The following is a 41430-nucleotide window of genomic DNA, read 5'->3' as shown; positions in this document are numbered from 1 at the left end:
GATTATTGTCTGTACGCTTCGATAACATCCTAAATTTCCCCCGTTAACCAAGAATTCTATCCCTATTATACAAAAAAAGCCTGTAGATTTGGCCACTAGTTTAGGGACTTTGTCTACAAGCTGAGAACCCTTGTATACCAAGGGTTCTTTTATATGGAGCATACCGGGCTCGAACCGGTGACCTCTTCGCTGCCAGTGTGGGTTGGCAAGATTTTTTAGAATTTCACAAGTTATAAAAAGCTTTATTTAGTAACATTTCAAAGCAATTTCATACCAACTAGAAACAACATAAACAAAAAAATACGTCGGCATTTTGTCGGCAACGGTCGGCAAAATGTCGGCATATTTTATGCATAAAAAAAAGACCGATTTACACGGTCTAATGTCTTTTAAAGAAAGAAAAAAGTTAAAAGGGATATAATAATTTTGGGAAAGAAGATTTCTTAACTTAATGAAACACATTATTATTGAAATTAAGGAGGGAAAAACTCTCCTTATTTATGTTGTATAAACATTTGTAGTAATATTTCCCAATCATTCTTAATCTTTTTTATTTCTTTTTCTAATCTGTCCAGTTTATTAGTTGCATAATCCAATAAACAATCTAATTCATCCAAATCCGATTGCAATTCAATCCACCTCACTTGGATTATACAACTATTAGGTATTTTTAACTAGGTATTTACACACGAAGATAAAGTGGGGCATTTATGAAAATATCATGATTATATAGAAAATATTTTAATTATCTTGTCAACAAATAACAATTTTTTTATAATAATATTCAAGTCATAATATAGTGAAATTTCTATAACAATTTATTACTTCAAATAGGCAAAATGGGATTTTAACATCCCTCTTCTATTCATTAGGTATTAAGAATTCAATTTTTATGATTATTGTTTCCTACCTATAAAATTATAAGGAATATAATAATATTTATTTTGTTAATATAATACAATATTTAGAATTTAATTATTTTTTAATTAATGGGGGAAGATTTATGAAAACTCAATACATTGTCGGTTCAATGTTCTTATTAACTGGGTGTTTAATGTACTTTTTAGAAAGATTAGTCAGTTCCGCTGTACATATTTCAGGTAACTTCGTAAACGAAAATACTCTCCGTATTTACCCAGAATCATACATTCTCTCCTTTTCACTTATCATTATAGGGGGAATTTTAATAGCAATAGCTGAATATAGAAGAAACAAAAATAAAGGTAAATAGAAAAAGTGTATATTAAATATTCTATAAACAAAATGGTTCTTCTGAACAATTCAAAGACACAAAATATGTGTTGAAATGTTTCAGACGAACCATTTTATATTTTTAAATTTTAAAATAAATTCAAAAAATTTAAATGGAAAATATTTACATATTTTTACTTTTTTTGTAATATCTATATGAATTTATTATTTTAAAATAGGGGGGTTTATTTTGAGAAAAATATTTATTATTTTTAGTTGTTTAGTTCTATTCTTTGGTTGTTGGAATGTTTTACCTCGAAAAGCAGATGCCCTAAGTGGTAACGAACCAACTTATACATATTGGTTGCAATCATCTTCTACTCCATATAAAACTTCATACGGTAAATGGGTTACCAGATCTGGTTATTCTCATGGACCTATGAAAAAAACATATAGTTATAGTACTAATACTTCATTTAGCATAGAAAGTTCTGCTGGAATTTCTAAGAATAATATAAAAAGTGGTTTATCTGTTTCTTTTACTGCAGGTAAAAAAATATCTACATCAGCGACATGTACAATTCCCAAAAATAAAAAAGGAGCTTATCAGACTAGAGATGTATATAAACACTACAAAGTAAAAATGGACCAATGGAAAAGTATTGATGGACGCAAATCAAAAACAGGAGCCACTAAAACTGTCAAAATTAAGAAAAAAGTAAGTATTGAAGATAGATGTCATATTATAAATAAGTAATTAACCTATTAATAAGGTTGTTCGTTAACGTTTAATAAAGTTATCGAACAACCTTATTTTGAAAAGATAGACCCATCTAGGTTTTAGATGGGCTTTTTTTATTTATAAATAAAAAGAAGTGCATTTCGTCCTTCAATTTATTCTAAGTCTTTCTTATAAACCCAGGATATAATCTCTTTCAACAACACCCTATCGGATTTGACTTGCTGAATCGTATAAGTTTGTCCTTTTACCCAATTTGGAATTGTTTGCCCAGTTGCATAATGAGTAGCAGAAGATTTAATTTTTACTTTATCACCTACCTTAAATTCTCTCACATCGCAACCACCTATTGGAATAATCAATTTTTGGCCAACATAGATAGTATCAGAAGTTAATCCATTAGCTTCTTTAATCTGTTCAATGGTTACACCATATTTCTGCGAAATTCCCCATAATGTATCTCCAGGTTTAACAGTATATGTTCCGGTTGATGTGTTTTCTTTAGGTTTTGAAGGTGAAGAAGATTTTTTCTTTAAATTAAAATGTTTAGCAATTCCAACAGCATGTGCTTCACCAATTTTCTTCAAATTACTTTCACTCTTCAAGAATTCAGCATCTTTTTTCGTATCTATAAACCCGTTTTCCGTTAAAACTGCCTTCATTTTTGATTCTCTTAAAACATGATAATTCTCCTGTTTCTTACCACGGTCACGGAATCCACTAAATACCTTCATTACTTCACCATGAACGTCGTTTTGAAGGTTTTTTGTCGATGAACCAACGCCAGGATATACATAAGACTCAAAACCTGTTCCTCCGCCTGCATTAATATGGATAGAAACATAGGCATCAGCATTCCAGTTGTTTGCTTCTTTCGTTCTTGCTGATAAGGACTTTGTTGTATCGGATGTGCGAGACATTTTCACTTGAACACCAGAGTAGTTGTTTAATAGGAAGTCACGTGCATACTTAGCAATTTTTAATGTTAAATCTTTCTCTTTTAAGCCATTAGCAACAGCACCTGGATCAGTTCCACCATGTCCTGGATCAATAAAAATACGTACCATTATTTATCCTCTCCTTTATAAAAATTAAAAGCCGACTTAATTAAGTCAGCTTTATGCCCCTTTTTTATCGTTTTTTAATACATCAACGGCATTTTGTAATTTATCTGGTATGGGTAGCCCTGCTCGTCCAGCATTTTCTAAGATGGATAACAATTCATTGGCTAAATAAAAAAAGATTGTTGCATCACGAAAAATATCATTTTGACCACCTAATGCTTCATCGATTAAATGAGCAACTGCAACAATCGCAAAAATCATGACCTTTTTAAAAATCCCTTTAAAACCAACTTTGCTAGATAGCTTCCCTTCGAGAGCTGATGCAAATAAACCAGTCACATAATCAATAAATACGAATGCCAGTAAAATGCCCATTAGCGTTGACCACCCTCCCCATAAGTAACCAACTAAACCGCCGAGGGCGGTCACTATAACTTTAAATGCTTGTTCCATATTGATCCTCCTTTTGTAGGCAAAATAAAAGCACCCCAAAGGATGCTTTCATTACTTTAAAAGTTTAATTAGATTGCTTTTTTGTTCTGGATTTAATCCAGAACCATTCTTTAACCACTCTTCTACTAACTTATACATTCCCCAAGGGTGCAAACTTATTTTCTCACTATCACCAATTTTATTACCTATATCAACTTTCCCGTTAATATAAGTATGAAACCAAGGAGATGAAGCTTTATTATAATTAGAAAGGTCCTCTTTGTTCCAAGACATTTTAGTTACCTCCTTCCTTTATCTATATCAGTATTCGACAAAATAGGTCTAAATCCCTTTTTTTACAAAATAACCCCACCTAATCGACAATTTAAATATTTATTTTTTGTTTCAGATACTATGCCAAGAGATATTCATAATGTCCTCTACGGTCGCTGCTGATATCACCATAGGCTCTAGTTGATCACGAAGTTTAGAAATACATTCATTTTTATGTTTCACCGAGACTACATATAGATTATTGAATTCTTCTTTGTTAACAGTGACTCGCACACATTCACCGTTTTTCTTGGCAGTCAAGGTATGTTCCGTGATAATATCCGTGTCAAACAATTCCTTTGTGTCTCGGAGATTCAATTGTGCTTCCTTGTCATAAGAGAAATGGTAGATTTCTTCTCGAATTTTATGCTTAAATCCATTCAGAATATGGTATTCACATGCTTGATTTAGTTCGTTCAATTTAGATATTTTTAATTGTTGTAATTGGAACTCAACATCTTTCACTAGTTCTCCATTCTCGTATCTAAATATAAATGGATTTTTAAGTACCTCATGGTCTTCCCTTATATTCATTGAAATTTCTCCATCTACATTAGACGGATGTGAAGAAACTCCTTCTAAACGTCCCTCAGAATCCAAAGTAAAGTAGATTACCATAGTCCCCTCCTTAATATTCATATATTGCTACTAACACTTTATAAGCATTGTTACCTTCCTCATTCTGAGCATGCCCTACTATCCTATCGTGGTAAATATATAGGTACTTAAATACAGGGCTATCTCCGTAGGTATCGTTATACGATAACATACACGAATAGGACTTTCCGCTGTTCATTGCTACATATTGCTTTGGTATATGTGTGTGATCAAATTGACGACCATTGACTCCGGATCCTTTAGAGTAACTCTCCCATTCTAGAACCCAACCATTTCGACAGTCATGTATACTTTTTGCTGGTCGAATTGTTTGTGAATCCTTAGGATATAATGCACCTGCCCATAGAATTGGTTGCCTGTTTATCGGATTGTAATATCCTCTTGTTAGTTCCCAGATCGAGTCTTCGGACTGATAGAATGCTGGGATTGAACCCTCTACCAGTTGTACACCGTCACATTGAATCCATTTATTGTCCCTCTCTCCATTCGACACAATAACTTCAAGTTGATCATCTACGGCAAAATTAGTAGGAACTGTAAATGTAACCGCCCTACGAACAATAGAATAATCACTTGGTACAGGGTCAAAAATTTGTTTTGCTATACGCGATATTCTAACCCCATAGCCGTTTACGTGCCATACTTCGAGATACGGAGTTCCACCCGATGTACATTGCCATTGGCGCTTGAAGTAGGCTGATAAGGTATAAATCCCACCTGCACCTATTCCTTCACTCACGTATTGACTCACATATTGTGCATTTAATAAGACTATAGCTTGTCTCCCAAACATAGGTAACGCCTGTGGCATATCTGGAGAAAATTGTGTAGCCACCTTTGGGTTTCCAGTAGGGATCCAATATTGTACAGTTGCTCCTAAGTCCACCACTCTCATATCGAGCCAATTGTGGTCTATACTGTCTTGCCCCATGGATTCTGGATCACCGAATACCAATTCGAAAGAATGATCTTTGAGAAGGTTACGTGCCGGAGTTACGCTATAACGGACATTAGTATTATCTTCCTCCAAAGTAAATGACCCATTTTTCACGTTCACTCCGTTCTCGTCAATCGTGGTAACAGCGCTATTTTGATTATCATAAGCTGTCTTACCCCATTGTGCATATTGCTTAATTGTATTGGCTGGAGTTCCGTTAACATTCTGAGTATCTTTTGCTGTATTTTCACTTGTAACATCACCAGTCTTTTCCCAGTCAGAAGAGTTATACGAACCAGACGTTCTGGTGCGAATACAAATATAGGTTGATGTGCCATTTTTCCAAATGTCACCGATTTTATAGGGTGGATTTGGCTGAGACGTGAAAGTCTTCGCTTTTGAGTCTGCCGTGTTCTTTGCGTTATCTGCTATATTTTTGGCTTCGTTAGCAACCCGTTCTATTTTTGCTGGAATTTCTTGTTTTTCAATTCCTTTAAGCTCATCAAATTCACGTTTGATTTTTGATATTAATGTTGGGACTTCCTCCCCAAATATCGCTTCAAGGGTAAAACCACTTGACTCGTAAATCTCGTTAAACTCCGTGATAGGTGCGTCCATTGTAATGTTCCAGCTTCTATTGAATACTTGAACAACGTCACCCAATCGGAAGTCTTTTTCGTATTCGAAAGGTGTAGCCATAGCAAATTCGTTTCGTTTGTCTTTTATTGTTGGTGTTAATATTTGTGCTTCAAGGTAAAATTCTTTTCCGTAATCAGTCGATAACGCTTTTTCTCCCCGTTCGATTAATAGACGGATAACATCATCTTCCGGTATAGTTACTTCATCTCCATCTTCGGTTGTTTGTTTTGATTGGATATCTCTTGCGTCAACAAATACTTCTAAACGCTCTAACCCTATACCATCACCAACTTTAACAACTTTTCTTTCTGCACCTTCCCCTTCTCCACCAACAATAGCAACGTTTTTATAGTTAATCTCACTGTCTATAAACGTTTGATTTTTAATTGTACTAAAATCCGGGCTAAAAAAGACGGGTGGATTCCCGTCTGAATTGTCTTGGGTTAAGTCTCTAGGCTCAATTACATCAAATATCCATTTTTTTCGAACCATATCGGCATAGATTGTCCAACCTAAATTTGCGGTTTTAGAAATTTCTACAATTTCATCCCCCACGTTTTTATACCGAGATTCCCATTCAATATACTGTCCACGGTGTTTATTAGGTGCAATTTCCATAAAGTCGATCTTTCTATCGGGATCATCCGGATCAATAAAGTGACGATAAACGTAATGCTTCATAACAGTTTCCGCATCTCCGCTTTTCCGATCATAATCAGTATGTGTTGGAGGAATAGTTATTCGTTGATTAAGCACACCGTCAAGTGTATAACCGGTTATTTTCCAATTCTCAGAGGATCTTCCAGTTTCATCAAGCGATATTTCTCGATGTTTAATAATCATTACTTTATCTGCACGTTTATCCAACATTATTAAATTGTTTTTCTGAAAAAACTCGGCACCTTCAACATACTGGTTTATATGCAATTCAAATGTGCCAATCTCATAAAATTTCGGTCTGAATTGTAGACTTATATAATCTTCTGTTTCATAGAGTAAATCCATATATGGCGTGTAAATTCTTATCGGCTTTCTCAATTTGATCACCTACGATATTTTCGCAATACTTATTCTGAAATAATTTAAAGTGTACTCTTCGTTAGCACCCAATGGATGTACTTGGAATGTCATAGAGTCTCCTTTATTTAAGTATTTAAAAATCATTCCTGTGAAATTGTTATCCATTCCTCCCATTCCTGGTCTTGCAAATAAAAAGATTCGGTCATTATTATTTATCAGTACCGAACCTTGAATATCTGCCGATGAAGGGATAGATTCATTAAAACTTAGGATCATATATACACCAAAAACACCGCTTTCTTTTGCAATGAATTTATTTTCATTAATCTCATTTTGAAAATCATATATTGGTTGATTTATTGGTAATGTATTATTCACTCCTGGTTGTACAGTAACTAGATTGCGATTATAGATTTCTACATAAGATTGATTCGGCATTGTTACCATGCCATCTTCACTAATTTCCATGCCTCTATAAATATTATGAAGTGGAATATATCCGCAAACAGCTTCATTCGTACGTTCATCCACTATTTGATGTTGTTCAATATATGATTTACCAGCTAGGATACGTACTTGTGCCACACTCATTTCAAATACATAATCGTCACGTTGCAAAGTCGGAGGAAAGGGATTTTCTGCTGGTGTACCTTTTTTAACATAGGCATATGCTTTACGTTGAGTTGGTGTGCTATCAAAGCGAATCACAATTCGATCGATACGATCGTAATTAATGTGAGCAATGTCGTGTATTAAGTCTAAAGCCATAGTGTTTTCATACATATATCCATTTGCAAAACAATAACCGGCTCCCAAGGAAACAGTCATGTTTTCTTTAGCCTCTACAGCTAGATTTGGAAGTAACGGATCATTTGATACCCCATTCCCAATTATTTGCTTATGAAATCTTGCAAAATCTGCCGCTTGATATATTCGTTTATCAGTATCTGTACTGTCATAAAAATATGATCGTTCCATATATTCACCCCTTCTATATTCCTACATATCTATTCTGCCAAGCTACAGCAACAATAGCATTTGCGTTACCAGCATCGGCAATATATTGTACTTCATTTGGTCCTACAGACAACTCCCAAAAATCACTATAATGATCTATATAACCCAAAGCATTTTCTATAGTTCTGCCATCGCGATATATTTCAACTTTTCTAGGTCTTCCTGTATCAATATGCAATACTTCGTTTTCTGATAGAGAAAGATTCACACGTATGAATTGACCTGTTGTTTTGTTAATAACTTGTGGATTCGTTACTGGGCCTTGAATATCTATAGTGATTGGTGCTGATATGTCACCGTTATTTGTCAAAAGCGTAGTATCACCCTCAATACCAAGTTCAACAGGAAATGTTGTTGGTAATGTGAAACGACCTTGATACGCCCGTAATGCTCGAGAAATCACACGTGGATCTCTCCAATATGGGTCAGGGCATAACAAATTAATAGATACAATTTGACTTCTACCAACTTTATCTTCATCACCGAAATACGGAACCGATTCCGGAATGCTATACAATATAAACGTTTTGTTGTCATATGAAACTTCAAAACGCCCGTTGATCTTTGGATTGAACACTTGCGATACAGTTTGACGATACATTGATAAAGTATTCCAATCATTAGCAACAATAACAAATTCTAAATATGGGTGTCTTTCTTCTAATTGCGTTTCAATGTGTGTACTTCCATCTTGAAAAGGGGCTTTCTGTAATTGCACATTAGCCCCTACTTCACCAAAACCTTCAAATCTGATTAAGTTAAAAGGATTGGTTGTTTTGTTTTTGAATTCTGTGGGTTCTTGAAAATCATATTGATTTCCTTTGAACTCAATGGATTCACCGCGTTCGTTTATATACTTCAATTTATATAGCATTGAGTCGATCACCTACCATTCCAGCGCTAACTGTCTTGCGACTTGTTTAAACTTACGCGCATTCTCAGATGGACTCGTTGGCTCTGGACTAACGATTGTAATGTTTTGAGTAATACCGTTTGTTCTAGGATTCATAACATTACTTCCTGTGTAACTTCTGTTTACATTTAAACTTCCGACGGATCCAGCTATATCAATTTGTGGCATTTCACCGTATAAAGCGTCTGTTAAATTAGCCATAGAACGGACAGCAACATTTTTACCCTTATCAATTGCTTGTGCAATTGATTGAGCAATCTGGATATCCATAATGTCGCGTAATGCCCCTTCTTTTGCAGGAGAGAACGGCAAGAAATTTCGGATTTTTTGAGTGACACCGCTAATAGCATCGGTAACTTTTCCTACCGCATTTTTAATTCCGTCAGCTATTGATGTGACAATGTTTTTTCCAGCATTGAAGAAATCTTTTATTTTATCCGTTACCGCTGTGTATGCTTTGTCCATTCCTTCTTTGACTGCATCTTTAACGTTGTTGAAAGCGTCGCTAACAATACCTTTTAGCGAATTGAAAATATCCGAAATAGTATCTTTAATATTATTTACAATGTCAGAAATGGTGTTTTTAATTCCGTCCCAGATGTTTGATATGGTACTTTTGATTACATCTAAAGCACCACTAATAACAGTTTTTATACCTTCCCAAGCTGCGCTGATTACATCTTTTATAACATCTAAAATGGTTGAAATTATTGATTTTATAGCATCAAAAGCACCGCTAATTATCGATTTGACGATATTCAACGCACCGTCAACAATACTTTTCACCGCATCCCACATTGATGACCAATTTCCAGTAAAGAAGGCTGCGAAAAATTGGATAATTCCTGTTATTAGATCAACCGCACCTTGAATAATGCCAATGATGAAATCCCACGCTATCATTACAATGTCTTGTACAGCTGTCCAGACAGTTTGCATAATGGACCAAATAAGGTCAAGAGCGATAGATATGATTTCTTGAACAAACGACCAAACCGCTTGTGCAACTTCCATTATCATTTCATTGTTTTCTTGCCACCATGCGACGAGCTGTCCCCATATTTCCTGTATAAAAGTGACCACTGTTTCAACAATTGGCATAACAAAGTCAAGAAAAGCCTGGAAAACTTCTGTAACCTTTTGTCTAAATGATTCCGATGTATTCCATAGGTGGACAAACATAACCGCTAATCCCGCTAAAACAGCTATCACGAGCGCTACAGGATTTGCTAACAATGTAGCATTTAATAATGCTATTCCTGCTCGTAATCCCATAACGGCACTTTTAACACTATTCACTGTACCGACAACGATATTAAACGTTAAAAAAGCCGTCACTACACTTGCGATTAATGGTAGCCACGGTTTTATTGTGTTATATACCTCTCTAATTAGATTGATGGCAACAGGAATCATCGAATTGACAAATCCAAATGCCGTTTTCACACCTTCTTTAAAACGATCTAACACACCGGATATTCCGCCAAAACTGCTTAACGCTTCATCGATGGAACCAATCATGTCAGCTACACCTTTAACAACAGCTGTCTTTACGTTTTGCCAGGATGTACGGATTCCGGTACTAGATTCTCTCGCTAAATCGGCAAAACCGCCTGTTTCGTTGGATAACTCAATGATTTTACTGTTAAATTCATCAAAGGTAATTTCACCAGCTTTTAATGCTTCATATAAGTCATTTTGAGCCGATTCTCCAGCGAATCCAAACGCTTCTGCGGTTTTATTTAAAGCGATTGGCATTGTTTCTTGCAACGTTCGCCACGATTGCAAATCAACCGTTCCAGTTGCCAACATTTGAACATATTGTTCTAAACCACGACTAGCATCTGCAGTACTTGCTCCACTGGCAAGAAAAGCGTTGTTCAACGCTAATGTTGTTTCAACCGCACCATCTAAGTCACCTGTCATGGTTGCCAAACGTTGTGCCGTTCCTGTCACTTCGTCTAAAGCCGTCGGTAATCCATCAATACCATCAGATAGCCTTTTTATCGCTTTTTCTGACTCTTCGGCACTAAACCCCATCATTTCCATAACGCTAGGAAAGGTGTTTAGTGTGTCAAAACGAGAAATAGCACCATCGATTGAGTTTCTTATCCCGTTAAACGCACCGATTATAGCCGCACTACCTGCGATAGCTTTGAATAGAGAACCAATAGACACGCTTGCAGACTCTGCTTTTTTTCCTGTTTTGGCTGCTTCATTTCCAAAACCTTGTAATCCATACTTTGCCTTTTCTGTAGCAGACATAAACTGTCCTTGTGAGTTTCTTAGTCTGCCTTGTGCATCAATAAAGCCACCCGATTTTTTAATCGCGTCTTGTATAGATTTGCTGTAACCGCCAATAGACTTATCTAGACCTTCAACACCTTTTGCTGCATTAATAAAGGCTTTAGAAAACTGACTTGCACCAGAGGCTTTTAAGACGGCTTCAACACTATAAGATTCCATATTCTACCCCCTTTCCTTATTCACCTGTGCCGCTAATTTCGCTAATCGGCGTTGGCGAGGGGTTAAAATGCTTTGTTTAGGTTGTTCAATTTTCTTTAGCTCTTTTTCGTAATCATAAAAATCCTTGAATGACTTATAGACTGGAACATGTTTATTCCCTTGTTCTTTTGTTGCGGTTACGGCATGATTTAGCCATGCTTGTAAGTGCATATCATATTCCTTGTCCACTCTTGCAAGTCGATAAGCTTTCATTCGCATTTGATATTCATAAAGGGTTAAAACCTCTATATCTTTTAAGCTGGTAAAACCTAAATATCGAAAACAATTTAAAATGATTTCCTCATATTGGTCCTTAGAGCTTAACCTTCTTATCCGTTTACTGCTCCTAGTTTTTTGAACCGTTCGATTGTCGCTTTCGTCACCTTTGACTTTCCCATTTCTTCAAGAATATCTTCGAAAAGTTGTTCTAATCCATCATTTTCCTCTGCGTATTCCTCAACAGCTTCCTCAACTTGTTTCATTTTTGGAGGACTGGATTCATGAGATACTGCTGCTTTGATAACCTCAGCTAATGCAGTTGGGTTGAATTGTTGAAGATTCATGAAAGCCATGTTTACACCCATACCGAATTCCAATCCCTCATAATTGACTGTGTATACCTTGTCCAATTCACGAATGAATTTAAGACCGAATTTTAACTCGTACTCTTTACCTGCAATTGTGAATTTCATTTAAATCATCCTTTCTAGTATTTTTAATCAAATAAAAAAGAGAAGGATTACTCCTCCTCTTCAACTGCTGCTGTTGTGTCGCGGAATCAAGCGATTTATCCTTCAACACTTCCGCCACCAGTACCATTTGGATCCGCTGTTGTGTCGCGGAATGCGTATTGAACAGCCTGTTCTTGTTCTTCTGTTAATGTTGCATATCCGAATTGTGGCTCTAATTCGACAATAAAGTTACCCGAAACAGTTGATTCATCCTCTGCCCCCGCTGAGTCTTCCCATGAATCTAAATACCCTTGACAATAAACCGCAGGATACTTACCATCCGTATCTTTTAATTCCTCATCAACAGTAACTTCCCATAGTTCTAACTTCTCACCTTTTAGAACTGCATCGCGTAACATATCTTTTACAGGGTCGTTTTTCGCTTGAATTGCTTCAATACTAACCTCTGATTCTAGTCCACCGACTTTAATAATCGTTCCATCTTTTGTAACGATACGGTCTAACGGGCGCGAATAAGAGAATGTGTGTTCTGTTTGGAAAGCGAGTTTAGCAGCTTCGGTGTTTTGGTCTGCTAATCTGCGGAATAACAAGACTTTATGTTTACCTTCCATCATTTCCATGTGCATAACCTCCTAATTAAATCTGAATTCAACTTCAATAATTCCATGCAGTAATGGTTCACCTGTGGAATTATCAATCATCGTTTGTGCGTTTATATTTCTAACCGCTAGATAATAGTTTCCCGCCTTCTTTAACTTGCGGAATTCACGTTTTAAAGTGTTCATCATATCCGTTAATTCGCGCCTTTTCTTGTAGGTATGGTAAATATGGATTGTTTGGTTAACCAATCCGTAAATAACACTTTTTGTTGGTATGTCTTGGTCAAACTGTTCACCAACAAATACGAATGGATATGCAACATCTTTAGCGGGTAAGTATGGATAAGTGGAATATCCTAAATTCAAAGACGTTGCAAAAACAGCGTCGTATATGGTTTGCTGTGGTGACTTCACTCAATCACCTCATTTCATAATGCGTTTCATGTCTTGGTTGAATTTCCGCTTTTGTTTGTGGAATGCTTTTCCAACAAATCGGTGTGGATAGATCCATCTAGTGCCAAACTCAACATAACCACTGTACTCAGCGTGACTGACAACTTTTGCAGTAAATCCGTTATCCTCAATATGCAAGTTAATGTTTCGTTTTAAGTTACCTGTATCGACTGGCGCGTTTCTTTGTGCGCCTCTTTGAAGTTCCGAACCGTTCATCTTAACAATGTTTTTAACGTCATTAAGATTAGCGTTTCGTTTTAACTTACCCACTAATTGATCCACGCCTTTAACCGACAAACTAGCTCTTGCCATTCGAAACTCCTTCCAAATAAAAAACGCCTTTCCGGTAATCGGATTGGCGTAATATACGGTATTTTTGTCCATCAATTAAAACATAGTCTATTTGGTCTTTATAAGGTCGTTGCAGTCTTGCGACAGTCACCGCCTTGTCTATTTGCCCAAATAGCTCATTTGTACGGTTTATTCCTAAGGTTGATAGATTACAAGGTTTAGTCGTTAATATCGGCTCTCCTTCGACATATTCGCCTTTTACGGGGTCATAATACGATTCGATCTCTTTAACAAAGGTGATACGATCATTAAAGCGCATTAGATGAACAACACCTTTCCACGACCAGTAACCCCATTATCGGCTTTGTGAGCGTTAATGACATCCTCGTAGGGAACAAACTCGTCTTTCAAGTCATAAAAGGTTACACTATGACCTTCAACTGCTTCCGATTTCATACCCTCTGTGCCTAATCGGTTAAATCTGCGAACTGTGATTTCTTCGACAATGTAATTTAACTCGGCTGGTATCTCTTTACCTAATAAGGCTTTTAAATGATTTGAAACGTTCTCCATGATGATAGTAATGACTTCGTCCTGGCGATTATCTTCAATGTCTAAAATGGTTTTAATACGTTGTAACATGGTTATTCACCACTTTTCAGCGCTTGTTCAGCTTCGATAGCCTTATCCTTACCTTGCACTTTTTCGCCATTAGATAACTCGTAATATCCGCCACCTACATGTTTTGGATACTTATCATCGTGGTTATTTTCATTGTCGTCATTGTTTTCTGTTCGTTCAAATTCTTCTACATTAAAAGAAGTAGCTTCTACTTGGTTTTGTGGCATATGACCATATTTACGCACAATTTGAACAACCTCTCCTGCTTTTACAGAATGAGTCGTAAACCCAAAGTGGTTTCCGTCTTCTGGGCGATAATGTTTAACTCGACCATCATCATCACATTGAACGAGTGTTCCTGCAGGTAAATCTTCGGATGCTTCTACCTTCCATACTGGGTTGTTCTTAATTGTAACCTCTACAACACTCCCCTTTTCCAAGTTGGACGTTGAAACCAAGTCCGGAATCCAACCCTTTTTAGATAAAATTAAATATATAGTTTCCCAACCTTCTTCTGGATCACCTTCAGTGTTAATGCCTCCCAAGCCAATCAAACGATTGGCTGGGATATCTTGCGTTACCTTCGCTTTAAATTTAGTCATTACCCTTCTACACCTCCGCCGCTATCTCCGTTTGGCTCAATTTTAGCGAATGCATCATCTTTAAGAACCATGAAACCAACATCCATAGTTGCACGGATAGCGATTAACTCGCGTTCAAATAGGTTGATTGGGTCGCCGTTTTCATCAACGATAGAAGATAATTGTGCATCTTCGGAAATTGCATAGTTTAGGTTGTATGGAATACCGTAACGTACATAGTTGAAGTTACCACCGAACAACTCACCTTTTTGCATTTCAGTAGATTCTAAGTCTAATACTGGCGCACCATCAAGAGTGTTATTGCTACGGTCATATAAACGAACTGGATCCGTGATTGTACCGTCTTGCTGTTTGAAACCATCAACAATACCACGTAATAGTGAACGGTTTTGCTTTTTGGAAATGAACGCGTTCACGTCAAATCCAGCGTCGTTTACTTTATCCGTCAATTCAAAGAATGTTTCACCGCTAATGTCACCTTCAACCACATGACCAGCTTTAACAATAGAATCTGCTAGTGATTGAGGGAATGGGTTATCTTTGCCTAAGATTGTTGCTTCGTCAAACTTTTTGTAGAAAGCTTCTGCGATTAATGGACGCACTTCTTGGAAGAAGTTTGAAACAGAGTATTGTAAAAACTCACGAGATACCGGAATAATTACACCCAGCTTTTTAGCAACCATTTTAGCTGTTAACCATTGTGGCTTAGATGTACGGATAACTTCACCTTCACCAACCCAGTAAGCACCAACACCTTCAGCTAGGTATTGGAATTCTTTTTCTTGCTTTGTCATTTCTTCGTATTGTGCTAGCTGCATCATAACAGAGTTAGAAATAACGTCTTTTAAAATCAAAGTTCCTTGTTCTTTTGGGATAGAACCTGTTTTTGCGTCTTGTAATAAAACGTGATCTGGATTAAATGTTGGCATAATATCTTCCTCCTAAAATTTATTTAATAACTCGATGTTTTTGAGCCAAATCTTTAATGCTAATTGATGTGCTTCCAGCAGTTCCACCAACTCTAGGTGTGTCTTGGCGTAATTTTTCTTTAACTGCTTCATTCACCGCTGCGTCAAACGCTTCTTTAAAAGCATTAATGTTCTCCAATGTTGTTTCAGCATCTTCTGCAAGCAAGAAATCAGCGAATTTAGCAGGCAATTCTTTTTCTTGCAGTACTTCAATTGTTTCAGAGCGCAATTCCTTACGAGCGAGTTCCTGTTCTTTTGCAAGAAGCTCTTTCTCTTTCTTGGAAAGTTCTTCTTCTTTGCGTTCCTTCTCAGAGAGCTTAGACAAACGCTGTTGTTCTTTGATGGCTTCATCGATTCTTTGCTGCAACTCACTTTCCCATTCTTGCTGTTTCTTTTTAAGGACCTTATCAAGTCTGCGGTCAGCTTCGGAATCGATTTTCCGTTGTAATTCTTCTGGTGTAAGCTCTAATACCTCTGGTTTTTCTTCTCCACCTTCACCAGATGGATTGTTACCGGCGCCAGGTTCGCCACCTTCACCCTCAGCAAAGAATTGTAAATTTAATTTATACGGTAAAATATTTTCAAGTTTCATAGTTTCATTTCTCCTTTCCCTCACACGCTTTTATCCCTAAATGTTTCGATGTATTAAAATAAGCCCCAAAAACGCCAAAATTAGCCCTTTCACGGCTTACCTAATACATTTACTCTATTTAGTTCCAAAAACCCGTGAACGATTGTTTTTTTGCATAAAAAATAAGCAGTTTAACGACTTACTCAGGTCAATAAGAATTAATGATTTTTATAGTCCTCTCGCTCTTAAATCTGCATCCCATGCTTCACGGTCTACATAAGCAGCAATACTACATCTGCAATTTGGATGAAGAACGGGAGCGTTTAAACCTACTTCCATTTTGTCTAAATCAAACACTTTCCCGTCTAATTTTGCGCATTCCTCACATGCTGTAGGCTCTGCGATGTATTCGTATTTCTCAATATCAGCCTTTTTAAAACTATCCTCTGCAACTTGAATTTGAACACGCCCTAATTCAGTCCTTAAAAGTCGCTCGGCGTTATAAACACTCGTATCAAAAACCTTTCGTAAATCCCTTGCAAGTTCCCGCGGATTCTTACCTTGAAGGATTCCACGGTTTAATAGCTTGTCCAACTCTTGCCTTAATGCATCTTGGTTAGCCCAAATCCTATCTGACCATGTGGCAGTTAAAAACGAAGCATTAACGATAGATTCAATGTGCTTTTCGTTATAAGCGATTGATTGACCTAAAATACCCGATTGTCGTTCGTATTCTGCCCTTGCTTGTTTAGTGAGTTCTTCATACAAGAATCGATCTTCATCATTCAGCAAGGCATATAACTCCAATTCAACGTTTAATTTCAGCAATTCTAAGCGATTGACCTTCATTGTTAAATTGTAAATAGCCATTTCGCTATTTGCCTTATCCGTAAAAGCCATCCATCGAAGGAAAGGTATTTTAGAGTGTGCTCGCTTAACATACCTTGCTGCTTTTTTAGCGTATCGTTCAATATCAAGCTTTCTAGCACGTTTTCTCACTTCATCAATAGAAATACCCTCTTTGTCAGCATAACGACCACAGAAGGCTTCTATTTGCTGTTGTATTTCCTCCAAAGCTTCCATGTATTTTTGTCGAAGTCGCCTTGCTAATTTGGCATCGTCTTTAATCGACTTTTTGATATGTTCAAGTTCACGGTCACGCCAATAATTATTAGGCATTTAATCACCCTGCATTCATGGCAATAAATAATAAAATCTGACCTACATGAATTAATTGGTCAGATAATAAACCGCCTTTTAAACTATCTAGTTTTTTGTACCAAAGTTTGTTTGCTGCTTTTAGATAATCGGCTATTGTATGAACGGAAAACAGTAGTGCGACATCTAAATAACCAACATCAAAGCCTATTAAATAACCTGCAACTGCAATGCAACCTGTCCAAATGCCAGCATGAGAAAATAAAACAATAAAGTTTTTCCCTTTGAAATTAGCTAAAAATTCGCCTTGTAATGGATAATCTGCTAATAAGTGAGCGAACATCAATATTAAAAATGTCATTCTTCTTCACCTTCTTCCTCTTCGTCTTGATTTCGGAACTGTTCAAAATCATAGATTGGTTGATTCAGCTTGTTTTCTCTCTCTATTTTTTCTAGTTCTTCCTGCGGATTCTCGATGATGGAAAGTAAGCTTAATTTTGTTTCCTCGGATAACTGACCGCCTAACCTTACAAAGTTTTCAATTTCATCTTTTAGCGATTTAGGAAGGTTAGGTGTGAAAATTATCTGTATGTCGTTAACGTTAAACTCACCTTCACTTGCTAACTTCATGATGTTATTAATCAATCTATAGCGCTGACGTAAACCTTTCTTAAATAAACGCTCTTTGGTAGAACGCTTCAATTCAAGTCCAAATAGCTTATATTTAAGTGCTTCACCGGATTGGTTGCCTGCAAATTTCTCATCATCCGTATTAGGTGTGTGAGTAAACATATGAATGTCGTTTTTAATACGGTCTTTATAAGCTTCTGTACCTGCTACATCATATTTTTTATAGATGTAATCGGCATCAGCTTGACCTGATTTACCATCAATACCTGGCTCAGTTTGGAGCAATAATAAATTGGCTTCTTTCATTTTCTTTGCGGATTCAACATCAATATCTAAATTTCCAACGATTTTAAGCATAGCGTCGTTAAAATCTGACATGTAGTTACTTGTGTCTGATTGCGATTCGTCATACAAATCTATCAAACTGAGAACTCGTTCAAAGTCACCCATTCGAGACTTGTTATTCTCATATTCGATAATTGGCACACTCTTGAAAGGATTTATTTCTTCTTTGACAAAACTAAGCTTGAAGTCGTTCCCCATGTTATAAGTGATGATTTTGTTATCAGTGTAAAGGTAAACGGTAACACCTTCCTTAAACTGACTTTCGATGTACCTTACACCTGCAACTGGATTCATTTCAACCGTGTCATCATAAATGACGAACGTTTCCAACACATCAGACTTAGCAAAACGAATTTCATCGTTTTTGTTTCGGTATAAAAGCTCGTATGCTCGACCATAAATTGATTGATCAAGAACCAAATCGGCGTTGTGTTCATCAGCGTCATTTGTTCTGTTGATTTCACGTAACAACTCATTTACTGTTTCATCCGGATAAGTTGTTTTTAATGGAATACCAACCATGTAACCTTGCATAAAGTTAGCGATATATTCACCAAACGCATGAACTGCACGATGATCGGTAAGATGTTCTTCTCTTCTGCGATTGCTTCTTAATACATACTCATTATCTGCTTCGTAATAATTTTTTAATGTTTGTAGTCTTGGTCGCTGATGTTCCATATGATGTTGAATCATTTCTGACAAATGTTTGGTGTTATTAATTAATTCCTCGACGCTGGAATATCTATAATGCTTCCTTGCTTCCGGTGAAAAACGACGTTTGCTGACACCACTGTATTCGAGTGTTGCCGTTTCAAACTCGTTGACTTTGGCCATGTTGTCCCTCCTTTACAAACCAAGCGTTTGTATTGCTTTGTATTTGTCTTTCATATCCTTCAAGTCAACCACTTCATAATCATCAAGTGCATACCAAATAGCACTCAATGTATGCGGGTCAATGTTGAACTCGTCATAAATAGTGTTTCCGTGCCTATCTTTCTTGTAAGTTAGGTTTTTCAGCTCTCTAATTGTGTTTTTGCATTGGTCCGAACAAATGATTTTGTGAAACCTTCTCATTTTCTTCGTGTTTTGCAAGCGTGAGCCTGGTGGCTTGTAAGCCCCTCTGATGTTCATCCCTCTTTGTCGTAAGTAATAAATTGTTTTTGGCTCTGCAGAATCACCTTTTACAAGTTCTTTTGTTCTAGTGAACTCTTTTAGATCATCCGCAATTTCAACATCCGTTTTACCTTTGCTGTAATATTCCCAATAGATATAGAGAATCTTTTCTTTATCATCAATCGCGACTCTAAGCAAAGCATTAAACGATTCTTCAAAACCGAAGTCCATTCCAGCCTTATAAATTGGCTTATAAATCGCGTTAATTCGCTTCATTACATCATCGTGTGGCATTGTTTCAAAGTTAGGTAGCACTTTCTTTCCAGAAATGCCAAAACGACCTTGCCGCGCCACTCGGTAAAGGTCTAAATCATAAACTTTTGTTTTTTCTAGTTCATCAATATAGCTTTTTGGCAAAAATAAATTGTCGTCTGCGACCGAATGATGATAATACGTATCGCCAACGACAACAATTCTTTTTTTATATAGTTCTTCATCATCCAAGATTACCAGTTCATCATCCTGGCCTTTATTTCGGATAAAGAAATGTGAATACGTCCAATTTCCTTCGTCAACTGGGTTAGTTGATAGAATCATATGAAGGTTTAATGATGGATGTCGTAAACGTCCAATAAGTTCTTTGAATCCTTCATATTTGATTTCTGAACATTCTTCTAGCCAAATGATTGATACGTTATGAATGGACTTTAATTTCTCTGGTTTATCCATCCCTTTAAAAATGATTTTAGAGCCATTAGGGAAACGTATTTGCATTGGGGATGTTGGTGATTGAATTTTATTTTCAAGCCCTAAATCAGCTATAATTTCCTCAAATAAAGCGAAACAGGATTCTCTTATCGTTTCATAAACTTCCCGAACGACAAGCGCTGTTCTTTTTTCTTGCAAAAGCTTCAATAGGATTTTTAATGCAACATGATAACTCTTTGACGATCCATAACCACCGACAAGGAAATAATATTTGTGTTTCCAATCGAATATAAAATCTTCAAAATGTGGATTGACTTCTTTTTCAATCATTCATTTTCACCTTTTCGTTTTATAACAATCTCGATTGGCTTGTCGTTGCTATCGTCATTTAACTTATCTAATTCAGCTTTAGTCTTTTCGATATTCAATTGCATTTTCTCTAGTTTCAATCTGCGTTCATCTTGTTCATGTGCTAATTCTAAGAATTGTTTAATGGATGATCTTAACTCTGCTATCGCTCTTGATTGGGCATTAAGAAAAGTCGCTTGTCTATCCCAAGCGAACTGGAATTCATACTCAATTTCTGAACTGTTTTCAGTTTCTTTTTCCTTCTTAAGTTCTTTAATCATTTCATTTTTATCAGTAACAAACATAATTGACTGCGCTCGAATGATTGCAGCATACTGAATCATGATTTGGTCCCATAATAAATCGGTTGGGTCTTTTTCGTCTAACATTCCCATAATTTCTAGTGTTTCCTTAGGAATGTACCGACTGAATAACCCATGTTTCAATGCTGCCGTGTTTCGTTCTGTAAATTTATTAACTGGATTGGGATTGCCTTTATTCCCAACAGCAACTTTATTACCTTTTACGAACTTTCCTGTAGTTGCATCCCGTTCTTTTTTAGGTTGCAACCCTTTTGTTTTGGTTGCATCCTTTTTAGTTGCACCCCTCGACCATTTTTCTCGGCTTTTTCGACTTTTTAATGTGCCTAATTTCACGCCATGCTTTTCTGCCAGGTCTTTTAGGGTAATGTTGGATGTTTCCCATTCTTTTTTGATTAAATCCCAGTTAGGCATTTACATGTTCACCGCCTCCAATAGAAAAACACCCGCAATTATGCAGGTGTTTAATCAAATCATATTCAGTTCTAACCGGGGAGATTTTTCCGCCCCGCACCTACCTCAGATTTTAACACGCTGGTTTTTGTTTAGAGAAATTCGTCCCTTTTGTCCCGTTTGTCCCTTTTGTCCCATTTTCGGATAATTGATCTACAATGGAATCTCTTATTCTTTGAATATTGGTTTTTGATAACCCCATATGTTGAGCAATCCAACGGTAGCTCTTTCCTTCCAAGAGCCAAAACAAAACTTCACTTTCCCTGTCATCCGTAATTAAATGAACACGGTCTTGAATGTACTGGACTTTCTTTTCATATGCTTCAATCTTTTTCCAATACTTACTTCTTCTGACGACATCTGCAAAAACCGGATCGCCAGGATTCCCTTTCGCATGTGGCATTGACGCTTCAATTCCGTACTGAGCAACTTTACTTGAAACCTCATTCAACGATTCCCTCATGACTTTGATACTGTTTAACATCCAATGGTAGTCTTTAAGGATATTAGCAATCTCGTTTTTCGTCATCGAATCACCTTCCTAACGATGTACTTCGGTTTATTGTTCATCACTTGGCTTTTAACCCTTGTATCTTTTGGAACGTGCCATGTTCTCCTATACTTCTTTCGTTCTTCTTGATTAGCTTGTACATCTCTTATTGATTCGGCAAGCTCCACGATTTCATCAAAAATAATTGCCGTTGCCCTTGCGAATTCCTTTATAGCCCTTTGCAAACATTCCCAAGCATTGTCAATTTTCATTTCTACCGCCCTCCTTGCCGTTTTTATCCGCAACCCAACCAAAACCCTTCACACAACGTTTAAAAGGGCAAAACGAGCCATTTTTAAGCCAAATACACCCCTTGCAGTAGCTTGTTTTATATAAAAGTTTCTTCCGCATATTTTTACTCCTTTCGTACAAAATAAAAACGGACACAAACTCATCACGAATAATCGCAACAAGAATGTGTCCGTCCGTTCTTCGGTAGGGACAAAATTATTGTTGTTTCTTTAATTCTGAAGCCAATTCAGCTAATTTTGCTGTGTTATTCCAATTAAGTCTATCTATGCTACTCAAAAAATTAGTTTGTTCAATCAATTTGTTCCAATTTCGATTTACATAATAAAAAACTAGAAATACAGCAAGCAAATTAGATACTAGCAATCCAATTATTAATCCATAAATCCAACTCATTTTATATTACCTCCTGACCATCAATCCGCATTCTTTGGCTACGATCTATGTCTAAAACTTGTCCGTTTTTCCAAATGATTATATCTTGTCCGTACTCTTTGGCAGTTACTTTCGTTAATTTACCGTTTTTAACGATGTAAACCGCATTCTCATCCAACGGAATCTCGACTTTCTCTTTCATGCTGTTCACTCCTTGCCTTTAGACTCAAACTTAAACCATCGCACCCAGGCATCCAGTCGGATGTCGTCTAGTGCTTCGAACTGGAAATGACGTAATGCTGGATTATATTTCTTATTTGTTGATGATTTCCGGCAATAATCTATTTTCTCTTGGCGTGTCATTCCATCAAAATTCATTTATATCACCTCGCTAAAAAGTCGAACTACGAATTAATCTTTCATAAATACCAACCAATGTGTTTTACTTCTTCGATTTCCAAATAACGGTTTATGATCGATAATTTTGAGGATATCTCGCAATTTTATCTGGTCCTCATTCCACTTAAAAATGAGTGTTCCATTTGGTTTTAAAACCCGCATACATTCGTTAAAACCTTTAGATATATCATCTTGCCAAGTATCTTCATTCAGCTTTCCGTACTTCTTGGCCAACCAAGAGTTTTCTCCAGCTTTTATTAAATGCGGTGGGTCAAACACGACTAAATAAAAGCTATTATCTTCAAAAGGCATATTTCTGAAATCCGCAATAATGTCCGGTTTGACTATTAATTTCCTACCATCGCATAACGTTGTTTCTAATTCACGATTGTCCATAAAAATTACATTTTCATTTTCTTTATCAAACCAAAACATTTTGCTACCACAACAAGCGTCTAAAACTTTGGCCAAATTATCATCATCCTTTGTTACATAGTTTCGTTCTACTTTTCATCAAAACGGCAAACACTTGTCACAAATCACTTCTATCCGTTCACCTTCTAAAATCACCGGTTTTGGATCATCGACTTCAATCCAATTTCCGCACGAATTGCATTGCATTCTTTCCGTCATTTTTCCACCTTCTCAAAGTACTCTTTCCCGAAATGCTTTACTAACTTTTCAACCGTTTTTTCACCAATACCAGGGACATCATAAATCCCATCAAACCGTTTTTTAAAGAAGTTCGTTGCTTTATTTATCCCGATTTCTTCACCTTTAGCCAATCCTAATTGATACGCTGCTTCTAATTGTTTTACTGATGGTTTCCCGTTCATTTGGAAGCTCATTTTCTTTTTCTTCATCGTTTTAGACATTCAAATCACCTAACCTTTGGTATTGTATTCCCACCTAGTCGCTTACAATCAAACCCAACCCTCGACTGACATTTACGATAGAAAGGGCACCGGGAAAAACAAGCGTATTCCCGATCCTCTGCTACCATCCACGGTTTACGAGTATCAACAATCACGACTTGTGGATTCATGCCGTTTCAACCTCTTTCGCCAGTTTTAGGTAGGAAAACTCAACCAATACAGCTTTTTCTTTTCTTAAAGAATCCAATTCTCTAGCCAACGCAGTATTTTCTCTTTCTAACTTCAACCGTTCATTTTCCAATTCAGCGTTTTCTTTAATCGCATGATCTTTTACCATGAGTGCATCACTAAACTGTTCACGCAATTTCTTGTATTTTTCTTGCCATTCTGTCACCAGCTTGTGGGCATCAATAACTTCTCTCTTTAAATTTTCGATTTCTCTCTCGTATTCTTCTCGTAACTCATCTACCGTTTCTACAACTATTGCTTTCCAATCAATGTTATCTGTCTTTATTTGCTCGTTTTTCGGCTCATTCTCGCGTTTTTCTATCTCCGGAATAGTTTTATCTATCTCGTACCCATAATCGTTTAATTTGACTTTATTTGCTTTAATTACTGCTGACATTTTCCCACCCCTTAACATCATTTGTTTTGTTTTTTCGTTTCCTTCCTGCGTTTTTTTAACTCGTCCAGTTCAATCCAACCTCCATATTTTTTTACATAGGTTACTAGACTTAATTTGTAAGGGTACTTGTGTTCAAATAGTTTTCTCTTAATCTTGAAAGCTTCTGTTTCAACCCCTTTTACATCCACAACTTCGATGGATCCGTCTAAATGATGTACTTCAAAATCCGCAATGTATTCCATTTTTCTGTATGTTTTTCCGTTTTTTCTGAACTTATCTAGGAGTAAGTATCTTGGTTGCAAACTGAACGATTTAATTTCCTTATGTTCCAGTAACCATTTCAAATGCTCGTAATAATTCGCTTCAATTTTGGATTGAAAAACATAACCATCAATTTCAACTGCTTTTGATTTATACTTTGTTGTCATTTAACCACCCTTTCACGCACCATCAAACAAGATAAACCGTACATATCTCGCTTAATATTACCCTTGATTTTCCAACCTCTCTTTTTATGTGCTTCTAAGTTCATGTGGAATGTGCTTTCCATATGCCCGGTAACAATTTTGTGTATTTTCCCGTCCTTGATCCATGCCATTAATATCCCGACTCCTGTCTTTCATGGTTAATTTTGTTTTTAGAAAGATACCCTTGTTCGATTTCGTCCCAAGTGAAACCTAACATTTTACCTAATTTTGCAAATTCTAATAAGATGTGCTCATAAAGATAAGGAACCATATCGTCATTTTCCCTTTGATAATAAAAATCTGCTATGTCATAACTTAAACCGATAAAACAACTTAATATAGTGTTAGAAGTTAAGAAGTCGAATTTCTTCAAATCCAATTCATCCGCAATTTCATCCATTCCTAATTCCAATCCAATACTCAAAATGAAATGTAGGCAATCAACAAGTTCCTCTAGTGCTTTTTCGTAATTATTTTTCTTATTACTCCAGAACTTGAATACTTCCGGTAGTTCATTAGCTAGTTCACCAAGTTCAACCTGCAAGGCTAGAATCTTTTTAGCAAGACGATCTTCACCTTCTTGTACAGGATGTTCTTTATAAATACGTTCATCCAGCTTTGCTTGTAATTCGAATAAGTGTTTTAAGTTCATCCCTCAACCCTCACAATCTCGATTTTGTTAAATTTGAAATCACCGTACCTAATAGCATCATAGATTCGATTCCAATAGCTTTTAAGGTTTATGGCGCCTTCAATAAGTTTTGCTTTATCCTTATCCGGTGACAAAATAACACCTTTTACTTCTGCACCTTCGTCATACCAACCACCAACAGATGCCTGTCCAATTTCTTTATCACTTGTATCTACAAAGAACATTCCGTCTATTTTGATGTGATATGCGTTCACTTTCATTCCCCCCGTTTTTCTTTAACTGTTTACGTAATTTCTTAATCTCGCTTTTTAGATATTTAACTTCTACAGATTCAGATGGCTTAAAGCTAATATTCATGCTCTGTAGCAACGTGTTTAGCTTAGGGATAGATATGGTCTTTTGGTGTTTCAGCGCATGTTGTAGCTGCGCTTTTGCTTGTTCGTATTTCAATCATTATCACCCTCCAATGCTTTGATTGCGTCTTGTATAGCTTCATATACTTCCTCATTTGTTCCAAACAACATTACTTTTTCAATGATGTAATTAATCGCTTTACGATAGCGTTTGTTTTGTTCTCTTAACTCTTGATTCGTCATGTAATAATATTGAGCAGTATCTTTCCATTCGTCTTTTTCTTTTTCCAATTCCTCAACACGATTGATGAGCCATTTCACATCATCTTGATTTACAACATAAGAAATATCAGACCAATCTAATTCAAGTTCTTTTTTTATTTCTTCCAACCGTTCTCTCATGCTTCTCCCTCCACCCCTTCAACGTTTCAACAAACATTTGGTATGTTTCATCTTGCCGTGTTGGATCACTTTTCATCATGCCTTCGAACATGGCTTTGATAGTGTCTTTCTTACGGTTGTATCGCTCCTGTTTGGTTTTTATATCCTTGTCCAGCTTATCCGGCTCAAACTCGTATTTACTTGCACCCATGTTGCTCCAATAAGCTCTGTGACGATTAACCATGTTTTCCTCCTATTAAGTGAGGATGTTCGAAAATGTTGCCGATAACTTCGACACTTTGAATGTCACTATCATCCAAAGGAATTGGTAGCAATGCATCTTCAATGTCCGTCAATTTGAAAGCACCGCCACTAAACTTTACAACGTCGATAGTTCCAAAAGGCTTCCCGCTGTAAGTAACCGTTTCGCAAATATCGCCCTCATAAATTTCCTTGCCGTTCTTGTCTTTTAATCCTGTAAAGAATCGGATATTTTCTCTTTCTGTAGTAATGATGTCAAAGTCGTTGACGCTATTAGTGAACGCTACTTTGTACTCACCGTTATCCAGTAATTGAAGGAAATACCCCTCAAAACAACCTGTTACACCTTCCCAATCCGTAGTGAATACTTGGAATTTTATCTCACGCATTTCCTTCCCCCTCCAACTCAATCAACATATCGAGATAATTTCTAGCTTTCTTCAAATCTTCCAATCCGTTTTTATCCTGGTATCTGTCAACGTATTTCAAAATGTTCATTCGGAAAAAACCCGCAATTTGTTCTTTTGGATAATGGTCTTTCGCAAATGCGATGACATCGATTTTTCCTTTGTGGTAATAACTAGGTTTTTCGATCATGTGATCACTCCTTTGTGTCGTACTATGAAATTACTTATAAATGATTAAATAAACATCTTGATCTTGTGGAGTTATCGAATACTTAATATCTAATACTGTTACTTCGTTAGTTGCTAACCATTTACGTAAACTTTTTTCGCTTGCTACTGTATGCACTTTTAACTCACTCGATAAACCTAATACTTTACCCTCCAAAAAAATCACTCCCTAACAGTTTTGTTCACCTAATCGGTGTTACAAGCCTTCTCAATCGCTCATCAACCCACTTGATTTCTCTCCAGTACCGTTCATCACCAAATAACTCATAGAGAATCTTCAAATCGTTTCTTTCATCTAACAATCTGTCAATCTTGGATGCTTTGGTTCTAACATAAACCATCAGCATCACTCCTTATAGTCCTCTCCGAACCTTTTCCATCACGAGCATTCTTTTTAATTCGGAGTATTCTAAATTATCCAGAGATACGCCACCATCACCTGTAACTCCTAAGCTAACCAATTCATCAATCAAAACCGCCTTTTTGTGTTCATTGACAAGATTGTAAGCTTTAAATAATGCTCCCATTTTTAACACCCCTTTTTCTTATTTAGGAAACTAGTCCCTTCGATAATCGAGATTTAAAAATTTACTGTATTCTTTAGCAAATGCTAATTGAATTGTTCCCACCGGACCGTTTCTTTGTTTAGCAAGTATCACTTCAACGATGTTTTTGTTTTGTGATTCCTTATCGTAGTAATCATCACGATATAAGAACATAATCACATCTGCATCTTGTTCAATACTTCCCGAATCTCGTAAATCTGACTGCATTGGACGTTTGTCCTGTCTTTGTTCGACTCCCCTTGATAATTGAGATAACAAAATAATAGGTACATCAAATTGACGTGCAATTTGTTTAAGTTCCTTCGTAATACTTCCGATTGCCAAATCATGTCGTTCATATTTCCCAATTATGGTAATCAGCTGCAAGTAATCAATTACAACTAAATGTTTTTGATTAGGATGCTTTTTTTGCGTTTTTCTTATAGTGGCTCGAATATCAGCTAGGGTTTGCCTTGGTTCGTCATGTATGTAAATATCCCATTCTTCGTAAACCCTAATAGCATCTGCTGCTTTTTGATGGTCTTGCTCGTTAAACAAACGGTAAGGATTTTGCCACTTCGAACCCTCAATATTCCCGATAGAACTAAGCATCCTTTTGACTAATTGTTTTTCTGGCATTTCGAGTGAAAAGATGTCGGTAACCCCACCGTTTTTACAATTATTTGCGCCAATATTTATGGCGAATGCGGTTTTACCCATACTTGGACGACCGGCAACAATGATTAAATCACCGCCATGCAAACCGCCTGTCATGTTATTTAGATCCATAAATCCTGTATCTACTCCGGTTAACTCACCTTTGTCTTGGGACATTTCCTCATGGATTTCCATAAGGATATCTAGTTTTGTGCTTTCCTTTTTCAAACCGACTTCTTGTATATCGATATATGTTTTGTATAAATTTTCTGCCGTTTCATCTGTAGGATCATTCAAATATTTAGATGCAGCCGAAACGAGTTTGCGCTTTTTATACTGTTCAAACACAATCCGTTCATACGCTTGAATATTTTCAGTCGTTGGACAGTATGTGGCTAAATCCGATAGATAACTAATTCCGCCAATATTATCAATTTGATCTTCTAGTTTGCTAACAACCGTCACCACATCAATCCCAACGTTTTCAGCAGCTAATTCTCGCAACGCTTTAAATATGATTCGGTTTTTAGCGACTGAAAAATGCTCTGGTTCCAAAGTGATTTCATGAATTATTTCCGGTTCTAGGAAAATGGCTCCCAAAATCATGTTTTCAGCTTCTAAAATGGAATGATTTTCAACCAAGTTATCCATGGTTGGTATTCCGTTGTTTAGCAATGCGTTCAGCCCCTTCTTTTTGCCATTGCTGGTATTTTTTAAGGAACTCATTTTCCGGTGGCTCATTCACCCTTAATTCAGCTACAGACGGAGGAAATTTTTGCTCTAACGAGTGTTTTTTCGCTTTTTCCATCACTTTAGAATAATCTTGGTCTGATAATAGCTCGGTCCAAATATCAATTTTTTCTGAACTGACTTCAAAATTTGGGTAGATGTATTTTAGGAACTTAAAAAGCTCTTTCACTTGCTCTCTAGTCATTACAATGCCTCCCAATCTATCTCACTAGCTTTTTTGTTCCGGTATTCATTAAAATTAGCAACCTTCTTTGATTCAGCTTTCTTTTTATCTTCCAACACATCTTCAACTGTAAAAAGTTGTCTTGAATGCCAATCTCTCAATATGCTTTCCAAAAATCTAAACGGCTGTCTTGGGTTAGATTTAGCAGTTTCTTCAATGGCCAAATTGACAACATCTTTATTTCCTTTAAAATCATTAACCCATTGCACCAAACTTTCTATTTGGAATGGATTTATGTGTACGAAAATTTGTTGATAATAATGAACCGGATCTTTTGCCATCTCTTCTTCATCTTCTTTCTTTAATATTTCTTTAATATTTCTTTCTTGGGTATCAATTTGTACACTAGGTCTAGTATCGTTTTGTACACTAGTACTGGTGTCAGTTTTGATACTAGTATCAATTTGTACACTAGTGTCAGTTTTGCCACTGGTGAATGATGAATATTTTTCTATTTTCCAAGTGTTATAGTTTTTATTGAACATGTAAGTATTTGAAGTTTTTGCGTTCCCCTTTTTTGTCACAATCAAAACATTGTTTTCAATTAAGCTTTTTAACGAACTGTTCACTCTGGATCTATTCAGCCCTGTATGATTCATAAAAAACGTTAATGACATTTCATGTTCTTTTCTGTTAAAACCGTAAGTGAATCGGAATACACATAAAATAATTTTCAACTCATTTAGTGAGAATTTATATTGTTGGATAACTTCTAATAGTTCATTAGCAATCCTGGTAAACCCATTTTCAAGTTGTACGTTTGACATATCACCTCGCCTCCTTCAGCGAATTAATTAATCTATTTCCGTACACAAATAGCAAAAGGTTTTTTGACTTTTTTTATGGAATAATCTGGATACCTGGACATATAATTTAGTACAAGCTGTTTTAAATGATCTTTATTCTGTGCCTTCTCCCATATCCAAGATGGGAGAAGGACTTTGTGAGGAACATGATTAAACATAGATCAACTCACCAATTTCCATCGTGTTATTTAAAAGTTTTGTAGAACGACAGTAATCGCACTTTTCACACCTATTTGGTTTTTCTTTACCAGCTTTAACTTCTAGGATTCTAGGAAGATACGTTTCAATGTATTCATATTCAAAATCAAATCTGCTCTCATCGAAGTGCAAAACGGCTTTATTTGGCGGATTTTCTTTTGTTACGGCTACAATGTAAGGTGTATAGGATTGTCCTAAATTTTCTTGTAAAACCCGTCTGTAAACCGCCATTTGCAGCACATAGTCCCAAGCTTCTATGAAAGAAACCCAACCATCATATTTTTCACTCCAATATCGCTTATGAAGGTCTTGTGTTGTTTTGATGTCGCTAAAGAATCTATGTTGATGATTGATATTATCGACTTTGATTTTCCAATCTGTTCCCCATAAGTGAGCTGTGAAAATTAACTCTTTTTCTCCACTTAGGGCAAACATTGCGAACTTGTCACTTTTTAATGCTTCAATCATTCGATCCGCATCTTCAAAGTCTGCATATTTTCCATTTCCTCTTGTCTTAAAAATCGCTCCATTATTTTCATCAATAAATTGTTGGAACGCTTCATCACTTTCAAACGCTGAGTGAACATAAGAGCCAACCAACAAAGCGTTGGTGTGTGGCTCCTTATATTCACCTTTTAAAGTTGCTAAAGCTTTTGCTTCACATTTACGAAAGTCTTTAAACTGTGAAACGGACATAAATTGTTGATTAGCTTCATTCGAATGATAATTCTCCCTGGTCAAACTCAATTTCTTGACTGTCATCCGGTTTCACCTCTTCTTTTTCATCCTTTACTTCATTCGTTTTTGTTTCTTCAAACGTTTTAGCTAAGTCACTTTTTTGTTGTTGTGGAACATCTTTATCAAACCAATCATCTACCTTGCTCATGCCGTCTTTTAGTGAATTGAAGATTTTAATTAGCTCTACTAAGTCATATTCAGTGAAAGCTTCTGCGTTGTAGCCAAATCTTGCTTCAATCATTTCTTGTGTAACTCTGAATTGTTCTTTAAATGCTTTTAACGCATTTGCAATTCTGTCTTTTAATGGACCTTTGCTTTGATTCGCTAATGTTCTATTGCATTCTTGAACGGCAGCTTCGATAATGTCACCAGGGATAACACCTAAGATACATGCTCTTAAACGTCTTGAACCGTTGTTGGCAACCAATTCATAAATATCTCTTGGGTCATCAAGTTTTTTTAGTTGACCTTTAGCTTTTCGTATATGTTTTACTGTGAAAACTTTTTCTTGCCGAACGTTGGTTTCTAAATCCCAAGCGTAAGCCATTGCAACCGATTCGCCTTCACGTTGTTCTAATTCCTTGATACCAAAAGCGATATTTCCCCAATTTTGAGCGATTACTTCTGCCAAACGGATTGATGGACCTTCTACCCTTTGACCGCCTCTTGGATAGCTATAAATGGCTGTTTCTGCTAACGATTTTCTTTTACAAGCATCTAAAATTCGTTGTTCAGCTTGAAAGATGTTTCTAGGGAACTGACGTGCCATAAAGATTTGCGCTTTCACTTCTTCCATTTCACGACTGCTTTGTGCTTGTGCTAAAACGTTCCCTTGTGATTGTGGTTGATATACGTTACCAGCTTGTACATCGTTAAATTGATTTGCTAATTGATTCATTCCAATTCCTCCTAATTCGATTGTTTTAATTGTCAAATATGCTATAATCAACGTAAGAAAACTTAATTAGTGGCTCTTTACTCCTGCTTTGTGTGAGCAGGAGTTTTATTCTGCAATTCTTTCCTCTGCTCCCACCATTTTTAAAGCGTCAATGGTTTCTTGAAGTAATTCCTCTTTTAAGAAAATCACATCGTCAATTTCTAAAATTTCATCCCCTGGATAAACATTGTTATCAAAAGCGTCTTTGCCGGGTTTCGTTTTTATTGGCTCTGGGTAACCTGTCCGCGTTGTTCTTGTAATGCGTGGATCTTGAATATCAACTGCCAATTATTCCACCTCCAATAAGTCAACTTCATGACTAAATTCGATTTCATCTGCCTTGCACATTGGACAAATGCTAGGTTCTTCTCCATCAGGGACCGCAAATTCATGTTCAAAATCAGCGCATACGTAAACATCAAGTATCATTAGCTCACTTCCTTCTGTTCTTTGATTGATAAAAGAATCCCATCCTCGATATAGTTGTAAATATCTTGGTAAGTACAGCTTTTCTGCATAGACATCGAGTTATCTAAGATGAATACTTCACCGTTTGTAAGATGAACCTCTGTACCTTCTTTTAATTGAAATACGTCAATGTTAGGCATGTTTTCACCTCCTTTTGATCATCGAACATGATTTCCACAAACAAGACATTCGGTGTGCGATGGCTCTTTTACATACTCGCCAGGAATCGTTGTCCAAATTAAATCTGTGATAGGGTGATGGCATTTACCTGATTCAACGAATCGCTTGTATCGTTCACCCTTGCGTTCGTTGTAGTATTTACATCGAGGGCATACAAGGTATTCATCTGCAAATACCTCACCAAACTCCGCAATGACAATTCTTCTTAGGTAATACACTTCACCTTTGATAAATGACTTGTCGCAATATAAACAGCGTCTTTTTAACTTTCGTGAAGCTATTTTTCTTTTCACGTTTTCACCCCTTTCCTATTTGATAAAGGGTAGTAAGGGAATTGCACCCTTATACGCTAACCTACCCGGAACTAACGTTATGGCAGTGACCTGGATGGGTTTCCAATCCATCCGCATGTATTTTGGTACGGCTCCCCGATAAGCCCATCGGATCGTGGCACATTCCCGCTCGGTTAGTATGGTGTTTTAATTGGGGTCATGATGACCTTTGGAACAAATTAATAGAACAGCTAGAATCGTCATGTTGATTGACATTTAAGCCAATCAACACACCCAAGAGGCAACAAATGGGGTTGATGGGGGTGAACTTGGTTACCCCTTGGGCATGTTGACGGGCTTAAATCCCGTCGAAAACGCTTGTTTCTCGAACGAACATTTGGTATAATTTAGTTATCAGGGTAATTTGTAATGGAGTATTGTGACATTCGATGCGGTAGTTTCCAAGGACTATCGCTTTTCTTTTTGCTCTTTTTTCATGTCTTGAAAAGTTAATGTGAAAGCAATTCCTGCAAGAACCCCTATGTACAGCCAAACTAACATTTCTCACCCTCCTAAAAGATTGATAGAATTGGTAATGCAAATGCTGCGCCAATAGCCTGTAATAAAGTCGGTAAATTATTTAATAAGTGAGTTAAAGATGTTATATCTGCGCCACAAACCATTGCAGCTGCGATTTGTGGCATATCCGTTACCTGGAACCATCGAATAAAATCTGCTGCTTTTAAAGCCACGCGATTTCTTTCTAATTTAGAAATTGCTTCTCTACTCATGTTCATTTTTTCTGCCATTTCCTCTTGTGTGTACCCTTTAGCTAGTCTTGCTTTCCGTAAAATCTCCCCGAATTCCATGGCTTTCACCCCCTTTCCTAGAAGGGAATGGTCTGAACTAGACCAATAGTAACCAACTCTTACCACACAACATTCAAAACATTTGCTAAAATGAAGTTAAGGTTGTAGTACACGCAACTTACCGTATTCTCTTTTCTCGTATTGTTCTCGTGGTTCATTCATGATTACCGGTTGTGACCTTTCTAAAATCCACTGGTCGATTAAATCTTTTCTGAAAATCCATTTCCTTCGCCCAGGGAATCTTAAAACCGGTAATCCTTCTTCATGTACGTATTTTCTAAGGGTATTAACAGATACACCGACATATTCGGCTGCTTCTTTAGTTGTCATAGTTTCCATTTATATTGCCTCCTTTTGTTGTTCTTTTTTTAAACGGTTTATAATGTACATTTGACCTTTAGGTGTTACTCGCATAGTTAACCAAGTGAATGAACCTTTACTCGTTTCTTTTACACCTTGTGAGATTTCAAAGTAACCACGGTCAATGTATTCTTGATACGGTTCGTTTTTATTAGGAAAGATTAACTTCCAATCTCTAAGTTTTTGGAATAATCTACGTTCACCCATTAAAATTCCTTGCTTAGAGATCATTTTGGCAACCTCACGGACTAGTAAACTCTTATCTGATGCCATACAGGTTTCAGCAAAATTCACTAACGGTTTTTGTTGTTCAATTTGTTTTTCTGCTGCTATTCGTTTTTGTTGTTCTTCTTTTAAGTTGGTGGCTAGCTTAATTAGCGTATCTGGATTAAGAAGAACTTCTTCGATTTTTTCTGGTGTCATATATGCACCATGTTTTCTAATTGATGGAATAACTTCATGAGTGATCCAACGTTTGAATTGTTTGGCTTCTGGTAAGTTGCTTGTTAATACTAAGTTGTACAATCCATATTCATTAACAACACTCATATTTTGGTAGCCTCCAGGGGTGTAAACTTTACTTACCCCCTTTTCATCATCATCAAGTCTAGAAATAGCAACACGTGAGTTTGAGTGTTTCAAAATATTACATACATCTTTTGCAACAAACCAAGGTTCGTTATTTAAAACAACTGTTCTTAATTGCGTTCCTTGATAATTGAATATTTTTTCTAACTGATTCATTAAAATCACTCCTTATTTATTTGATAGGTTTGATTAATAGATTCAGCAGTTTCGACTAGATAATTGATTACTTCTTCTTTTGTAAAATCATTTTTCAACATGACCGTAGCTTCTAGGACTTTGAATCTTAGTTCTGCTAGGAGTGCGACTGTTTCTAAATCCATTTAGATCGCCTCCTTTGCAGCATTTGTTTGTGTATTTTTTGCACAAATATCATCAAAAAAAATTGTCCAATCAAATCCTAGGTGATAACCAAGTGATTTTGCTACCTTAACACTTGGGGTTAAACCATTTTCGATTTTTGTATAATAAGAACGGTCAATACCAACTTTTTCAGCAATATCTTGTTGTGAATATCCAAGAAGTCTTCTACGTTGTATTAAAACTTCATTTTTCAACCGATTCACCTCCGATGTGCAATTTCTACACTTATTATAATGTGCATTTTTTTCACTGTCAATACCTTTTGTTCATTTTTTACACAAATATTTTAATGTGCATTTTTTTCACTTATAATATACGTAAAATTATTTACTAGGGGAAATTGAAGATGAGATATGGGGATAGGTTAAAAAAACTGAGAGAGAGTAAAAAACTATCACAACAGCAATTAGCAGAAAAATTAAATATTAATCGTTCTACTTATGCAAGATATGAATTGAATCAAACTCAACCTGATTACGAAACATTACAAAGGTTGGCTGATTTTTATGACGTTTCAACTGATTACATTTTAACTGGAATTAATACAAAACTAACTGAAAAAGATGAGCGAGATGTTGCAAAACGTATGGAAAAAATTAAACAAGATCTTGCTGCTGATGGAGGTTTAAGTTTCTATGGAGAGCCATTAAGTGAAGAAGCGAAAGAATCTTTGCTTGAAGCCATGGAATACGCAGTAAGAACAGCTCAAAGAATAAATAAGAAGTACATTCCTAAAAAATACAGGGAAGAGGGAGACAACTAGGAATGTGAGGCGTTGTAATTGAACTGGATCAAAAAACAAGTAAACAATATTGTAAAAAAACACAAAACAAATTGCCCCTTCGAAGTGTCTGAATCAAAAAATATACATGTAGTATATTGGGATTTGCATAGCGAAATCTGGGGCTTTTATAAATATGAAAGACGAAACCGCTTTATATTTATCAATGATAATCTCGAATACCATCGGCAGCGCTATGTCTGTGCACATGAATTAGGGCATGCCCTATTGCACACCAAGGTAAACACGCCTTTTTTACAAGCAAATACGTTTTACTCCATTGATAAAATTGAACGTGAGGCAAATGAGTTTGCCGTCAATCTACTACTCTATGATAAAAATTTGGAAGATTATGAAACAAAGTTTGAATGTTTAAGAGAAAATGGGATTCCATTAGAGATGGAAAGGTTTTTATAATTTTTTATTATATTTATTTGTACATATGACTAATTGCATATTAATTTACAAGGGGGATAAAAAAGTGAGTAAGAAAGAAAAAGCAAAAAAGCCTTTTTTTAAGAAATGGTGGTTTTGGTTAATTGCAATCATTGTAATCAGTGGAATAATTGGCGCTGGTGGTGAAGAAGAAAAAGTTGAGGGGAATACGTCAAAAAAGGTAGAAAACACCGTACAAACGGAAAATAACGATAATAAAGAGGAAGGCGAAAAGGATCCTAAACCGAAAAAGAAAAACTTTACGATTGATATAAATGAAGAATTAAACTTTAAACTCTTTGATGTCGTAGTTGAAAAGGTTAAAGTGTATGAAAAAGGCAATAAAATTCTTGCCGATATAAAAATGAAGTACACAAACAGAGATTATCAATATGGCGACACAAAAACGTTTTTTGTATCTACCTTGTTTGATGTAAAACAAAATAATGTAGATTTAGAGGAAATAAACAATGCTTGGGATGTGGAAAATAAAAATCGTAGCGACGTATTCTTCCCAAATGCCGCAGGAGGAACAACTGGAATTAAATTAACGTATGAATTAAAAAACTCAGAGACACCGATTGACTTGATATTCACACCAACGACAGAAACAGAAGGAACCGAAACAGTAACGATAGATATAACTGAGTAATCATAAATTAGGTGTACATTTGTACACCCTCTTTTATAACTTAATCTATTAGATTACGAAACAAAGTTTGATTGTTTAATTGAAAAAAAGGAACGTTGGAATGAAAAATATTCTTAGGAAGTTTATAGGTATTATTACCCGATGAGTTAATACTATTTCAAAGTTTTATAAGGTAAAAACACTATGTCATTATGATGAAACTTTATATTTTAATAAAGTGTGCAAATTTGTACCCTAATTTACGCACTCAGATTAAAAGTGACAAATAATTTATAAAGCGAGGGATTAAGAAATGGAAAAATTCATCGAACAAGTTAAAACATTGTCATCAAGAATCGAGAAGATTAAGGATACCATTACAACAGAGGAAGCAACAAAAACAGCTATAATTTTACCATTTTTTCAAACTCTTGGCTATGATATTTTTAACCCTGAAGAATTTATACCCGAATTCACAGCTGATGTGGGTATAAAAAAAGGCGAGAAGGTTGATTTCGCTATAATGAATGAAAATGAACCAGTAATATTAATCGAGGCAAAATCATTAAATGAAAATTTACAAAAATATGACTCACAACTATTTAGATACTTTGGAACAACTAAAGCGAAATTCGCAATTTTAACAAATGGAATAAAATATCGTTTTTATACTGATCTTGAAGAAAAAAACAAAATGGATTCTTCTCCTTTCTTTGAGTTTGACTTACTTGATATAAAAGAAAGCTCATTAACCGAATTGGCTAAATTCCGAAAAAATAGTTTTGACTTAGAAAATATTTTCACTACAGCTTCAGAATTAAAATATCTTAACAAATTGAAAAACTTCTTAAACGAACAATGGGATAACCCTTCAGAGGAATATGTACGTTTTCTAGTTTCGCAAGTATATGATGGCATAAAAACCAAAAACAAAATTGAGGAATTTGAGCCAATAATTAAGAAAGCGTTTAAGCAATTTATAAACGAACTTGTAAACAATAAATTGAATGCTGCTCTTAAAAACACAAATATTGAAGAAGATAGATCATCTCAAGAAGAAGTTGCTGCAACTATCGAAGAACAAATGGAAGTGAACCAAGAACCCGAAATTGTCACAACTGAAGAAGAACTTGAAGGGTATGTAACAATCAAACTACTTCTTAAAGACACTGTCGATCAGGAACGCGTTTTTTATCGTGATAACAAAAGCTATTTCAATATTTTATTGGATGATAGTATCCGAAAATGGATTTGTAGGTTAGGTTTTAACACTTCTAACAAATATATAAAATTTAATGATGATGATCGTACTACTTTTAAGATTGAAAATGTTTCCGATATTGTAAAATATAAAGATAAGATAATTGAAGTTACCAAAAGATTTATATAATTAGTATGGTGTACACCTGTACACCCTCTTTTATAACCAATAACAGAATACATATATCAAATATAAATTCCATTTGAAAGGTAAACGTTTACGATAATTCAATAAATGGAGGTGTTAAATGTTGACTTCAATTAATTTGATGCCAGGTGTACATCACGTTTCCATATGGAATCAAGGACAAGAAAAAGATAAAAATCCAATAATCAAAATTAATAAACATAAGAATACAAAAATTAATGTAACCTTCTTTTTAACAGGATTAAATAGTTTAAGAGATCATATAACGCAAGAAAGAAGACCATTTTATATTTATCTTTTCCTAGTTTTTAATAATGGTGGTAAAGATTTTGAAATATTATCAAACTCCGATATTTACTGTAATGAGAAAATCTTAGCATATGACAATGTAAAGTTTAACGCAACATTAGAAATCCCACCAATAAGTGGATTTAAAGATGTTGATTTTCTAAATAACTATTTTACTTTTGATATAGTTTATTCCGAATTTGAAGCCCAAGATGGCTCTGATATTAATTTGATGATAAACAATCATTCTAATAAATTATTTAGTTCAAAAATTAACCTTACCTTTATAGATGAATATGTCGAAGGTGATTCAAATGACTAAAGTGGTTTCAATCAAATCTTTTAATAAATTCAAAGGTGTTCGTGGCTCATATCAACGTGAGGATGATATAATAAAAGAAAAAGTCTTTTCAGGTTTTATGGAAACAGCTGCTTCTGATTTAGGAAACAGAGGTGATAATATGAAGGATGATACATTAGGAATACTATTTGATGAATTGAAGAAGGATATGAGGGAACGCGAGGCAAGAATACACGAAGAAATCCTCCAACGTGAAAAGCGTTTTGAAGAAACATTAAAAGCTTATCAGCAGGAAAATAAAGAACGTGAAGAGAGAATTTACCAATTAATTAAAGAAATACAAAATGATAATAAAGAGTTTAAAAACGAATTAAAGAATGAAATTCATATTACCAAACAAGAAATTTCCAACTTAACTAAACATAATCAATCATTAGCGACCACCAATAAGTGGGCGAATATTGCTACTATTATCGGTATTGCAACAATTAGTATTACAGTAATAATCGCATTATTTGTTAATTAATGAATTTAAGTGTACGAAATGTACACTTTTTTGACCAAATAACCGAACAAATATTCCCTTAAAAAATTGAAGGAGGTTTCAATATGGCAAAAGGTTATGTAAGGAAAAGAGGGAATAACAAATGGCAACTGGAAGTGGATTTAGGAAGTTACATCGATCCAAAAACTGGGAAGAGGAAACGACACAAAAAGTATAAAACGGTTACTGCAAAGAACAAAACGGAAGCCGATAAGAAATTAATTCGTTTTGTATACGAAGTGACTGGTGAAGGTTACTTTGAACCAGAAAAAATGTGGTTTGTTGATTTTGTTGAAAAAGAATATTGGCCTAAATGGGCTAAGAAAAACCTTGCTCATACTACACTTGATACTTACAGGCGTTATTTAGATGCTCGAATCCTTCCTGCTTTTAAATATTTGCGAATGGATCAAGTCAAGCCTAAGCACATTATGGACTTTTTGGATAACCTTTCTGAAGAAGGAATGAGGTTAGATAAGCTACGAGATAAAGACGGGAAACTAGTTACTAAACAAGGGAAGTTATCAGGAGCGACTATTGAGTACCATCATCGGATTTTAAAAAGTATCTTCAAGTTTGCAATAAAGCTAAAAGTGTTAAAAGAAAATCCAATGGATGATATAGAAAAACCTAAATTTAAAAATAAAAAAATCGAAGTGTATACACTAGAAGAAGCTAGTAAATTGATAAAATGTCTAGAAAGTGAACCGTTACATTGGAGGATTATCATTAAATTGGCAATTACCGCTGGCTTGCGTAGATCAGAACTACTTGGCCTAGAATTTAAGCATTTCAATTATGAAAATAAAATAATGCATGTCGAACAAGCCGTTACGTATACAAAGGATGAAGGTTATCAGGTTCATGAAATAAAAAAAGGGAATGGAGAAGCGAACAAACGTGACATTGTTATATCAGAGTCGCTCATTCCCGAAATAAAAAAACTAGAATTACAACGTAAAAAAGAAAGAATAGCTATCCAAGATAAAGATAAATGGGAAAAAGGGAAATACAACTTTTTGTTATGTGACGAAACGGGAAAGCCTTATCATCCGAGTGCTATAAAAAATTGGTGGCAAAGATTTATCAAACGGCATAATCTTAAATATATTAATTTACACGCTTTAAGACATACCTCTGCCACTTTACTTATCAATGAAGGTGTACATGCAAAAATTATTTCTGAACGTTTAGGACATTCAAATATAAAAACAACAATGAATATATATGGTCATGCCCTAAGACAAGCTGATGAAATTGCAACTGCAAAATTAGACGCTGCATTATCTTTAGATAAAACAGATCATGGTAATTAATTTTTTGTTAAATCCATTATGAGTCATTAAGAAGTATCAAAAAACACTTAATTTTGTAGTTTGGTCGGCAAAATGTCGGCAAAAAAGACTTTGTGAAAAATAATAGAGCGATCTCGGACGTACCAAGAACCGCTCTATATCAATACTTGAATTAGTATGGAGCATACCGGGCTCGAACCGGTGACCTCTTCGCTGCCAGCGAAGCGCACTCCCAACTGTGCTAATGCCCCACATTGAAATTTATTATTTATATTATAACACTCTTTATTATATAGGGACAGCAGAAAATTTGCAATAGTAAAAAAGCAATTACTGCAATTAAGCTTTTTTTAAAAATCTATTGTCCTTCCAGATAAACCAGATAAAATAATTTGCTGCCTATAGTTAGTATATGTAACATCTATGTACTGCCACATTTTACGACTAAAAATAAAAAGATCGCCCTATATATAAATCTCATCTATTTCAGGCGATTTTCCAAAGGAGTGACAATCTAAAAATTAGTATAAAATCATCCCTTTAAATTAGTGAATAGTTCTTTATTATTAGGCTTTGTTAAAGTTAGTTGTTGATAATTTGATAAACGGGAACTTATGTTCTATAATGGGCTTATCATTATAAAAGTTGGTGATGACGGTGAGAGCAACTGATATTCTTAAAGCTATTCAAA

62 protein-coding genes and 1 tRNA gene are annotated in these 41430 nt (G+C 35.6%); 9 read left to right on the top strand and 54 right to left on the bottom strand.

Features of this window, described 5'->3' with window-relative positions:
- Nucleotides 1-494 precede the first annotated feature (494 nt).
- Nucleotides 495-629, bottom strand: a complete 135-nt coding sequence (locus tag OEV82_RS09295; protein WP_263061718.1) for a hypothetical protein — start codon at nt 627-629, stop codon at nt 495-497.
- A gap of 374 nt (nt 630-1003) precedes the next feature.
- Between OEV82_RS09295 and OEV82_RS09290 the strand changes: the two genes are divergently transcribed.
- Both OEV82_RS09290 and OEV82_RS09285 read left to right on the top strand, forming a co-directional pair.
- Nucleotides 1004-1231, top strand: a complete 228-nt coding sequence (locus tag OEV82_RS09290; RefSeq protein WP_263061717.1) for a hypothetical protein — start codon at nt 1004-1006, stop codon at nt 1229-1231.
- A 210-nt stretch (nt 1232-1441) separates the two neighbouring features.
- Nucleotides 1442-1948 carry a hypothetical protein gene (locus OEV82_RS09285; RefSeq protein ID WP_263061716.1) on the top strand — a complete coding sequence of 169 codons (507 nt, stop codon included), beginning with the start codon at nt 1442-1444 and terminating at the stop codon, nt 1946-1948.
- A 137-nt stretch (nt 1949-2085) separates the two neighbouring features.
- Here OEV82_RS09285 and OEV82_RS09280 read toward each other — a convergent pair whose 3' ends face one another.
- The 52 genes from OEV82_RS09280 to OEV82_RS09025 form a co-directional block, all read right to left on the bottom strand.
- The gene (locus OEV82_RS09280; protein ID WP_263061715.1) at nt 2086-2997 is read right to left on the bottom strand and encodes an N-acetylmuramoyl-L-alanine amidase; all 912 of its coding nucleotides are present in this window, start codon (nt 2995-2997) and stop codon (nt 2086-2088) included.
- Between the two features lie 51 nt (nt 2998-3048).
- Nucleotides 3049-3447 carry a phage holin family protein gene (locus OEV82_RS09275; RefSeq protein WP_263061714.1) on the bottom strand — a complete coding sequence of 133 codons (399 nt, stop codon included), beginning with the start codon at nt 3445-3447 and terminating at the stop codon, nt 3049-3051.
- Nucleotides 3448-3498: 51 nt separating this feature from the next.
- Nucleotides 3499-3720, bottom strand: a complete 222-nt coding sequence (locus tag OEV82_RS09270) for a hypothetical protein (RefSeq protein WP_263061713.1) — start codon at nt 3718-3720, stop codon at nt 3499-3501.
- A gap of 111 nt (nt 3721-3831) precedes the next feature.
- Complete coding sequence (locus tag OEV82_RS09265; RefSeq protein ID WP_263061712.1) at nt 3832-4377, bottom strand: DUF4376 domain-containing protein; 546 nt, start codon at nt 4375-4377, stop codon at nt 3832-3834.
- A 10-nt stretch (nt 4378-4387) separates the two neighbouring features.
- Nucleotides 4388-6991, bottom strand: a complete 2604-nt coding sequence (locus OEV82_RS09260) for a siphovirus ReqiPepy6 Gp37-like family protein (RefSeq protein ID WP_263061711.1) — start codon at nt 6989-6991, stop codon at nt 4388-4390.
- Between the two features lie 9 nt (nt 6992-7000).
- The gene (locus OEV82_RS09255; RefSeq protein ID WP_263061710.1) at nt 7001-7951 is read right to left on the bottom strand and encodes a hypothetical protein; all 951 of its coding nucleotides are present in this window, start codon (nt 7949-7951) and stop codon (nt 7001-7003) included.
- A gap of 13 nt (nt 7952-7964) precedes the next feature.
- Nucleotides 7965-8864 carry a phage tail family protein gene (locus OEV82_RS09250; protein WP_263061709.1) on the bottom strand — a complete coding sequence of 300 codons (900 nt, stop codon included), beginning with the start codon at nt 8862-8864 and terminating at the stop codon, nt 7965-7967.
- Nucleotides 8865-8876: 12 nt separating this feature from the next.
- Entirely contained in the window at nt 8877-11369 is a 2493-nt protein-coding gene (locus tag OEV82_RS09245) for a phage tail protein (protein WP_263061708.1), read from the bottom strand.
- Nucleotides 11370-11372: 3 nt separating this feature from the next.
- Nucleotides 11373-11627, bottom strand: a complete 255-nt coding sequence (locus OEV82_RS09240; protein WP_263061707.1) for a hypothetical protein — start codon at nt 11625-11627, stop codon at nt 11373-11375.
- 110 nt (nt 11628-11737) lie between these two features.
- Nucleotides 11738-12100 carry a tail assembly chaperone gene (locus OEV82_RS09235; protein WP_263061706.1) on the bottom strand — a complete coding sequence of 121 codons (363 nt, stop codon included), beginning with the start codon at nt 12098-12100 and terminating at the stop codon, nt 11738-11740.
- 95 nt (nt 12101-12195) lie between these two features.
- Complete coding sequence (locus OEV82_RS09230; protein WP_263061705.1) at nt 12196-12720, bottom strand: phage major tail protein, TP901-1 family; 525 nt, start codon at nt 12718-12720, stop codon at nt 12196-12198.
- 12 nt (nt 12721-12732) lie between these two features.
- Nucleotides 12733-13113 carry a hypothetical protein gene (locus tag OEV82_RS09225; RefSeq protein WP_263061704.1) on the bottom strand — a complete coding sequence of 127 codons (381 nt, stop codon included), beginning with the start codon at nt 13111-13113 and terminating at the stop codon, nt 12733-12735.
- Between the two features lie 9 nt (nt 13114-13122).
- Complete coding sequence (locus OEV82_RS09220) at nt 13123-13434, bottom strand: HK97-gp10 family putative phage morphogenesis protein (protein WP_263061703.1); 312 nt, start codon at nt 13432-13434, stop codon at nt 13123-13125.
- Nucleotides 13435-13450: 16 nt separating this feature from the next.
- Nucleotides 13451-13762, bottom strand: a complete 312-nt coding sequence (locus OEV82_RS09215) for a hypothetical protein (RefSeq protein WP_263061702.1) — start codon at nt 13760-13762, stop codon at nt 13451-13453.
- Complete coding sequence (locus tag OEV82_RS09210; RefSeq protein ID WP_263061701.1) at nt 13762-14085, bottom strand: phage head-tail connector protein; 324 nt, start codon at nt 14083-14085, stop codon at nt 13762-13764. The genes OEV82_RS09215 and OEV82_RS09210 overlap by 1 nt, the downstream gene beginning before the upstream one ends.
- A gap of 2 nt (nt 14086-14087) precedes the next feature.
- Nucleotides 14088-14666 (bottom strand): hypothetical protein, encoded by a 579-nt coding sequence (locus OEV82_RS09205; RefSeq protein WP_263061720.1) that lies wholly within the window; start codon nt 14664-14666, stop codon nt 14088-14090.
- The gene (locus OEV82_RS09200) at nt 14666-15595 is read right to left on the bottom strand and encodes a phage major capsid protein (RefSeq protein WP_263061700.1); all 930 of its coding nucleotides are present in this window, start codon (nt 15593-15595) and stop codon (nt 14666-14668) included. Before OEV82_RS09200 ends, OEV82_RS09205 begins: the two co-directional genes overlap by 1 nt.
- Before the next feature lie 19 nt (nt 15596-15614).
- Nucleotides 15615-16250 (bottom strand): DUF4355 domain-containing protein, encoded by a 636-nt coding sequence (locus tag OEV82_RS09195; protein ID WP_263061699.1) that lies wholly within the window; start codon nt 16248-16250, stop codon nt 15615-15617.
- A 183-nt stretch (nt 16251-16433) separates the two neighbouring features.
- Nucleotides 16434-17384 carry a minor capsid protein gene (locus tag OEV82_RS09190; RefSeq protein ID WP_263061698.1) on the bottom strand — a complete coding sequence of 317 codons (951 nt, stop codon included), beginning with the start codon at nt 17382-17384 and terminating at the stop codon, nt 16434-16436.
- A gap of 4 nt (nt 17385-17388) precedes the next feature.
- Complete coding sequence (locus OEV82_RS09185; protein WP_263061697.1) at nt 17389-17724, bottom strand: DUF3307 domain-containing protein; 336 nt, start codon at nt 17722-17724, stop codon at nt 17389-17391.
- Nucleotides 17721-19175 (bottom strand): phage portal protein, encoded by a 1455-nt coding sequence (locus tag OEV82_RS09180; RefSeq protein ID WP_263061696.1) that lies wholly within the window; start codon nt 19173-19175, stop codon nt 17721-17723. Before OEV82_RS09180 ends, OEV82_RS09185 begins: the two co-directional genes overlap by 4 nt.
- A 12-nt stretch (nt 19176-19187) precedes the next feature.
- Complete coding sequence (locus tag OEV82_RS09175) at nt 19188-20492, bottom strand: PBSX family phage terminase large subunit (RefSeq protein WP_263061695.1); 1305 nt, start codon at nt 20490-20492, stop codon at nt 19188-19190.
- Entirely contained in the window at nt 20489-21244 is a 756-nt protein-coding gene (gene terS, locus OEV82_RS09170) for a phage terminase small subunit (RefSeq protein ID WP_263061694.1), read from the bottom strand. Before terS ends, OEV82_RS09175 begins: the two co-directional genes overlap by 4 nt.
- Nucleotides 21245-21356: 112 nt before the next feature.
- Nucleotides 21357-21812 carry a helix-turn-helix transcriptional regulator gene (locus OEV82_RS09165; protein WP_263061693.1) on the bottom strand — a complete coding sequence of 152 codons (456 nt, stop codon included), beginning with the start codon at nt 21810-21812 and terminating at the stop codon, nt 21357-21359.
- Nucleotides 21809-22045 (bottom strand): hypothetical protein, encoded by a 237-nt coding sequence (locus OEV82_RS09160; protein WP_263061692.1) that lies wholly within the window; start codon nt 22043-22045, stop codon nt 21809-21811. The genes OEV82_RS09165 and OEV82_RS09160 overlap by 4 nt, the downstream gene beginning before the upstream one ends.
- Nucleotides 22046-22280: 235 nt before the next feature.
- Nucleotides 22281-22478 (bottom strand): hypothetical protein, encoded by a 198-nt coding sequence (locus tag OEV82_RS09155; protein ID WP_263061691.1) that lies wholly within the window; start codon nt 22476-22478, stop codon nt 22281-22283.
- A 1-nt stretch (nt 22479) separates the two neighbouring features.
- Nucleotides 22480-22659, bottom strand: coding sequence for a DUF3954 domain-containing protein (locus tag OEV82_RS09150; RefSeq protein ID WP_263061690.1), 180 nt, complete (start codon nt 22657-22659; stop codon nt 22480-22482).
- A gap of 209 nt (nt 22660-22868) precedes the next feature.
- Nucleotides 22869-23291 carry a class I SAM-dependent methyltransferase gene (locus OEV82_RS09145; protein ID WP_263061719.1) on the bottom strand — a complete coding sequence of 141 codons (423 nt, stop codon included), beginning with the start codon at nt 23289-23291 and terminating at the stop codon, nt 22869-22871.
- Between the two features lie 194 nt (nt 23292-23485).
- Nucleotides 23486-23731, bottom strand: coding sequence for a hypothetical protein (locus OEV82_RS09140; protein WP_263061689.1), 246 nt, complete (start codon nt 23729-23731; stop codon nt 23486-23488).
- 166 nt (nt 23732-23897) lie between these two features.
- Complete coding sequence (locus tag OEV82_RS09135) at nt 23898-24356, bottom strand: hypothetical protein (protein ID WP_263061688.1); 459 nt, start codon at nt 24354-24356, stop codon at nt 23898-23900.
- 17 nt (nt 24357-24373) lie between these two features.
- Nucleotides 24374-24784, bottom strand: coding sequence for a DUF1064 domain-containing protein (locus OEV82_RS09130; protein WP_263061687.1), 411 nt, complete (start codon nt 24782-24784; stop codon nt 24374-24376).
- Between the two features lie 169 nt (nt 24785-24953).
- Nucleotides 24954-25475: a dUTP diphosphatase gene (locus tag OEV82_RS09125; RefSeq protein ID WP_263061686.1), complete on the bottom strand. Its 522-nt coding sequence runs from the start codon at nt 25473-25475 to the stop codon at nt 24954-24956.
- Complete coding sequence (locus OEV82_RS09120; protein WP_263061685.1) at nt 25472-25729, bottom strand: hypothetical protein; 258 nt, start codon at nt 25727-25729, stop codon at nt 25472-25474. The genes OEV82_RS09125 and OEV82_RS09120 overlap by 4 nt, the downstream gene beginning before the upstream one ends.
- A gap of 192 nt (nt 25730-25921) precedes the next feature.
- Nucleotides 25922-26230 (bottom strand): hypothetical protein, encoded by a 309-nt coding sequence (locus OEV82_RS09115; protein ID WP_263061684.1) that lies wholly within the window; start codon nt 26228-26230, stop codon nt 25922-25924.
- A complete protein-coding gene (locus OEV82_RS09110) occupies nt 26193-26453 on the bottom strand; it encodes a hypothetical protein (RefSeq protein ID WP_263061683.1) in 261 nt (86 codons plus the stop codon). Before OEV82_RS09110 ends, OEV82_RS09115 begins: the two co-directional genes overlap by 38 nt.
- Nucleotides 26446-26859 (bottom strand): YopX family protein, encoded by a 414-nt coding sequence (locus OEV82_RS09105; RefSeq protein ID WP_263061682.1) that lies wholly within the window; start codon nt 26857-26859, stop codon nt 26446-26448. The genes OEV82_RS09110 and OEV82_RS09105 overlap by 8 nt, the downstream gene beginning before the upstream one ends.
- Nucleotides 26852-27067 (bottom strand): DUF3310 domain-containing protein, encoded by a 216-nt coding sequence (locus OEV82_RS09100; RefSeq protein WP_263061681.1) that lies wholly within the window; start codon nt 27065-27067, stop codon nt 26852-26854. Before OEV82_RS09100 ends, OEV82_RS09105 begins: the two co-directional genes overlap by 8 nt.
- A 30-nt stretch (nt 27068-27097) precedes the next feature.
- Entirely contained in the window at nt 27098-27262 is a 165-nt protein-coding gene (locus OEV82_RS09095) for a hypothetical protein (RefSeq protein ID WP_263061680.1), read from the bottom strand.
- A 196-nt stretch (nt 27263-27458) separates the two neighbouring features.
- Complete coding sequence (locus OEV82_RS09090) at nt 27459-27632, bottom strand: hypothetical protein (protein ID WP_263061679.1); 174 nt, start codon at nt 27630-27632, stop codon at nt 27459-27461.
- A 30-nt stretch (nt 27633-27662) separates the two neighbouring features.
- Nucleotides 27663-28958 carry a replicative DNA helicase gene (gene dnaB / locus OEV82_RS09085; RefSeq protein ID WP_263061678.1) on the bottom strand — a complete coding sequence of 432 codons (1296 nt, stop codon included), beginning with the start codon at nt 28956-28958 and terminating at the stop codon, nt 27663-27665.
- On the bottom strand, nt 28951-29241 hold the full coding sequence (locus OEV82_RS09080; protein WP_263061677.1) for a replicative helicase loader/inhibitor: 291 nt from the start codon (nt 29239-29241) through the stop codon (nt 28951-28953). The genes dnaB and OEV82_RS09080 overlap by 8 nt, the downstream gene beginning before the upstream one ends.
- Complete coding sequence (locus OEV82_RS09075) at nt 29241-30047, bottom strand: replication protein (protein WP_263061676.1); 807 nt, start codon at nt 30045-30047, stop codon at nt 29241-29243. Before OEV82_RS09075 ends, OEV82_RS09080 begins: the two co-directional genes overlap by 1 nt.
- Nucleotides 30048-30236: 189 nt before the next feature.
- Complete coding sequence (locus OEV82_RS09070; protein WP_263061675.1) at nt 30237-31046, bottom strand: PD-(D/E)XK nuclease-like domain-containing protein; 810 nt, start codon at nt 31044-31046, stop codon at nt 30237-30239.
- Entirely contained in the window at nt 30997-31920 is a 924-nt protein-coding gene (locus OEV82_RS09065; protein ID WP_263061674.1) for a hypothetical protein, read from the bottom strand. Before OEV82_RS09065 ends, OEV82_RS09070 begins: the two co-directional genes overlap by 50 nt.
- A gap of 105 nt (nt 31921-32025) precedes the next feature.
- The gene (locus tag OEV82_RS09060) at nt 32026-32247 is read right to left on the bottom strand and encodes a hypothetical protein (protein ID WP_263061673.1); all 222 of its coding nucleotides are present in this window, start codon (nt 32245-32247) and stop codon (nt 32026-32028) included.
- On the bottom strand, nt 32248-32388 hold the full coding sequence (locus OEV82_RS09055; protein ID WP_263061672.1) for a hypothetical protein: 141 nt from the start codon (nt 32386-32388) through the stop codon (nt 32248-32250). It lies immediately after the preceding gene.
- Nucleotides 32388-32567, bottom strand: a complete 180-nt coding sequence (locus tag OEV82_RS09050; protein ID WP_263061671.1) for a hypothetical protein — start codon at nt 32565-32567, stop codon at nt 32388-32390. The genes OEV82_RS09055 and OEV82_RS09050 overlap by 1 nt, the downstream gene beginning before the upstream one ends.
- An 884-nt stretch (nt 32568-33451) precedes the next feature.
- Nucleotides 33452-33748, bottom strand: coding sequence for a helix-turn-helix domain-containing protein (locus tag OEV82_RS09045; protein WP_263061670.1), 297 nt, complete (start codon nt 33746-33748; stop codon nt 33452-33454).
- Between the two features lie 96 nt (nt 33749-33844).
- The gene (locus OEV82_RS09040) at nt 33845-34087 is read right to left on the bottom strand and encodes a helix-turn-helix domain-containing protein (protein ID WP_263061669.1); all 243 of its coding nucleotides are present in this window, start codon (nt 34085-34087) and stop codon (nt 33845-33847) included.
- On the bottom strand, nt 34088-34852 hold the full coding sequence (locus OEV82_RS09035) for a phage antirepressor (protein ID WP_263061668.1): 765 nt from the start codon (nt 34850-34852) through the stop codon (nt 34088-34090). It lies immediately after the preceding gene.
- 5 nt (nt 34853-34857) lie between these two features.
- Nucleotides 34858-35016 (bottom strand): hypothetical protein, encoded by a 159-nt coding sequence (locus OEV82_RS09030; RefSeq protein WP_263061667.1) that lies wholly within the window; start codon nt 35014-35016, stop codon nt 34858-34860.
- Entirely contained in the window at nt 35017-35232 is a 216-nt protein-coding gene (locus OEV82_RS09025; RefSeq protein ID WP_407672758.1) for a helix-turn-helix transcriptional regulator, read from the bottom strand. It abuts the gene before it with no gap.
- Between the two features lie 170 nt (nt 35233-35402).
- Between OEV82_RS09025 and OEV82_RS09020 the strand changes: the two genes are divergently transcribed.
- From OEV82_RS09020 to OEV82_RS08990, 7 genes are all read left to right on the top strand, one after another.
- Nucleotides 35403-35819 (top strand): helix-turn-helix domain-containing protein, encoded by a 417-nt coding sequence (locus OEV82_RS09020; protein WP_263061665.1) that lies wholly within the window; start codon nt 35403-35405, stop codon nt 35817-35819.
- 18 nt (nt 35820-35837) lie between these two features.
- On the top strand, nt 35838-36254 hold the full coding sequence (locus tag OEV82_RS09015) for an ImmA/IrrE family metallo-endopeptidase (protein ID WP_263061664.1): 417 nt from the start codon (nt 35838-35840) through the stop codon (nt 36252-36254).
- A 64-nt stretch (nt 36255-36318) separates the two neighbouring features.
- Nucleotides 36319-36924 (top strand): hypothetical protein, encoded by a 606-nt coding sequence (locus OEV82_RS09010; protein WP_263061663.1) that lies wholly within the window; start codon nt 36319-36321, stop codon nt 36922-36924.
- A 292-nt stretch (nt 36925-37216) separates the two neighbouring features.
- Nucleotides 37217-38293, top strand: coding sequence for a type I restriction endonuclease (locus OEV82_RS09005; protein ID WP_263061662.1), 1077 nt, complete (start codon nt 37217-37219; stop codon nt 38291-38293).
- Nucleotides 38294-38411: 118 nt separating this feature from the next.
- Nucleotides 38412-38921, top strand: a complete 510-nt coding sequence (locus OEV82_RS09000; protein WP_263061661.1) for a hypothetical protein — start codon at nt 38412-38414, stop codon at nt 38919-38921.
- Nucleotides 38914-39426 carry a hypothetical protein gene (locus tag OEV82_RS08995; protein WP_263061660.1) on the top strand — a complete coding sequence of 171 codons (513 nt, stop codon included), beginning with the start codon at nt 38914-38916 and terminating at the stop codon, nt 39424-39426. The genes OEV82_RS09000 and OEV82_RS08995 overlap by 8 nt, the downstream gene beginning before the upstream one ends.
- A gap of 83 nt (nt 39427-39509) precedes the next feature.
- Nucleotides 39510-40760, top strand: a complete 1251-nt coding sequence (locus OEV82_RS08990; RefSeq protein ID WP_263061659.1) for a tyrosine-type recombinase/integrase — start codon at nt 39510-39512, stop codon at nt 40758-40760.
- 157 nt (nt 40761-40917) lie between these two features.
- On the opposite strand, the gene OEV82_RS08985 is transcribed toward OEV82_RS08990, so the two are convergent.
- Nucleotides 40918-40990: transfer RNA gene (locus OEV82_RS08985), tRNA-Ala, on the bottom strand.
- Between the last annotated feature and the right edge of the window lie 440 nt (nt 40991-41430).

The organism is Pallidibacillus thermolactis (genome assembly GCF_025660415.1).
Taxonomy (GTDB): domain Bacteria; phylum Bacillota; class Bacilli; order Bacillales; family Caldibacillaceae; genus Pallidibacillus; species Pallidibacillus thermolactis.
This window is presented reverse-complemented; position numbering and strand designations above follow the sequence as displayed.

Coding starts and splice junctions, on each gene's coding strand:
- terS (WP_263061694.1), bottom strand. CDS start 21,244: ATGCCTAACTGGGATTTAATCAAAAAAGAATGGGAAACATCCAACATT.
- OEV82_RS09030 (WP_263061667.1), bottom strand. CDS start 35,016: ATGGATTTAGAAACAGTCGCACTCCTAGCAGAACTAAGATTCAAAGTC.
- OEV82_RS09005 (WP_263061662.1), top strand. CDS start 37,217: ATGGAAAAATTCATCGAACAAGTTAAAACATTGTCATCAAGAATCGAG.
- OEV82_RS09250 (WP_263061709.1), bottom strand. CDS start 8,864: ATGCTATATAAATTGAAGTATATAAACGAACGCGGTGAATCCATTGAG.
- OEV82_RS08990 (WP_263061659.1), top strand. CDS start 39,510: ATGGCAAAAGGTTATGTAAGGAAAAGAGGGAATAACAAATGGCAACTG.
- OEV82_RS09035 (WP_263061668.1), bottom strand. CDS start 34,852: ATGAATCAGTTAGAAAAAATATTCAATTATCAAGGAACGCAATTAAGA.
- OEV82_RS09215 (WP_263061702.1), bottom strand. CDS start 13,762: ATGCGCTTTAATGATCGTATCACCTTTGTTAAAGAGATCGAATCGTAT.
- OEV82_RS09255 (WP_263061710.1), bottom strand. CDS start 7,951: ATGGAACGATCATATTTTTATGACAGTACAGATACTGATAAACGAATA.
- OEV82_RS09155 (WP_263061691.1), bottom strand. CDS start 22,478: ATGAGTTGGATTTATGGATTAATAATTGGATTGCTAGTATCTAATTTG.
- OEV82_RS09040 (WP_263061669.1), bottom strand. CDS start 34,087: ATGGAAACTATGACAACTAAAGAAGCAGCCGAATATGTCGGTGTATCT.
- OEV82_RS09160 (WP_263061692.1), bottom strand. CDS start 22,045: ATGAAAATTGACAATGCTTGGGAATGTTTGCAAAGGGCTATAAAGGAA.
- OEV82_RS09230 (WP_263061705.1), bottom strand. CDS start 12,720: ATGGAAATGATGGAAGGTAAACATAAAGTCTTGTTATTCCGCAGATTA.
- OEV82_RS09185 (WP_263061697.1), bottom strand. CDS start 17,724: ATGACATTTTTAATATTGATGTTCGCTCACTTATTAGCAGATTATCCA.
- OEV82_RS09290 (WP_263061717.1), top strand. CDS start 1,004: ATGAAAACTCAATACATTGTCGGTTCAATGTTCTTATTAACTGGGTGT.
- OEV82_RS09080 (WP_263061677.1), bottom strand. CDS start 29,241: ATGACTAGAGAGCAAGTGAAAGAGCTTTTTAAGTTCCTAAAATACATC.
- OEV82_RS08995 (WP_263061660.1), top strand. CDS start 38,914: ATGACTAAAGTGGTTTCAATCAAATCTTTTAATAAATTCAAAGGTGTT.
- OEV82_RS09200 (WP_263061700.1), bottom strand. CDS start 15,595: ATGCCAACATTTAATCCAGATCACGTTTTATTACAAGACGCAAAAACA.
- OEV82_RS09205 (WP_263061720.1), bottom strand. CDS start 14,666: ATGACTAAATTTAAAGCGAAGGTAACGCAAGATATCCCAGCCAATCGT.
- OEV82_RS09000 (WP_263061661.1), top strand. CDS start 38,412: ATGTTGACTTCAATTAATTTGATGCCAGGTGTACATCACGTTTCCATA.
- OEV82_RS09135 (WP_263061688.1), bottom strand. CDS start 24,356: ATGTCAGCAGTAATTAAAGCAAATAAAGTCAAATTAAACGATTATGGG.
- OEV82_RS09280 (WP_263061715.1), bottom strand. CDS start 2,997: ATGGTACGTATTTTTATTGATCCAGGACATGGTGGAACTGATCCAGGT.
- OEV82_RS09105 (WP_263061682.1), bottom strand. CDS start 26,859: ATGCGTGAGATAAAATTCCAAGTATTCACTACGGATTGGGAAGGTGTA.
- OEV82_RS09175 (WP_263061695.1), bottom strand. CDS start 20,492: ATGATTGAAAAAGAAGTCAATCCACATTTTGAAGATTTTATATTCGAT.
- OEV82_RS09150 (WP_263061690.1), bottom strand. CDS start 22,659: ATGAAAGAGAAAGTCGAGATTCCGTTGGATGAGAATGCGGTTTACATC.
- OEV82_RS09275 (WP_263061714.1), bottom strand. CDS start 3,447: ATGGAACAAGCATTTAAAGTTATAGTGACCGCCCTCGGCGGTTTAGTT.
- OEV82_RS09240 (WP_263061707.1), bottom strand. CDS start 11,627: ATGCGAATGAAAGCTTATCGACTTGCAAGAGTGGACAAGGAATATGAT.
- OEV82_RS09110 (WP_263061683.1), bottom strand. CDS start 26,453: ATGGTTAATCGTCACAGAGCTTATTGGAGCAACATGGGTGCAAGTAAA.
- OEV82_RS09070 (WP_263061675.1), bottom strand. CDS start 31,046: ATGACAGTCAAGAAATTGAGTTTGACCAGGGAGAATTATCATTCGAAT.
- OEV82_RS09140 (WP_263061689.1), bottom strand. CDS start 23,731: ATGTCTAAAACGATGAAGAAAAAGAAAATGAGCTTCCAAATGAACGGG.
- OEV82_RS09130 (WP_263061687.1), bottom strand. CDS start 24,784: ATGACAACAAAGTATAAATCAAAAGCAGTTGAAATTGATGGTTATGTT.
- OEV82_RS09180 (WP_263061696.1), bottom strand. CDS start 19,175: ATGGCCAAAGTCAACGAGTTTGAAACGGCAACACTCGAATACAGTGGT.
- OEV82_RS09165 (WP_263061693.1), bottom strand. CDS start 21,812: ATGACGAAAAACGAGATTGCTAATATCCTTAAAGACTACCATTGGATG.
- OEV82_RS09210 (WP_263061701.1), bottom strand. CDS start 14,085: ATGTTACAACGTATTAAAACCATTTTAGACATTGAAGATAATCGCCAG.
- OEV82_RS09075 (WP_263061676.1), bottom strand. CDS start 30,047: ATGTCAAACGTACAACTTGAAAATGGGTTTACCAGGATTGCTAATGAA.
- OEV82_RS09090 (WP_263061679.1), bottom strand. CDS start 27,632: ATGGGAGCATTATTTAAAGCTTACAATCTTGTCAATGAACACAAAAAG.
- OEV82_RS09125 (WP_263061686.1), bottom strand. CDS start 25,475: ATGAACTTAAAACACTTATTCGAATTACAAGCAAAGCTGGATGAACGT.
- OEV82_RS09115 (WP_263061684.1), bottom strand. CDS start 26,230: ATGAGAGAACGGTTGGAAGAAATAAAAAAAGAACTTGAATTAGATTGG.
- OEV82_RS09100 (WP_263061681.1), bottom strand. CDS start 27,067: ATGATCGAAAAACCTAGTTATTACCACAAAGGAAAAATCGATGTCATC.
- dnaB (WP_263061678.1), bottom strand. CDS start 28,958: ATGGATAACTTGGTTGAAAATCATTCCATTTTAGAAGCTGAAAACATG.
- OEV82_RS09245 (WP_263061708.1), bottom strand. CDS start 11,369: ATGGAATCTTATAGTGTTGAAGCCGTCTTAAAAGCCTCTGGTGCAAGT.
- OEV82_RS09190 (WP_263061698.1), bottom strand. CDS start 17,384: ATGCCTAATAATTATTGGCGTGACCGTGAACTTGAACATATCAAAAAG.
- OEV82_RS09045 (WP_263061670.1), bottom strand. CDS start 33,748: ATGGAATTCGGGGAGATTTTACGGAAAGCAAGACTAGCTAAAGGGTAC.
- OEV82_RS09020 (WP_263061665.1), top strand. CDS start 35,403: ATGAGATATGGGGATAGGTTAAAAAAACTGAGAGAGAGTAAAAAACTA.
- OEV82_RS09055 (WP_263061672.1), bottom strand. CDS start 32,388: ATGATACTTGATGTTTACGTATGCGCTGATTTTGAACATGAATTTGCG.
- OEV82_RS09265 (WP_263061712.1), bottom strand. CDS start 4,377: ATGGTAATCTACTTTACTTTGGATTCTGAGGGACGTTTAGAAGGAGTT.
- OEV82_RS09235 (WP_263061706.1), bottom strand. CDS start 12,100: ATGAAATTCACAATTGCAGGTAAAGAGTACGAGTTAAAATTCGGTCTT.
- OEV82_RS09145 (WP_263061719.1), bottom strand. CDS start 23,291: ATGTTTTGGTTTGATAAAGAAAATGAAAATGTAATTTTTATGGACAAT.
- OEV82_RS09065 (WP_263061674.1), bottom strand. CDS start 31,920: ATGAATCAATTAGCAAATCAATTTAACGATGTACAAGCTGGTAACGTA.
- OEV82_RS09270 (WP_263061713.1), bottom strand. CDS start 3,720: ATGTCTTGGAACAAAGAGGACCTTTCTAATTATAATAAAGCTTCATCT.
- OEV82_RS09050 (WP_263061671.1), bottom strand. CDS start 32,567: ATGCCTAACATTGACGTATTTCAATTAAAAGAAGGTACAGAGGTTCAT.